Annotated in this window: 26 protein-coding genes and 1 tRNA gene; 8 read left to right on the plus strand and 19 right to left on the minus strand. The window is 67.6% G+C overall.

Going from position 1 to position 49,709, the window contains the following annotated elements:
* Positions 1-1,187: metal ABC transporter permease (locus AAFU51_17375; GenBank protein MEO1573025.1), on the plus strand; the 1,187-nt coding region annotated here is incomplete at its 5' end.
* 887 nt (positions 1,188-2,074) lie between these two features.
* Here AAFU51_17375 and ccsA read toward each other — a convergent pair.
* From ccsA to AAFU51_17395, 4 genes are all read right to left on the minus strand, one after another.
* Positions 2,075-4,606 carry a cytochrome c biogenesis protein CcsA gene (gene ccsA, locus AAFU51_17380; GenBank protein MEO1573026.1) on the minus strand — a complete coding sequence of 844 codons (2,532 nt, stop codon included), beginning with the start codon at positions 4,604-4,606 and terminating at the stop codon, positions 2,075-2,077.
* A gap of 242 nt (positions 4,607-4,848) precedes the next feature.
* Complete coding sequence (locus AAFU51_17385; GenBank protein ID MEO1573027.1) at positions 4,849-5,691, minus strand: RimK-like protein; 843 nt, start codon at positions 5,689-5,691, stop codon at positions 4,849-4,851.
* Between the two features lie 176 nt (positions 5,692-5,867).
* A complete protein-coding gene (gene treS, locus AAFU51_17390) occupies positions 5,868-9,275 on the minus strand; it encodes a maltose alpha-D-glucosyltransferase (GenBank protein ID MEO1573028.1) in 3,408 nt (1,135 codons plus the stop codon).
* Between the two features lie 219 nt (positions 9,276-9,494).
* Positions 9,495-11,558 (minus strand): alpha-1,4-glucan--maltose-1-phosphate maltosyltransferase, encoded by a 2,064-nt coding sequence (locus tag AAFU51_17395; protein ID MEO1573029.1) that lies wholly within the window; start codon positions 11,556-11,558, stop codon positions 9,495-9,497.
* 317 nt (positions 11,559-11,875) lie between these two features.
* Here AAFU51_17395 and glgX point away from each other — a divergent pair, with 317 nt between their 5' ends.
* On the plus strand, positions 11,876-14,116 hold the full coding sequence (glgX, locus tag AAFU51_17400) for a glycogen debranching protein GlgX (GenBank protein ID MEO1573030.1): 2,241 nt from the start codon (positions 11,876-11,878) through the stop codon (positions 14,114-14,116).
* 167 nt (positions 14,117-14,283) lie between these two features.
* Here the strand turns inward: glgX and AAFU51_17405 are convergent, their stop codons facing one another.
* From AAFU51_17405 to AAFU51_17465, 13 genes are all read right to left on the minus strand, one after another.
* Positions 14,284-15,510, minus strand: a complete 1,227-nt coding sequence (locus tag AAFU51_17405; protein ID MEO1573031.1) for an aspartate aminotransferase family protein — start codon at positions 15,508-15,510, stop codon at positions 14,284-14,286.
* 86 nt (positions 15,511-15,596) lie between these two features.
* Positions 15,597-16,193 carry a hypothetical protein gene (locus tag AAFU51_17410; protein ID MEO1573032.1) on the minus strand — a complete coding sequence of 199 codons (597 nt, stop codon included), beginning with the start codon at positions 16,191-16,193 and terminating at the stop codon, positions 15,597-15,599.
* A gap of 8 nt (positions 16,194-16,201) precedes the next feature.
* A complete protein-coding gene (locus AAFU51_17415; protein MEO1573033.1) occupies positions 16,202-16,507 on the minus strand; it encodes a type II toxin-antitoxin system RelE/ParE family toxin in 306 nt (101 codons plus the stop codon).
* The gene (locus AAFU51_17420) at positions 16,504-16,764 is read right to left on the minus strand and encodes a type II toxin-antitoxin system ParD family antitoxin (protein MEO1573034.1); all 261 of its coding nucleotides are present in this window, start codon (positions 16,762-16,764) and stop codon (positions 16,504-16,506) included. The genes AAFU51_17415 and AAFU51_17420 overlap by 4 nt, the downstream gene beginning before the upstream one ends.
* Before the next feature lie 115 nt (positions 16,765-16,879).
* Complete coding sequence (locus AAFU51_17425; protein MEO1573035.1) at positions 16,880-17,617, minus strand: hypothetical protein; 738 nt, start codon at positions 17,615-17,617, stop codon at positions 16,880-16,882.
* A complete protein-coding gene (locus tag AAFU51_17430; protein ID MEO1573036.1) occupies positions 17,614-19,113 on the minus strand; it encodes an NADH-quinone oxidoreductase subunit N in 1,500 nt (499 codons plus the stop codon). The genes AAFU51_17425 and AAFU51_17430 overlap by 4 nt, the downstream gene beginning before the upstream one ends.
* A 73-nt stretch (positions 19,114-19,186) precedes the next feature.
* Positions 19,187-19,477, minus strand: coding sequence for a 4a-hydroxytetrahydrobiopterin dehydratase (locus AAFU51_17435; GenBank protein MEO1573037.1), 291 nt, complete (start codon positions 19,475-19,477; stop codon positions 19,187-19,189).
* Between the two features lie 87 nt (positions 19,478-19,564).
* Entirely contained in the window at positions 19,565-21,268 is a 1,704-nt protein-coding gene (locus AAFU51_17440; GenBank protein ID MEO1573038.1) for a sodium:proton antiporter, read from the minus strand.
* 73 nt (positions 21,269-21,341) lie between these two features.
* Positions 21,342-22,991, minus strand: a complete 1,650-nt coding sequence (locus AAFU51_17445; protein ID MEO1573039.1) for an NADH-quinone oxidoreductase subunit M — start codon at positions 22,989-22,991, stop codon at positions 21,342-21,344.
* Positions 22,992-23,078: 87 nt separating this feature from the next.
* Entirely contained in the window at positions 23,079-25,103 is a 2,025-nt protein-coding gene (nuoL, locus tag AAFU51_17450) for an NADH-quinone oxidoreductase subunit L (protein MEO1573040.1), read from the minus strand.
* 87 nt (positions 25,104-25,190) lie between these two features.
* On the minus strand, positions 25,191-25,496 hold the full coding sequence (gene nuoK / locus AAFU51_17455) for an NADH-quinone oxidoreductase subunit NuoK (GenBank protein ID MEO1573041.1): 306 nt from the start codon (positions 25,494-25,496) through the stop codon (positions 25,191-25,193).
* 83 nt (positions 25,497-25,579) lie between these two features.
* Positions 25,580-26,089 carry an NADH-quinone oxidoreductase subunit J gene (locus tag AAFU51_17460; GenBank protein MEO1573042.1) on the minus strand — a complete coding sequence of 170 codons (510 nt, stop codon included), beginning with the start codon at positions 26,087-26,089 and terminating at the stop codon, positions 25,580-25,582.
* Between the two features lie 298 nt (positions 26,090-26,387).
* Positions 26,388-29,591 (minus strand): right-handed parallel beta-helix repeat-containing protein, encoded by a 3,204-nt coding sequence (locus AAFU51_17465; protein MEO1573043.1) that lies wholly within the window; start codon positions 29,589-29,591, stop codon positions 26,388-26,390.
* Between the two features lie 290 nt (positions 29,592-29,881).
* On the opposite strand from AAFU51_17465, the gene AAFU51_17470 reads away from it, so the two are divergent.
* The 3 genes from AAFU51_17470 to AAFU51_17480 all read left to right on the plus strand — a co-directional run bounded on the left by AAFU51_17470 (position 29,882) and on the right by AAFU51_17480 (position 38,470).
* The gene (locus tag AAFU51_17470; protein MEO1573044.1) at positions 29,882-31,384 is read left to right on the plus strand and encodes an alpha/beta hydrolase-fold protein; all 1,503 of its coding nucleotides are present in this window, start codon (positions 29,882-29,884) and stop codon (positions 31,382-31,384) included.
* Positions 31,385-31,798: 414 nt separating this feature from the next.
* Entirely contained in the window at positions 31,799-34,495 is a 2,697-nt protein-coding gene (locus tag AAFU51_17475) for a T9SS type A sorting domain-containing protein (GenBank protein MEO1573045.1), read from the plus strand.
* A 636-nt stretch (positions 34,496-35,131) separates the two neighbouring features.
* Complete coding sequence (locus AAFU51_17480; GenBank protein ID MEO1573046.1) at positions 35,132-38,470, plus strand: T9SS type A sorting domain-containing protein; 3,339 nt, start codon at positions 35,132-35,134, stop codon at positions 38,468-38,470.
* Positions 38,471-38,560: 90 nt separating this feature from the next.
* Here AAFU51_17480 and AAFU51_17485 read toward each other — a convergent pair.
* Both AAFU51_17485 and AAFU51_17490 read right to left on the minus strand, forming a co-directional pair.
* Positions 38,561-38,633, minus strand: a tRNA-Ala gene (locus AAFU51_17485).
* Positions 38,634-38,739: 106 nt separating this feature from the next.
* Entirely contained in the window at positions 38,740-42,447 is a 3,708-nt protein-coding gene (locus AAFU51_17490) for a M12 family metallo-peptidase (GenBank protein ID MEO1573047.1), read from the minus strand.
* A gap of 349 nt (positions 42,448-42,796) precedes the next feature.
* Here AAFU51_17490 and acnA point away from each other — a divergent pair, with 349 nt between their 5' ends.
* The 3 genes from acnA to AAFU51_17505 all read left to right on the plus strand — a co-directional run bounded on the left by acnA (position 42,797) and on the right by AAFU51_17505 (position 49,600).
* The gene (acnA, locus tag AAFU51_17495) at positions 42,797-45,532 is read left to right on the plus strand and encodes an aconitate hydratase AcnA (GenBank protein MEO1573048.1); all 2,736 of its coding nucleotides are present in this window, start codon (positions 42,797-42,799) and stop codon (positions 45,530-45,532) included.
* Between the two features lie 70 nt (positions 45,533-45,602).
* The gene (locus tag AAFU51_17500) at positions 45,603-47,024 is read left to right on the plus strand and encodes a 3' terminal RNA ribose 2'-O-methyltransferase Hen1 (GenBank protein MEO1573049.1); all 1,422 of its coding nucleotides are present in this window, start codon (positions 45,603-45,605) and stop codon (positions 47,022-47,024) included.
* On the plus strand, positions 47,021-49,600 hold the full coding sequence (locus AAFU51_17505; GenBank protein ID MEO1573050.1) for a polynucleotide kinase-phosphatase: 2,580 nt from the start codon (positions 47,021-47,023) through the stop codon (positions 49,598-49,600). Before AAFU51_17500 ends, AAFU51_17505 begins: the two co-directional genes overlap by 4 nt.
* The last annotated feature ends 109 nt before the right edge of the window (positions 49,601-49,709 follow it).

The following is a 49,709-nucleotide window of genomic DNA, read 5'->3' on the forward strand; positions in this document are numbered from 1 at the left end:
TCGACCCTCGACCCTCGACCCTCGACCCTCGACCCTCGACCCTCGACCCTCGACCCTCGACCCTCGACCCTCGACCCGTGACGCCCCAGATCGAAATCCAGCTCATCTGCGCGACCGTGGCGGCGGCGTGCGCGCTCGTCGGGGGTTTCCTCGTGCTGCGGCGCGCGTCGATGCTCTCGGACGCGATCAGCCACGCGATCCTGCCAGGCATCGTGGTGGCGTTCTTCCTGACCGAGAGCCTGTCGTCGCCGCTGCTGCTCGTGGCCGCAGCGGCCACGGGCGTGCTCACGGTGGCGCTCATCGAGGCACTGGGGCGGACGCGGCTCGTGAAGCAGGACGCCGCGATTGGGCTGGTCTTCCCAGCGCTGTTCTCCGTCGGCGTACTCCTCATCGCGCGCTTCGCCGATGATGTGCACCTCGACACGGACGCGGTGCTCCTCGGCGACCCGGCGTTCTCCTGGATCGAACGGTTTACCGTCGGCGGCGTCGACCTCGGGCCGATGGCGCTGTGGCTGATGGCCCTCGTGCTCGCGCTCAACCTGGCGTTCGTCGGGGTGTTCTACAAAGAGCTGAAGCTGAGCACCTTCGACCCCGCGCTTGCCGCCGTCCTGGGCTTCGCGCCGGGCCTGCTCAACTACGCGCTCATGACGCTCGTCTCGGTGACGGCCGTGGGCGCGTTCGACGTGGTCGGCTCGATCCTCGTTGTGGCGCTGATGGTTGGACCCCCGGCGGCGGCCTGGTTGCTCACGGACCGTCTGCCCGTGCTCCTCAGCCTGGCCGTGGTGCTCGGCATCGCGTCGGCGCTCTCTGGCTACTGGCTCGCGCGCGTCCTCGACGCCTCGATCGCGGGCGCGATGGCGACGATGGTGGGCGTCGTGTTCGCGCTTGTCTATGTGTTCGCGCCAGACCGGGGTCTCGTGGCGCAGCGACGGCGGCAGGGGCGGCAGCGTGCCGAATTTGCGCAGCGGATGCTCGCCATCCACCTCCTGCACCACGAGGGCCTGCCTGAGGCCGACCGCGAGTGCCGCGTGGGCCACCTTCGAGAGCACCTCCGCTGGGACCCCCGCCGCGCCGAACGCATCGTCGCCCGGGCGCAGCGCGAAGACCTCATCCGGCGCCGCGACGACGACCTTCTCGCGCTCACCGACGCCGGCCGGCGCTACGCCCAGACCGCGATGGTGCGCTAGGAAGGAAGAGGTTGGAAGTGAGAAGGGTGAGGGAGGGGGAGGGCAAGGTGGGAAGACGAAGAACAGTTTTGTTCCAGAGGCAAAGATGGGCTTGCTTTCACGCAGCACGCAGCACGCAGCACGCAGCACGCAGCACGCAGCACGCAGCACGCAGCACGCAGCACGCACTGTTACCATTCTGCAGAGACCGGGTTACCATTTAGCGGAGACGAAAGGCCGTGGTAGGAACTGGTCCCTCCAGGCGCTATCATTCCGCGCTGCTCTCCTCGTGAGCACGTCTTCTCTGCTCTTCCCCGGGCGCTCTTCCGTCCACGCACCACTCGGACACGGCAACGCCCGACGGAATCGAGGCCGCCGGGCGTCGCCGTTTTGGGGTAGCAGGATCAGGTAGTTTGGCGGCAGAGTAGGGTTGCGGTCTCAGGGATCGCCTGGGCCAAAAGACATGTGCGCCCCGATTGTGAGAGCAGGTCGAAGTTCCTACCCTTAGGCGCTGAGGTAGCCCACGCCGCCCGGCATCAGTCCTCGGCGGCGCGTCTCTGCCTCTCTGCGCTGGCGGGTGCTGATCCTATCCCTACTCGGTGGCACTTCTCCGCTGCGCACTTCTCGTCTGCCCCTCGTCTGCACATCCCCGCTCAACGCCACACGTCCTTCCGAGGGGGCCTGTCTCGTTTGGCACCCCCTCGCGCCGACGCAGCTACCCGCCGCGTCGGCGCTTTCTTGGGGACTAGGGCGTGTGGACATTGATCGGGTCAGGTGCTCACGAGACGCCGTTTGCGTCTCCGAAAGGCGCACGAGGAGCGCGATCCTGTAGGATCGGGGGACGAGTGGAACGCAGCGGAGGCCGAACGGAGGCCATGAGCGCCGATCAGACCGATTGTCCACACGCCCTAGGCCGCCTCGGTCTTCACGTCTCGTTTCCGGCTGCGCTGCTCGCCGAAGCGGCGCACCGAGGCCAGCGTGAAGCCCGCCAGCAGGATCAGCGTGCCGAGCCATAGGATGCTGATGAACGGCTTCTCGTAGGCCTGCACCACCATCCACTCCTCGGGCTGAATGGAGACGCCCTCGACGCCGAGCTTGATCGCGCCCTGGTTGACCTCCATGCCAGTGAACGTTACCGTGATGCCCCAGTCGAGGACGCGGTTCTGGATGAACTGCTGTTCGTTCTCGTTGGTGATCACGTAGACCGGCCGTAGCGTGCGTGTCTCGCCGGTCGCCCGGTTGGTCAACTCCAGCCGCGCTGCCACCGCGAGGTCCACGGTCACCGGGTCGATGTCGACGACGGCCTCGTCGATGTCGAGCTCGTAGTCGACGAAGCGGAGCGAATACTCCCGGTTGCCGAGGCTGCGCGTCTCGCCGCGCTGAAGCATGATCTCGCCGTTCTGCTCCTCCTCGGTCGGGCCGAACATGAACGACGGATAGACCGCGATATAGAGGTCCTGCATGAGCGTCTTGTCGACGTGCGGGCTCTGGATCGTCTGGTCGCGCGAGTCCTGGTAGACCACGTTACGTGCCTCGAACTGGCGGCCCGAAGGCGTCGTCACGTCGAGGATATAGACGGGCTTGCCCTCGTCGTTGTAGCCTTCGCCAGTGTAGGTGAACGCGTAGCCTTCGACGGCCTTCGTCTGGCCCTTTTCGACGATGAAGTTGTCGCGGTCGCCGCCGACGGATGCGCCCTGGCCGTCGGTGAGCGGGCTGTTGAAGAATGACGAGGTGAGGATGCCCATCAGTACGAGCGCGAAGCCGACGTGGGTGAGCGAGCCGCCTGCGAGCTTGAGGTTGCCGCGCCCGATGCGCCAGAGCACGAGGCTGTTGCCCCAGAACGCGAAGAACGCTGCGAACGCGAGCAGCAGCACGAGCAGGCTCACGCCGTAGACGTCCCAGAAGCCCGCGAACCCAGCGCCGAGTAGGCTCGCCTCGATGGCGCCGCCCTCAACACTCGCATCGGCGATCGGGGCCTGCGGCGTCGCCAGGCCACGCGCGATGAAGGGGGCCGCGACGGCGGTCGATACCGCCGTGAGCGCGAGCGGCCTGAGGAGGATGCGGTTGACGTTCTCGACCGACATCTTCGTCCACCAGAGCAGCTGGCCGAGCCCCGCGAGGAGCGCCATCACGATGCCGAGCGGGAGCGTCCATTCGTTGTAGAACGCCACGTCTACGGCCGCCGGGTTGTCGCGGAAGATGCGCCCGAAGATCGGCGCGCTCGTGCCGAGGATGATGACGAGCCCGGTGAGCGCGAGCGTGAGCGCCCCCATGAAGATGAACGACTCGCGGCTGAGCGTCGCGGGCGGCGCGGCAGGCTTCGGCAGGTCGCGGTAGCGATAGAAGAAGAGCCCGAAGCCGAGGCCGATGATGCTCAGGATGAAGAGCAGGAGCTGGTTGTAGAGCCCGAGGTCGACGAACGAGTGCACGGACACGTCGCCGAGGATGCCGGAGCGGGTGAGGAACGTCGAGTAGATCACGAACGCGAACGCCGCGACCGTCAGGAGCAGCGCCGCCTTGTGGCCGCCCGAGGTCTTCTTCTGCACGAGCATCGCGTGGAGCGCCGCCACGCCGATGAGCCACGGCACGAGCGATGAGTTCTCGACGGGGTCCCACGCCCACCAGCCGCCGAAGGAGAGCGTGATGTAGGCCCAGTAGCCGCCCATCATGATGCCGAGGCCGAGCACGCCGAGACCGACGAGCGTCCAAGGGAGCGCTGGCTTCACCCACTGGGTGTACTGCCGCTTCCACAGCCCCGCCACGGCGAACGCGAACGGCACCATCATCATCGTGAACCCGACGAAGAGCGTCGGCGGGTGGATCGTCATCCAGGGGTTCTGGAGGAGATCGTTGAGGCCCTGGCCGTCCTGCGGGACGTAGCCTGCCTGCTGCACGATGGGCGCGTCGGGAAACTTCTCCGCGAGCGTGATGAAGGGCGACGCGCCGATCTGGATGCCGCCGATCTTGAGCCCGATCACCATCGAGAGGAGGAAGCCGAGGCACAGCGCGCACACGGCCATGACGGGTGCTTCGAACGTTTCGCGCGCCTTGACGCTCGCCGCTGTAATTCCTGCGCGCCGCGTCGACCACCACAGCACACTCGCGCCGACGGCCCCAGTCATGAGAATCCACAGCATGAACGAGCCTTCCTGGCCCGCCCAGAACGCCGAGAACTGATACCGGAACGGCATCGCCGACGACGTCTGGCTGTAGACGTAGTGGTACTGGTACTGCTCCGTCAGCAGCAGCGTCCACAGGATCACCGACGCCCCGACGGTCGCGCCGAGCGAGGCGAGCCAGCCGCCGCGCCCGAGGCGTTTATACTGCAGCGCCTCGGTGGGCGTGAGCCGGTCGCGGGAGGCCAGCACGTAGGCCACGCCGGAGGCGATGGCCGCCGCAAAGGCGACGAAGAGCGCGAGTTCGCCGATCAGTCCAAGCATCTGGGGGGTGCAGCGGTGAGGGAGTGCAGCGGTGCGACGGTGACTCTGTCCGGGGGCCGCGTAGCAGTTTCACCGCTACACCGCCTCACCGCGACACCGCCGCACTCAAAGGGGGATTTTCAAACGAGACTGAAAATGATAGTTCCGGTCTTGCGTCCGCCCAACGGGATACCTCGCAAAAGGCCCCAGTTTTCGTCCTGTTTCACGCCGGCTTGACGGAGCAGCGCGACGTTGTAGGCTGCCTACGCCTTGTTGCTAAACACGGCGTCCAGCGCAGCCCCGTAGATCGCCGAGGCGCGGGTGGCGTTGGCCGCCGACTGCCGCGCGAACGCCTCCATCATCACGCCTGCGTTGACTTCGAGCACACGCCACGTGCCGCTCACCTCCACGAGATCGACGGAGGCAAACCGTAGCTCCAGCGCGCGCATCGCGGTGTGGGCGTGATCGATCAGCGCAGCCGGAGGCGGATCGACCAGGTGCGGCGTTGCGCCCAGGCCGAGGTTGTGCCGCCACTCGGCGTTATCTGGATCGTGGTCGGCGCGGACTTTCTCGTAGGCGAGCCGACACGTCCCGTCGAGCATGATGAGGCGCACCTCGCGGTCGATGGCGAGGTACGGGCTGAGCGCGAGCGCGCGGTGGTGCGCGAACAGGTCGTGGACCGCCGCTTCCAGTTCCAACGCCGACTGGACGCGCAACACGTGCTGCCCGCCCGTGCCTTCGTTGGGCTTCACGACGAGGTGCCCGTCGTGCTCCTGCGCATAGGTGAGCATCGTTGCCCAGTTACCGCCGCTGCCGACGTAGCTGGCGAGCGCGGGGCGCAGGAACAGGCGATGCTCGACGTACGGGACGTCAGCGTGCGCCATCGCTTCGGCGGCGGCGGCCTTGTCGCCCGCGAGCATCGCTGCGGGAGCGCTGTTGAGCGGGAAGTGGTAGCCCATCACCGTCGCGTGCCGGTTGCCTCGGCTCAGCCGGACGATCCAGTCCGCCGAGAACGTCGTGCAGGCGATGCCGCGCCGGGCCGCTTCCTCGCGCAGCGCAGCGACGAGGAAGCGCTCGGCGTTCGGCGGGTCAAGGGATGCACTCATGCGGAGTCGGTTTGCAGATGTGCAGCTGCGCTTATCGACCGCGCTGCTGGTCCGGCTCCCCCCGCTTGCACACCGGCAACGGTGCGCAAGCTATCCCCCTCGGGGACGAGGGGACAGTCCTAGGAGCAGAGTTCGCAAGAACGGAGACGACGCAGGACGGGGGAGCAGGGCCGTGCTCACGCGTCGGCCGTCGCAGGCGCGTCGGACACGGTGCGGGGCGGCTCGGCCTGGAGAAGCCGGCGCAGGCCACGCAGCGGGATCCACGCCCAGTGCGGGCGGCTGCCGAGTTCGTAGCGCACCTCGTAGAGCGTCTTGTCGAGGAGATAGGCCCACAGCATCGGCTCGCGGGCGGACGGCGGCTGCGCGAAGTTGTCGTCCTCGGCGACGGCGTGGTAGGCGTCGCGGAAGAGCGCCTCGCACCAGCGGACCAGGCGGTCGGTCCACGCGCGGAGGTCGTCGTCTCCCATGCGCTCGCCGAGGGTGGCGTAGGCGGCGTACTCCAGCGAGCGCAGCATCCCGGCCACGTCGCGCACGGCATAGTCGCGCGCACGCCGCTCGTCGAGGGAGCGGGCCGGTTCGCCCTCGAAGTCGAGCACGTAGAGGTCGCCGTCGGCGATGAGCGTCTGGCCGAGGTGGTAGTCGCCGTGGATGCGGATCTTCTCGCGCGTCGTCTCCACCTCCATGAGGCGGTCGAGGCGGCCGGCCAGACGCGCCCAGTCGTCGTCCGAGGGGAGCTCGAACGGCAGCGTGTTGGCGATGCTCGCGGCCTGCTCGGCGAGCATCGTACGGGTGATCTGCATCTCGGCTTTCACCCGATCGATGAGGCCCTGGACACCTTCAGGGATGCCCGGCTCTGGGCGGGTGGACTCCGAGGTGCCGGTGGCGAGCGCCTGGTGCATCTCGGCGGTGCGGATGCCGAGCGTGCGGGCCAACTGCATCATCTCCGGCGCGTCGGTTTCGAGCCACGGCGGGAGGTCGGCGGGCTCTCGGCTCCACGCGTCGTGGCTCGGTTCGGCGGGCAGCACGCGGCCCTCGATGCGGCCGAGGAAGCGCTCAACGAGGTCGGTGGCGAACGTCCAGCCGTCGGAATCGACGGGGAGCGCCTGCTGGATCACGCCCATCGACACGTCCTGGCCGCGCTCGGTGAACGTGATCGTGCCGAGGAGCGCGGGGACGTACGGGAAGCTCGACCCGGTGAGATGGTCGAGGAGCTCGACCTCGGGGCTGACGCCCTGTTCGAGGCGGCGGTAGAGCTTGACGAAGTACTGCCCGTCGAGGATAGCCGCGGAGTTGGACTGCTCACCGGCGAGCGGCCGGGCCACCTTCGGCGTGTGGCGGCGCACCGACTCAGCCGCGTCGCCGACGTAGGTGCCGCGCAGCGAGCGGCCTTTGGTACCGCTCGTCCACCAGCGGAAGAGCGCCAGCCAGAAATCGGGGCCGACGGCCGCGTCATACAGAAGCACGCGCGTGTCGGGAAGGTCGAGCCACGTGAGCGCCGCGTGCGGGCGTTCGAGCAGCAGCGTCTGCACGCCGTCCTCCCCGTCAGCATCCTCAGGGCGCACGGTGAGCGGGAGGAGGTAGGTGTCCTGCCGCTCCGGACCGTCGGCGGGCTTGAGCGTCACGTCGAGGATCGAGAGGTAGACCGGCCACGGGTCGCGCACGATGCGCACCGCGTCGGCGATGCGCACGTCGAGGATGGCGCAGTCTTTGGCGCCAAACCACCGCTGGCGGCGGATGAAGGACGGCAGCATCCGCTCGAAGTCGGCCCGCGCCTTCGGGTCGGCGAGCGTCGGAACGAGGAGGTTTTGTACGCCCTCGCGCACCTGTAACGACGGCGGCGGCGGGAGGTCGCTCTCGGCGGGCCGCTCCGACGGCGTCTCGCCCGACTTGGGGCGTGCCAACTCGCGTGCGGTGAGCGCCTCGGCGGGTTCGAGGGTGAACCAGAAGAAGCCATGCGGCCCGAGCGGGAGGTGGTAGGGCGTGTCGCCGAGCGGCGGTAGCGCGGCCTGGCTACCCATCTCGACCGGGACGAGGCCCTGCAAGTCGTCCCGGACGGGCAGGTGGCACGACTGCATCTGCCCCGACAGGTTCGCGACGACGAGAATCTTGGTGCCCTCGCCCTGTTCGTCTGTATGGGCGCGGACGAACGCCAGCACCGCGGGGTTCTCCGGGTCGAGGACCTCCATCGAGCCGCGGCCGAAGACCTGGGCGTGCTGGTTGCGGAAGCCGATCAGCCGCCGCATGAAGTGTAGCAGCGAGTGCGCGTCCGACTCGGCGTCCTCGACATTGACGAACTCGTACGAGTACCGCCCGCGGTCGATGGACGGCATGAAGAGGCGGTGCTGGGCCGCGCGGCTGAAGCCGCCGTTCTTGTCGGGGGCCCACTGCATCGGGGTGCGGACGCCGTTGCGGTCGCCGAGGAACGGGTCGTCGCCCATGCCGATCTCGTCGCCGTAGTAGAGGATCGGCGAGCCTTTGAGCGAGAGCAGGAGCGCGTTCATCAGCTCGATCTGCCGCCGCTCGCCGTCGAGCAGCGGGGCGAGCCGTCGCCGGATGCCGACGTTGATGCGGAAGCGCGGGTCCGAGGCGTAGGCGTTGTTCATGTAGTCGCGCTCCTCGTCGGTCACCATCTCGAGCGTGAGCTCGTCGTGGTTGCGGAGGAAGACGGCCCACTGCGTGTCTTCGGGGATGTCCTCGGTGAGCGTTAGCATCTCCACGAGGGGTCGGCGGTCGGCGCGGCGTAGCGCCATGTACATGCGCGGCATGATGGGGAAGTTGAACGCCATCTGCACGCCCTCGCCGTCGGCGAAGTAGGGCAGCGTGTCCTCAGGCCACTGGTTGGCTTCGGCGAGGAGCACCTTGCCCGGCCCATAGCGCTCCTCGATCGCCTGCCGCAGTTCGACGATGTAGTCGATGGTCTCGGGGAGGTTCTCGCAGTTGGTGCCCTCGCGCTCGAAGAGGTAGGGCACCGCGTCGAGCCGCAGCCCGTCGATGCCCATGTCGAGCCAGAAGAACATGACCTCCTTCATCGTCTCCCGGACCTCCGGGTTGTCGTAGTTGAGGTCGGGCTGGTGGCTGAAGAAGCGGTGCCAGTAGTAGCGCTGCGCCTGCTGGTCCCACGACCAGTTGCTCACCTCCGTGTCGGTGAAGATGATGCGGACCTGGTCGTACTTATCGTCGGTGTCGCTCCAGACGTACCAGTCGTGCTTGTCGGAGTCGGGGTCGCGGGCCTCCTGAAACCACGGATGCTGGTCCGAGGTGTGGTTGAGCACGAGTTCGGTGATGACGCGCATGCCGCGCTCGTGCGCTTCGTAGAGGAACGCCTTGAAGTCGTCGAGGTCGCCGTGGACGGGGAGGACTTTATAGTAGTCAGCGGTGTCGTAGCCGTCGTCCTTGAGCGGGCTGTCGAGGAAGGGTAGCAGCCAGAGCGTGTTCACGCCGAGGCGTTCGAGGTAGGGCAGCTTCGCGCGCAGCCCCGCGAAGTCGCCGTAGCCGTCGTTGTTGGCGTCGAAGAAGGAGCGGACGTGGAGCTCGTAGATGACGGCGTCTTTGTACCAGAGGGGGTCGGTGAGAAAGTCGGACATCGAGGGGGAGATGAGTCGGAGACGAGAGGGGGGGGAGACGACTAAGTCGGAGCGGCCAGCCTCAAAGTTCAAAGCGTGTCATCCTGAGCGAAGGCCATCGGCCGAAGTCGAAGGATCTAGGTCTACCTCAGCAGACCCGGTCATGACCTGGAAGTTGGCCCGCAGATCCTTCGACTCGCTTCGCTCGCTCAGGATGACAAGCCTGAAACAAGCGAGGCGCTACCCGACCACAAACACGTGCGCCGGTAGCACATGCGGGTCGAGCGCGACAAAGTTGTGGGTGCCGCGCCACTCGTAGCGCTCGCCGCCGAGGAGGTCGGTGACGCCGTAGGGCTGGTGCTCGTCGATGCCGAGCTCCCAGAGCGGGAGGTTGACCCAACCCGCCTGCACGTGGTGCGGGTCGAGGTTGACGACGCAAAGAATCGTGTCCATCGAGCCGTCCTCGCGGCGGGCCTGCTTGCTGTAGGCGATCAGCTGCGGGTTGTCCGTCTCGTGGAAGCGCAGGTTGCGCATCCGCTGCAGCGCCGGGTGCGCGTGGCGGATCTCGTTCACGCGCTGCATGATCGGCTGGAGGCTCGTCGGGTCGTGCCAGTTCCAGGCGCGCACCTCGTACTTCTCGTTGTCGCGGTACTCCTCGCGCTTCTCGTGCTGGTGGTTGTAGACGTGCTCGTAGGGCGGGCCGTAGATGCCGTAGGCGCTGGAGAGCGTCGCCGCGAGCACGAAGCGGGCGATGTGCGTCGGCCGGCCGCCGTCGCGGAGCTCGTCTGTGAGGATGTCCGGCGTGTTGGGCCAGAAGTTGGGGCGGTAGTACTCGCCGACCTCCGTCTGGAACAGTTCGCGGCAGTAGTCCTGGAGGCCCTGCTTGTCGCTGCGCCAGGAGAAGTAGGTGTACGAGTTGTTGTAGCCCAGCTTGGCGAGCGTGTACATCACCTTCGGGCGGCTGAAGGCCTCGGCGAGGTAGATCGTCTCCGGGAAGCGGTCGCGGAGGTCGGCGAGGCACCACGCCCAGAAAGCGAACGGCTTCGTGTGCGGGTTGTCCACGCGGAAGACCGTCACGCCGCGCTCGATCCAGAACTCGAACACGCTCTTGAGCTCGTTCCAGAGCGCGGGCGCGTCGTCGGTCTCAAAGTCGAGCGGGTAGACGTCCTGGTACTTCTTCGGCGGGTTCTCAGCGTAGCGGATCGTGCCGTCGGCGCGGTGCTGGAACCACGTTGGGTGGTCTTCCACGTACGGGTGGTCCGGCGAGGTCTGGAAGGCGACGTCGAGCGCGACCTTCAGGCCGACCTCATCGGCCTTCGCGACGAAGCGCTCGAACGCCTCCATGCCGCCCAACTCGGGGTGCACCGCCTTGTGACCGCCCTTCGTGCCGTCGCCGCCGCCATCGTTATACAGGGCACCGCCAATGGCCCACGGGCTGCCCGGCTCGCCGTGTGCCGCGACGGGGTTGTTGTCCTTGCCCTTGCGGAACTCGACGCCGATCGGGTGGATGGGCGGGAGGTAGACGATGTCGTAGCCCATCTCCTTGATACGCGGCAGCCGATTGGCCGCGTCGTCGAGGGTGGCGTGACGGTTGGGGTCGTCGCCAGCGGAGCGGGGGAAGAACTCGTACCACGCGCCGAAGCGCTCCAGCACCGGCCCGACGCGCACCTGCAACCATTGCGACGCCACGAGGCCCTCGCGCGGGTCGTTCTCGTAGGCCAGCCGCGCCGTCTCCGCGCTCAGCGCCGCGTCGAGGTCGCCGTCGGCCAGCGCGTTGGCGAGCGCCGTGAGCGTCTTCTTGTCGGTCCCCAACGCGTTCTTGGCGGCCTTCTTCAGGATCGTGCTGCCGTCGAGCAGTTCCATCTCGACCTCCTGCCGCGGTGCGCCGCCCTCCACGCGGCGGCGGAACTGGTCCTGCCACGTCGCAAAGCGGTTCATCCACGCGACGACGCGGTAGCGCCACCGGCCGAGGCGGTCGCAGGTGAACGCCCCGTAGAAGTCGTCGTTGTGCTTGCCGTTGGGGAAGGTCTCCAGCACCATCGGGGTGGTCTGCACCTTGCCGTCGACGGGGCCATATTGCAACTCGACGCCGAGCTTGTCGTGGCCGTCCGTGATGACGCCTGCGTGGACGTTTACCGCCTCGCCCTCCGCGCGTTGAATGGGCCAGCGGCCGCCGTCAATTTCAGGCGACACCGACACGATGACGGCCCGGCTCCAGCGTTTAGGGAGAGCCAGCAGGTCCGTGGTAGCGCCGGTGGAGGAACTTGAAGATGAGGCCGAGGTCGAAGGGGTGGTTGCAGGCATGGACGAATTGAACGTTTATTGAGCAAGAGGCCGTGTGAATGAAACCCCCGCTGTAGTGAAATAAAAGGCCGGGCTGTCCAACAAAGACGACCCGAGCCTATTGAGACGAGCAGGCAGACGCCGATATCAGCAAGGAGTTGAGCGTTGAATGACTTGCGCTGCATCAGGGTTCGCCCGAGGCGAGACGAAAGCAAAGCACGCACGCCCACCCCCTAAGCATAGCACTTGATGACCATCCCCGTCGTCATGCTTCCATAGCCCCTCCAGCAAACGCCGCGAAGCTCCTCACCTCTGCGCGGCACGCCCACCCCCCACCCATGTCGCTGTTCTCTCCCCCCACGGTGCGGCCGCCCCAGGCGACCGGCACGGTGCTCAAAGTCAAGCGCGGCGAGCCCTACCCCATGGGCGCGACCTGGGACGGCCTCGGCGTCAACTTCGCGCTCTACAGCCAGCACGCCGAGCGCGTCGAACTGCTGCTCTTCGACGACCCCAACGACGTGGAGCCGGCCGTTGTGAAGGACCTCCCCGAGAAGACGGGGCCCATCTGGCACGGCTACATCCAGAACCTGCGCCCGGGGCAACTCTACGGCTACCGCGTCCACGGCCCCTACCGCCCGCAGGACGGCCACCGCTTCAACCCGAACAAGGTCCTCCTCGACCCCTACGCCAAAGCCATCGGTCGGCCGCTGCGCTGGGACGACAGCCTCTTCGGCTACACCGTCGGCGCGCCCGACTCCGACCTCTCGTACGACGAGCGCGACAGTGCCCTCTACGCACCGCTCGGGGCCGTCGTGGAGGAGCGCTTCGAGTGGGGCCGCGACCGCGCGCCGCACATCCCCTGGGAGGACACCATCATCTACGAGACGCACGTCAAGGGCATCTCGATGCTGCACCCGGACGTGCCCGAGGCGCTGCGCGGCACCTACCTCGGTCTCGCCTCGGATCCCGTCCTCGACCACCTGAAGAAACTCGGCGTCACGTCGATCCAACTCCTCCCCGTCCACGCCATCGTGCAGGACCGGCGGCTCGCGGACCTCAACCTGCGCAACTACTGGGGCTACAACACCCTCAACTTCTTCGCGCCCGACCCCGGCTATTCGACCAACGGCCCCATCACGGCCGTGCGCGACTTCAAGATGATGGTCCGCGCCCTCCACGACGCGGGCTTCGAGGTGCTCCTCGATGTCGTCTACAACCACACCGGCGAGGGCAGCCGCCTCGGGCCGACGCTCTCGTTTCGGGGCATCGACAACCTGGCGTACTACAAGGAGCACCCCGACGACCGCCGCTACCTGATGGACTACACCGGCACGGGCAACACGCTCGACGCCGGCAACCCGTACGTCCTCCAACTCATCATGGACAGCCTCCGCTACTGGGTGACGGAGATGCACGTCGATGGCTTTCGCTTCGACCTCGCCTCGGCGCTGGCACGCGAGCTCTACGACGTGAACATGCTGGGCAGCTTCTTCAAGGTCATCCAGCAAGACCCGGTGCTCAGCCAGGTCAAGCTCATCGCCGAGCCGTGGGACGTGGGGCCGGGCGGCTACCAGGTCGGCGGCTTCCCGTGGCAATGGGCCGAGTGGAACGGCAAGTACCGCGACGCCATCCGCCAGTTTTGGAAGGGCGACAAGGGCCAGAACGGCGAGTTTGCCACGCGCTTTGCTGGCTCGTCGGACCTCTACGAGCGCTCCGGACGCCGCCCGTTCGCGTCGGTCAACTTCGTCACGGCGCACGACGGCTTCACGATGGAAGACCTCGTCTCGTACACGCGCAAGCACAACGAGGCAAACATGGAAGGCAACCGCGACGGCCACGAGCCCAACCACTCCGTCAACTTCGGTGTGGAGGGCGCGACCGACGACCCGGAGATCCTCGCCAAGCGCGAGACGATGAAGCGCAGCCTCATGGCGACGCTCCTGCTCTCGCAGGGCATCCCGATGATCCTCGGCGGTGACGAGCTCAGCCGCACGCAGCAGGGCAACAACAACGCCTACTGCCAGGACAACGAGATCAACTGGTACGACTGGGACCTCGACGAGCGCCGCGAGGCGTTCCTCGCGTTCACCCAGCAGGCGATCGCCTTCCGCAAGGCGCACCCCAACTTCCGCCGCCGCCACTTCCTCACCGGCCGCGTCGACGACGACGGCGTCCGCGACGCCTCCTGGTGGCACGCCGACGGCCGCGAGATGACCGGCAACGACTGGAACACGATTGGGCTCCCGGCCTTCGGGATGCTGCTGCGCGGCGATCGCATCCGCGGCATCGCCGACGGCGGCGGCGCCATCGACGACGCGACGTTCTTCATCGCCTTCAACTCCGGCGACGATGGCATGGACGTCGACTTCGTCCTCCCGGACGCGAGCGGCCTCGACTGCATCCGTTGGGAGGTGATGCACCCCTTCGAGGATGGCCTGAAGCGCCCGACCTACGCGCCTGGCGCTACGTTCACGCTCAACCCGCGCGTGCTCACGGTGCTTAGCGCTGTCGTCGCCCCACCGGGGTCCAGCACAGCCCGGTCTCCGCTGGTTCTCGACCTGGTCGGGCAGAAGCGGTAGCGCGCTAGGGCGTGTGGACATTGATCGGGTCAGGTGCTCACGAGACGCCGTTTGCGTCTCCGAAAGGCGCACGAGGAGCGCGATCCTGTAGGATCGGGGGACGAGTGGAACGCAGCGGAGGCCGAACGGAGGCCATGAGCGCCGATCAGACCGATTGTCCACACGCGCTAGGAGAGCGCCTCAGCCAGCGCCTCAGCGAGCGAGTCGACGGCCTCGAACGGCGTCGTGAGGGGCGGCATCAGGCGCAGCGAATGCGCGTGCCCCGAGGTCCCGACGAGAATACCAGCGTCCCGCAGCGCGTCCCGGACGGGTCCCGCAGGCCGGTCGAGTTCGACGCCGAGGAGCGCGCCGCGGCCTCGCACATCGACTACGCCATCGAGCGATGCAAGTGCGGTCTTGATCGTGCCGAAGAGCTGCACGGCGCGCGGCATCAGGCCGTCCTCGGTGAGCGCGTCGAGCGTGGCGGCGACGGCGGCCATCGCGAGCATCCCGCCGCCAAACGTCGTCCCTTGGTCGCCCGGCTTCACCGTCGCCGCGATGCGGTCGTGGACGAGCGTCGCCCCAACAGGCACGCCTGCGCCGAGGCTCTTGGCGAGCGTGATGAGGTCGGGCGTGACGCCGACGTGCTCACCGTACGAGAACGTGCCTGTGCGCCCGACGCCCGTTTGCACCTCGTCGAAGATGAGCAGTGCGTCATGCTCGTCGCAGAGGCGGCGAAGTGCCTGGTAGTACCCCGATGGGGCCTCGAAGACGCCCGCCATGCTCTGGATCGGCTCCAGAATCACCGCCGCCACATCGCCCGCCTCCAGCGCCTCCGCGACGGCGCCTTCCCAGCCAAACGGCACGAACCGCGTCTCGGGGAGCACGCTGCGGTAGGGCGCGTGGTACTTGTCGCCCCACGTCGTGGCGAGGCTGCCGAGCGTGCGCCCGTGAAAGCCGCCTTTCGTAGCGATAACGTGCTGCTTGCCCGTGAACGCCCGCGCGAGCTTGAGCGCCGCCTCGTTGGCCTCGGTGCCGGAGTTGCAGAAGAAGACGCGCCCAAGCCCGTCCGGTGCGAGCGCAACGAGCTTCTCAGCGGCTTCGGCGCGGATGGGGCTGTAGACGGCGTTCGAGTAGAAGAGCAGCGTCTCAGCCTGCTGCTGAATAGCCTCGGTGACGCGCGGCGGGCAGTGGCCGAGCAGCGCCACGCAGTGCCCGCCGTAGAAGTCGAGGTAGTGCCGCCCCGCGTGGTCCCACACGTCGATGCCGTCCCCGCGCACTAGCGCGACGGGCGGCTTGCTGTAGGTCGGCAGCGTGACGGCGTCCTCCAGCGCAAGCGGGTCGAAGGTCGCGGTGTTGAAGGAAGCGGTGTCGAGGGAAGCGTCGAGAGCGGCAGGGTGCGGGTCGGGAGTCATAGCGAGGTGGCAGTCGGTGAACGGGCAGCATGGATCCCCGTCACAATGCGTATCCGGTTAGTGAGTTCGGACCGGGGCCAACCACGCTACCCGACGAGCGCGTCGAGCATCCGGTCGCGGTCGGCGGCGGTGAGGCGGCCGAGGCCGTGCAGCTTGTCGAGCGCCGCGCGCACGGCGACGAGGTCCGTGCCTGGATCGGGTGAAGTGGCGGCCTCCGGCGGAGCGACTGCCTCCGGCGAGGCGGCGTCCTGCTCCAGCATCGCGTCTACCTCGGCGATGAGCACCTGTTGGAGGAAGCGCGACACGTACTCCGTTGCCTCGGGGTGCGCCGAGAAGTCGAGCGTGTCGGTGACGGTGGCGCGGCCGCGGTTCACGTCCACGTCGAGCTTGCGGCCGCCGAGGAACTGCTTCTTCTCCTGCACGCGCACCACGTCGCGGTAGTGGATGGTGAGCGGCGGCTGGAAGTCGTGGTTCTGGTAGACGAGGCGGTCGGCGAGGAAGACGACGCCGTCCTTGGCCGAGCCGAGGCGCGTGGCGTCGTAGAGCGCGAGCACGTCGTTGGGGTGAACGCCCTTCGCGTAGTCGCCGAGCGCACCCTGGAGCTTCCCGCGCGGAATCTCCGGCGCGACGTAGAGCCCGTGCTGTGGCGCGTGAGGGAGGTACTCGCGGACGAGAGCGTTCATTGGCGTGATTAGCGAAAGTAGAAAGGAGTCACATCGCGCTCGCCTCGCATGATGCGCACGACAGCGATACCGGCACGCTCGTCCAGGGCTTCATAGTAGATCACGTAGGGGCGTACGACAAAGCTGCGGAGGTCGCGGCGAAGATCCTCACGCGCACGCCCCATCAGGGGTTGCTCGGCAAGCAGCACCGTCGTGTCATAGAGGCTACGGACGAGCGTATCAGCCTTGTCGCGGCCTGCCGACTGGACCACATAGTTCCAGATAGCTTCGAGATCGTCCTCGGCAGCTTGGCGGAACTGGACACGCGGGGTCATGCCCCTTCCGAAGCTGCCTCCTGCTTCGCGTGCATCCGAGCCAGAAAGGCGTCCGGGTCGAAGTCGCGCGGTGGTCCGCTATCGATGCCGCGCTGGATCTCTTCACGCAGATCGCTCAACTTGGCCTCGCGGTGCCGGTCCTGCGCTTCGAGCAGCCGCAGAGCCTCGCGCACGACCTCGCTCGCCGAGGCGTAGAGCCCCGTTTCCACGCGGGTCTTGATGAATGCCTCTAGTTGCGGCGTGAGCGATACGTTCATAGCAGATCCTGAGCTTTCCTATGGCTAGCGAGAAATGTCAATCTTTGCTACCGGGGCTAGGTTCCATGCTGCGGCGCGCGGGGGAGGTACTCGCGGACGAGAGATTGCATGGGTGTCAGCTATCGGCTGAGGGCTCTCGGTCGAATGTGAGATAGTCCACGCGCTCAAAGTCTGGGACGCTACGTACAACCCGTCCCTGAACGTACAGCCCAAAACCAGGATTCTCTAGAAGAACCGTCTGGCCGGGCTTCGTCGGACGATTGTCCCAGAAGTAGGGTCCTTTCAAACCGATGTCGCAGGCGTCTCTGGCCTTCAAGAAATCGTCCAGAAGAGTGGAGTGGTGAACACCCTCGATAGACGGAGCCGAGCGAGTAGTTGAGCTAAATCGGAACGTCCCCTTGACGTGGTCCCAACTCAACTCTTCGAGGGCTTCGCCCTTCCTACACCAGCTGTACTCCAGCCCAGTCCCAGCTATGTCGAAGGCAATCACATCTGCGTCTATGGCTGTGGAGAACTCCCGCGCTGTGGGTAACATGCTCAGCCACTCAAACCAAAAGCCGGTGTAGGTCAGCTTGTGGACGGAGGTCCATGTGTGCCCCCTCATGCCCACCACGAAGCATAGGTCCTCGGCTAACACTACCTCACTTCCGAGAACCTCTCGCCTCCATTCGTGTGCATGCTTAGCGAGAGCCGCAGCTGTCTCCTCGACGGAGGCTTGGACGAGCCAGACATGATTGCCGCTATCGATAGCGGTTTGACTTCGCCCTCGCTCTTTGTCCCACCGCTTTGTGGCCCAATCGTGTACGAACTGCTCTTCCCATCTACGACGTTCATCGGACTTGTGGTCGCTCACGGCGCAACCGCCATCGCCGCGCCGCCGTCGAAGAACGCGCGGGTGGCTTCGAGGACGCCGCCGGGGAGCAGGCCGAGGCCGAGCAGCGCGACGGCACACGCGATGAGCACGACAGCGGTGAGCACGGGCGGAGCCGCGAGCGGGACGCCCGGCGCGATGGCGGTGTCCTTGTCGGAACGCGCATAGAGGACGCCGACCACACGGAGGTAGTAGAACGCCGACGCCGCGCTCGCGAGCACGCCGATCACGGCGAGCCACGCCATGTTGGCCTCCACGACGCCCGCGAAGACTTGGTACTTCCCGATGAACCCGGCCAGCGGCGGGAAGCCGGTCAGGCCGAACATGAACACGCCCATCGTCGCGCCAAGGAGCGGGCGGCGGAAGCCCGCCCCCTTAAGGTCGTCGAGCGACTGGACGGCGCCGTGGGCGTCGTCATGCTCCAGCGCGGCCAGTACGCCGAACGCGCCGAGGTTCATCACGGTGTAGGCGAGGAGGTAGTAGAGCGCGCCGCCGTAGCCCGTCGCGTTGGCGGCGACCAGTCCCGCGAGGATGTAGCCTGCGTGCGCCACCGACGAGTAGGCGAGCATGCGCTTCACGTTCGTCTGGTTGAGCGCGAGCACGTTGCCGCCGACCATCGTGAGCGCGGAGACGACGGCCAGCACGAGCGTCGCGTTGGTGCCTGCCGGGATCGCCTGCCACAGCACCACGATCAGCGCGGCAAAGGCGGCCGTCTTTGAGGCCGTGGACATGAACGCGGTCAGCGTTGTGGGTGCGCCCTGGTAGACGTCCGGCGTCCACATGTGGAACGGCACGGCTGAGACCTTGAAGAGGAAACCGACGAGCAGCAGCGCCACGCCGCCCACGAACAGGCCGACGTTGCCCGTCTCGGCGAGCGCCTCCGGCATCGCGGCGAGCATCATCGTGCCCGTCGCGCCGTACATCAGCGCGATGCCGTAGAGGAAAAAGCCCGTCGAGAATGCGCCGAGGAGGAAGTACTTGAGCGCGCTCTCCGGCCCGCGCTCGCGCTCGCGGACGAGGCCCGTGAGCACGTAGAGGCACACCGACATCGTCTCCAGCCCGACGAACGCCGTCACGAGGCTGCCCGACCCGGCGAGTGTCATCATGCCGATGGAGGCAATCAGGATGAGCACGTAGACCTCGGCGAGGCTGTGGCCCGTGCGGCGGAGGTAGGGGATCGAGAGCACCGTGCTCGCGAGCGCGCCGAGGAGCACAACGGCATTGGCGAATGCCGCGTAGCCGCCTACGCGGAGGTGATCGGCAAAGACGCCCACCGCATCGCCGCTCATGCGTAGCGCTTCGATGCCGAGCGCCACGGCCAGTGCCGCCACCGTCAGCCACGGCACGAGCGGCCCGGCGTCGGTTGCGTTCGCCGCGTTCGGCCGAAACGCGTCGATCAGCACCAGCGCGAGCGCCGTCAGCCCGAGCACCCACACCGGCAGCACGGCCAGCGAGTCAGAAAAGAGGGAATCGTACATCAGAGGTATGAAAGTGTGGACGTGTGAAGGTGTGGACGTTCATACGTGTACACGTCCATACCTGCATACGTCGTTAGACCCACACGAAGCGTTCGATGGCCTTGGCGAGCTTCACGTCGCGCTCGGTGATGCGGTTGCCCGCGTCGTGCGTGGTCAGGCGCAGCTCGATGCGGTTGTAGACGTTGCGGAGGTCGGGGTGGTGGTTGTGCTGCTCAGCATAGAACGCCATGCGCACGATGAACGACACGGCCGCGCGGAAGTCGGAGAACTCCAGCCGCCGCAGGAGCGCGTCGCCGTCGCGCGTCCAGCCCGGAAGCTGGTCCAGCGCGGCGTTGATCTCAAGGTCGGAGAGCGGAGCGGGCATGGGACGTGGCAAGTAGCAGGTGACAAGTGGCAAGTGGCAAGTGCGAGCGGACTCCTTGCCACTTGCACCTTGTCACTTGATACTCAATCAGGGGAGCACCCCAAACAGCGCAGCGGTGGCGTCGGCGACCTCGGCGGGCGTCGGGAGGAGGTAGCCGCTGAAGAAGACGAGCCAAACGACGGCATAGATCGGGAGCAGGATCGGGATCGAGTAGCGGATCATGTAGCCGCCGAACGACGGGCACTCGACGCCGCTCGACTCGGCGATGGCCTTCACCATGAAGTTGGGGCCGTTGCCGATGTAGGTGAGCGCGCCGAAGAACACCGCTGCAACCGAGATCGCCTGGAGGTAGAACGCGGTTTCCAGGTCGCCACCTGCGGCGAAGGCCATCACGTCGGCGGTCTGGTTCACGTCGAAGCCGAACTTGCCCATCGCGGCGGAGAGGAAGCTCACGTAGGTCGGCGCGTTGTCGAGCACGCCCGAGAGAATGCCGGTGCCGAAGTAGAACGTCGTCACGCCGATGGCCTCAGCGTTGTCGCGCGCCCACTCGCCGATGAGCGTCAGCGCGGGCTGCATCGTGGCGAAGATGCCGACGAAGAGCCAGGCGACCTCGCGGATCGGCTCGAAGTTGAAGTCGTTGCCCTGGAGCGCGTCCTTGTCGGCGGTCGCGTAGGCGAGGTAGCACACGCCGAACATGATCACCTCGCGGATGCCGAACGGGAAGTGGAACGTCCCGCTGAGGTCGAGGACCGTGCCCTGCATCGCCGGGATGATGTTCGGGTCGATGAAGACCGACGCGATCACGACGGCGAGCCACGCGAAGTTCTTCGTGCCCTGGATCCGGATCTTCGCCGTGCCCGGCACATCGAAGCCCGCCGCCTCAACGCCAGCTTGCGTGGGCTGGTCGGCGTCCTCCATGTGGTCCTCGCGCTCCGCGTGCGTCTTGTTGCGCACGTCGAATGCATAGAAGACGGCCAGTAGAATGAGGATGGTGGGCAGCCAGACGTACCAGATCTGCGTCACCGTCCAGAAGAAGGGCACGCCGCGCAGGAAGCCGAGGAAGAGCGGCGGGTCCCCGATGGGCGTGAGCGCGCCGCCCACGTTGGAGACGATGAAGATGAAGAAGATGATGTGGTACGGCTTGATGCGGCCCTTGTTGAGGCGCATGTAGGGCCGGATGAGCAGCATCGAGGCGCCCGTGGTGCCGATCACGTTCGAGATCACCGCACCGACGAAGAGCAGCCCAGCGTTGGCCTTCGGCGTGCCCGCGAAGTCGGTCTTGATGAGGATGCCGCCCGAGGCGATGAAGAGGCTCGCCAGGAGCGCGATGAAGGAGAAGTACTCCTCCGCCGCGTGGATGAGCGGCAGCGAGTCGCCCTGGACCAGGAAGTAGGCCATCACGAGCGTGCCCAGCGCGACGGCGTACTTCGGGTAGTGGTGGTGCCAGTGGTGCGGGAAGAAGATCGGTCCGGTGGCGATCAGCAGGAGCAGCACCGCAAACGGGATGCAGAGCCAGAGCGGCGGGGGCGGACCGTGCCCGTGACCGCCGCCATGGTCGTCCCCGTGTGCGCCTGCCTCGCCGTGGTCGTCGTCGCCTTCACCGTGGTCGTCTGCGTGGTCATTCTCCGCGTGCGTCGTGTCTGCATGCGTCGTGTCTGCGTCGGTCTGCTCCACCTGTGCGCTGTCGACGGCCTGCGCATGGGCCATGTCGGCTGACCCGAGACCGAGCACCGCAAGCACGAGGCAGGCGCGCACGAACGCGGCGGCGGGGGACAGGGGAGCGGCGCGCATAGGTCAGGGGGCGAGGTCGGTGGGGGAGCGGGCGGCGGTCCAATCTAGCCGAGACGATGGAGAAATCGAAGCGCTAGGGCAGGACCTCCGCGAGGGGCTCCGCCTCGCCTTGCGGGACGGGCCAGGGTAGCACCGCGCCCCCAAACGGAACGCCGTTCTGCGTCGCGGCGACCTCGGCGGTCGCCACCATCTCGGCCTTCGACGCGGTCACCTCCAGGAGGTCTTCTACGGCCGCTTCACTCTTGTTGAGGAAGGGCATCGGCCCCATCCCGAGCCACACCATCCCGACGGCGAGCGGCAGCACGAGCGCGAGTTCGCCGAGCGACAGGTCCCGCGTGCCGTCCGCCTCGGTTTTCGCCGGGCCGAAGAACGTCTTGTAGGCCATCCAGAGCAGATACACGGCGGCGAAGATCACGCCGCTCGTCGCCACGCCCACCACGACCGGGCCGATGAGCGTGCTCTTGAACGCGCCGAGCAGGATCAGGAACTCGCCCACGAAGCCGTTCAGGCCGGGCAGCCCCGACGAGGCGAACACGGCGAGCATCGTGAAGAACGTCAGCGCGGGGAGCGTCTTGGCCACGCCGCCCAGCTTGTCGAGGTCGTAGGTGCCGCGGCGGCGGTAGAGGAAGCCTGCCAGGAGGAAGAGCGCGCCTGTCGAGAGGGCGTGGTTGGTCATCTGGATGAGCGCGCCCTGGACGGCCTCTGTCGTGAAGGCGAACAGGCCGAGGACGATGAACCCGAGGTGGCTCACCGACGAGTAGGCGATCAGCCCCTTGATGTCCTTCTGCGCATACGCCACGAGCGCCGCCCACACGATGCCGATGGCCGCCAGCACGCCGATGGCGGGCGCGAGCGCCATCGCGGCGTTGGGGAACATCGGCACGACGAAGCGGAGCAGGCCGTAGGTGCCCATCTTGCCCATCACGGCGGCGAGGAGCACCGTCGCGGCCAGCGGCGCGGCGCGGTAGGCGCCCGGCAGCCACGAGTGCAGCGGGAAGAGCGGGGCCTTGATGAGGAACGCGAGCCCGAAGAGCACGAAGAGAATCGTCTGCGCCTCGGCCGGGACGGCGAAGCGGAGCAGGTCGTAGTAGTCCGTCGTGAAGACGCCGCCGTTGACGACGTTGCCCGCCGCGTAGCCCATCCAGAGCACGCCGACGAGCATCAGGAGCGACCCGACGAGCGTGTAGATCACGAACTTGAGTGCCGCGCGGCTGCTGTCCTGTTCCTTCGTGTCGCGTCCCCAGATGGCGATGAGGAAGTACATCGGGATGAGCACGACCTCAAAGAACACGTAGAACAGGAAGAGGTCGAACGCGCAGAAGACGCCGAGGAGGCCCGTCTGGAGGAGCAGCATCAGCGCGAAGAAGCCTTTCTGGCCGCCGTAGGTCGCGTCATCGCCTGCATCGTCCCGGAGCCCGCCCCACGCTGCGCCGACGGCAATCGGCCCGAGAAGCGCCACGAGCAGGACGAGGAGCACGTTGAGGCCATCGATCCCGACGAAGTAGGTCACGTCGGTGCCCGGCAGCCAGGCCCCGGAGCGCTCGGCCATCTGCGGCATCGCCTCCGTGACGGCGTTCGGGTCGAAGCCGAGGTAGAGCATCGCCGCGAGCGCGAGCGTGCCGAGCGTCGTCGCGAGCGCGATCACGCGCGCCATGGCCTGCGGCAGGAGCAGCACCAGCACCGCCGCCAGCGCCGGCAAGAAGATGGTCAGGGAGACGAGCATAGGGGAGTGAGGCGGTGTTGCGGTGAAGCAGTGAGGCGGTGGGAGGCGTTCACTGCCTCACCGCAACACCGCCGTACCGCGCAACTCTTAAAGCAGAAGCATCAGCGCGATGACGAGGAGGACGCCGGCGACGAGGACCGCGGCGTAGGTCTGGGCGACGCCGTTCTGGAAGCGCGCGAGGAAGCCGCCGAAGCCGCGTACGCCCTGCGCGCCACCTTCCACCAGGCCTCGGTCCAGCACCGTCTTGTCGAGCGGGTCGAGCGCGTCGCGGGCGAAGCTCTTCACGACGCCCACCACGACGACCCGGTAGAACGCGTCGATGCCCCAGCCGCGCGAGAACGTGCCGTGGAGGCCGCCGAGGCGCTGCTTCAGCGCTGCGTCGGCGTCGAGGCCGCGCGCGTAGAAGCGCCAGGCGAACCCTACACCGAGGAGCGCGATGGCGGCGCCGAGAGCCAGGAGCCCCCATTCGAGCGGGAGCGAGGCGTGGTACTCCGTCTTGAGCTCGGCGACCGGCCCGACGTGGTCGCCGTGGCCCGCAAGCCAGTCGTGCATCACGTTGGGCAGGCCCATCGTCTTCGTCACGGCAAGCGGGAGCCCCAGGAAGCCGACCAGCGCAGACCCAATGGCGAGCATCCACAGCGGGAGCGTCATCGTCGCGGGCGACTCGTGCGGCTTCACGGTGTCCGCCTCCGGCCAGCGCGGCTCGCCCTCGAACGTGAGCATGTAGGCACGCGTCATGTAGAACGCCGTCAGGAGCGCCGTCAGGAGGCCCACGCCCCACACGGCGAGGTAGAGCGGCGTGCCGTCCATGCCCGCCTCGAAGACCTTGAAGAGGATCTCGTCCTTCGAGAAATAGCCCGCCAAGAGTGGGATCCCAGCGATGGCAAGCGTCGCGATCAGGAAGGTCATCCGCGTCTGCGGCATGTACTTCTTGAGGCCGCCCATGGTGCGCATGTCCTGCGCGTCAAAGAGCGCGGGCTTCGTGCCGCGGTGCTCCAGGTCGTGCTCGACCTCGTGCATCGCGTGGATCACAGAGCCGGAGCCGAGGAAGAGGCAGGCCTTGAAGAAGGCGTGCGTGAAGACGTGGAAGATGGCCGCCACGAACGCGCCCGCGCCCGCCGCCATGAACATGTAGCCGAGCTGCGAGACGGTCGAGTAGGCGAGCACCTTCTTGATGTCCGTCTGCACGAGCGCAATCGTCGCGGCGATGATGGCGGTCAGGCCGCCGATGACGCAGACGAGCATCATCATCGCAGGCGCGAGGAGCACCAACTCCGAGAGGCGCGCGAGGAGGTAGAGCCCCGCCGTGACCATCGTGGCCGCGTGGATGAGCGCCGAGACCGGCGTCGGCCCGGCCATGGCGTCGGGGAGCCAGGTGAAGAGCGGGATCTGCGCGCTCTTGCCTGTCGCGCCGATGAAGAGCAGCAGCACCGCGATCGCCGCCGTGCCGTCCGCGGCGAGCGCCGCCAGCACGTCTGCGCTCAGCAGCGTCGCAAAGTCGAGCCCGAAGCCCTCGCCCGTGATCTCGACCACGCGCTGGAAGAGCAAAAACATGCCGAGCAGGAAGGCCGCGTCGCCGATGCGGTTGACGATGAACGCCTTGTTGGCCGCAATCACCTTCTTGCCGTCCTCGTACCAGAACCCGATCAGCAAATAGGAGCACAGCCCGACACCTTCCCAGCCGAGGAAGAGCACCACCAGGTTCTCCGCCAGCACTAGGTTGAGCATGGCGAAGATGAACAGATTCAGGTAGGCGAAGAAGCGCCAATACCCGGCGTCGTCCTTCATATACCCCATCGAGTAGACGTGGATGAGCGCGCCGATGCCGGTCACGACGAGCGTCATCAGGAGCGACAGTTCGTCCACGCGGTAGGCGAAGTCCACCGTCAGGTCACCGACGTGCATCCACTCGTAGAAGCTCACCACGCTCGCCTCCTCGAAGCCCAGAAAAAGCATCACCGCCACGCCGAACGGCACGGCCACCGCCGCCGTCGCCAGTGCGCCAACGAGCGTTTTTTGCTCGCGCCACGCTGGCATGAACAGGCCCAGCAGGCCGCTGAACGCCGCCATCAGGAGCGGCGGCAGCAAGATCAGTTGGAGCGAAAGGTGCATGGGTTGGGTCGAAGGTCAAGGGTCGAAGGTCGAAGGTCAGGTCGTGCTTCGACCTTTGGACCTGCGACCTCAGACCTGCGACGGGCGCTAGCCCCTAAACAGATTGATCTCGTCGATGTTGACGGTGAGCTTGTTGCGGAAGAGCGCGATCACGATCGCCAGCCCGACGGCAGCCTCAGCGGCGGCCACGCTCATCACGAAGAACACCAGGAGCTGCCCGTCTACGTTGAGGTAGGCCTGACTGAAGGCGACGAGCGTCAGGTTGACGGCGTTGAGCATCAGCTCGACCGAGAGGAACACCACGATGGCGTTGCGCTTGAGCAGCACGCCGAGCACGCCCATCCCGAAGAGGGTGGCCGAGAGCACGAGGTACCAGGCGAGAGGCAGGGTCATGAGGGAGTCGAAGGTCGAAGGTCCGGGGTCGAAGGTTCGGTCCCGCATCGACCTGGGACCTGCGACCTCAGACCTAACAGACCTCAGGCAAAGCGTTTTTTCGCCAACAGCACCGCGCCGATGGTGGCGGCGAGGAGCAGCAGGCCGACGATCTGGAGGTGGTAGGCGTAGTCGGTGAGCAATACCGCGCCCAGCGAGGCCGCGGAGGCGTTGGCCGCCGCCGCCTCAGGCGACACCGCCTCGGGCACCGCGTCGAAGCGAAGCGCCACAAGCGCCAGCAGTTGGGCTACCACCGCCGCGCCGAGCACGAACGCGACGCCCTGTCCCCACTTGAACGCCCTCAGCGAGGGCATGTCGTCGAGGTTCAGGAGCATGATCACGAACAGGAACAGCACCATGATCGCCCCCGCGTAGACCAGAATCTGGATGACGCCGATGAACGCCGCGTTGAGCGTCAGGTAGAGGCACGCGATCGAGAACATCGTCACAACCACCGAGAGCGCCGCATGAATGGGGCTGCGCGTGACCAGAAGACCCACTCCGCCGAGCACGGCGAGCACCGCGAACAGGAAGAACAGAAAGGCGTCGAGCATACGGGGCGGTAAGACGGACAGGCCTGTGAGGGGGAGCGGCCAGAGGAGTAGGCGTCGGCAGGGCTTGGGTTGGGGCCCAGGCTAAGCGGTTACACGCGCCGAGACCATCGACACAAGGTACCGACCTCGTGGAAGTCCAACAACCGTTCGCATGCCAGCAGCACACCTTCCGCTGATTGTTCAACAGGGACCGATGGGCCCTGCGTGGTGCCACCTAAACGCAGCCGCGCCGCGCCGACAGTTCGGCGCGGCGCGGTCGAAGCCAGCGCGGACGGAGCAGGAACGTCGAGGGCGTCGGCTAGCGAACGATGGTCAGGCGGCGGGTTGTGGTGAAGCTGCCGCTCGTGAAGCGGTAGAGGTAGATCCCGCTCGCCAGCCCCGCCGTGTCGAAGGCGGCGTCCTGGACGCCTGCCTCGTGCGTGCCGTCCACGACCGTGGCTACCCGCCGACCTGTGAGGTCGAACACCTCGACGCGGACGTCTTGCGGGGCATTGAGGGAGAAGCGGATGCGGGTCTGGCCGAAGACAGGGTTGGGGTAGTTGCCGAGAAGCTGCACCGGGAAGACCTGCGCGGTGCCGAGCGTCTGGCCCCGTGTCGCGGGACGGCTGTCGCCCACGCCGGTGCCATAGAGCCGCTGCTCAGGCAGCACCGCGTAGCCGATGGTCTCGTTGGCGTGCGTCGTGCCCGTGCCGTCGGAGTCGTCCTTGGCTAGGCGCACCTCGATGTCGAGGTCGGTGAGGTTGCGGTAGCGCACCACGACCGGGTCGGCGTCGAACTCGGTCTGCGTCTGCACGAGCACCACGGGCTCGCGGTCGGGCGTCGGTTGGTCGGTGCCGAAGGGGTAATACTCCCAGTGGTGGTCCACCTCGCCGCTCTTCGTGCCAACGGCCGGGACGCCCGCTCCGGTCGAGACGCCCTCGGCAAGCGCGATCCACGAGACGTGCTCGCGCCCCGCGACGTCGCCCCCGGCGCGCTCGCCCTGGAGCTTCACCTCAAACGAGGTCGCCGTCACGTTGCGCACGCGGGCGAGGACGGCCCGGCTGATCCGGTCGCCAGACGCGGCGAGCGCGGTCACCTGCGAGAACACCACCGGCGGTACCTCAAACGGCGCGTCGAAGGCAACGGTCTGGTAGTCCCCGCCGACGTTGCGGACGCGCCCGCCCTCGGCCAGGCGACCGTCGCTGAGACGGTATGTCCCGTCGAGCATGACGAGGTAGGGGACCGTCTCCTCGCCGTGTTGCCCGTCGAGGTAGTCCCACTCGTCGATCCAGAGGTCGAACCCGTCCTTCGAGAGGTTGCGCACCCGCACCACGGCAGGCTCGGCGTCGTTCTCGGAGAACGAGGGCAGCACCACGATGGGCGCGGCGTCGAGTGCGACCGAGAAGCGCACCTCGGTGGCGGAAAAGGCGTCGCCCTGCTCGACCCGGAAGACGCCAGCCTCGGCGATCAGGCCTGCCTCGCCGGTCGGCGGCTCCTCCGGTCCGTCGCTGCACGACGCGGCAGCCGCATCGTCGAGGTAGCCTGCGGAGAGGAGCGCGTCGGGGTTGGCCCCCACGTAGGCGTAGCAGTGGATCTCGCAGTCGCCCGTGGGGCACGCGGCGTTGACAGGTAGGAGCTCGGCGTCGCCGAAGCGCTCCGTCTGTTGCCAGTTCGCGCCCGCCGCGAGCCCGGCGATCTCGACGGGGCTCATCGCGAGGAAGGCGTCCGCCTCGGCCGTCTCCATGAAGCTCTGCCACGTCGCAAGGTCGTCGGTCGGGCGGAAGTCGTCCTCCTCGAAGGTGTAGGTCGCGAACGAATACGCCCTCGCGAGGCCCGGCGCGGGGGCCGCGTCGCTGCTGTGATCCTCGTAGCGGTTGCCTCCGAGGGCGAGCGTGCGCAGCCACGGCAGCTTGGTGTCCTGAAGCTGGATCTCATAGGCCTCGCCTTTGAGGATGCCGTCGCGCTTGCGCGCATTGCCCACGACCAGGTTGTTGTAGACGACCGACTCTAGGCCCGCATACGGCCCGGCGTAGTAGGCATCCCAGCCCGGCTCGGTGGACGTCTCGGGGTCGTCGATTTCCCACGGCAGGTCGAGCAGGAAGACGCCGTTTCCGTCGTTGCCCGTCACGGTGTTGTGGACGAGCGTGTTGCGCGGGGCCATCTGCGTCATCAGCCCCGAGCCGACGGAGAAGTTGTCGAAGAGGTCGAGCCGCCGCGAGCCGGTGATGAGGTTGTGCTGGACGAGCGTGTCGATGGTGTAGTACTCCAGCAGGATGCCCACGAACCAGTTGTCCTGCACCGTGCAGCCCTCGATCACGTTGCGGTAGTTGAGTGCGTCGAGCCAGAGACCTGGGCCGCGGTTCTCGCGCACCTCGACGCGGCGGACGACCATGTCTTCGGTGTAGGAGAACTTCATGCCGCCTGCCTCCCAGCCGGGCTCGTAGAACTTGGTGTTGTTGCGGTAGAGCTTGCTGTCGACGAGCGTGCAGCGGTCGCACTCGCCCGAGATGCCGGTCTGGCCGTTGTACTGGAGCGTGACGCGGCGGAAGGTGTGGTCCTCGCCCGCGTCGCCGATGTTCTCGGGGTTCGGCCCGTTCGTGTCGATGCCGACGCCGTTGGTGTGCTCGACGGTGACGTCTTCGAAGAGCGCGCCCCGGTCGCCAGGGCAGACGGCGCCGTCCTGGCCGCGGCTGTTGGCATGGCGGAAGATGAGCCCGCGCACGGTGAGGTCGCCGGGCGTGCCAGCCGCTCCGCAGATGGCGTCGCGCCCGCCGGGCCAGAAGAGGTGCTCGCGCGCGGCGATCACGGGCGGGGCGTCCCACGCGTTGGGGTCGCCGTCGCGGAGGAAGCGGGCGAGGATGCGAATGGGCGAGCGGTCGGCGGGGTCCGTCTCCACGAAGAACGCGCCGTAGCTGCTGATCTCGGCGAGCGTGTCGAGTGCGACCGTCTTCAGGTGCGCGCGCGACGTCGTCGGGACGAGCATATGGCCGTCGAAGTAGGACGGATTGGTGCCCGTCGGGACTTCGCGCTGCTGGTCGGCGAAGAGCAGTTCGCGGCGCAGAATGTGCGCCTTGGTGCCGTTGGTCGTGGCGCCCTCCTGCGGCGGGATGTTGAACCAGCCGTACTTCGTGTCCCAATCGTCGGCGGGGTTCCAGTCCCACGCCCAGATATCACCGGCGTCACGTATCCAGCCGGTGACCGGGGCTGCGCCCGAGATCACGACCGTGTCGTAGCTGCCGGCTTCGGGGTAGGCAGAGTAGGTCACGCCGCTGTTCGCGGGGTAGACGCTCTCGTAGTAGATCCCGCTGCGGATGTAGACCACGTCGCCCGCCTGGAGCGTCTGCGCAGCCTTGTTGATGGTCTTCCACGCCGTGTCGAGGGTCTGCCCGGCGTTGTCGTCGCGGCCTGTGTTGCCGTCGACGAAGTACACCGTGTCGCCGGTGACGTTAGGCGGAGCCTGCGCGTGCAGGGAACTCCCCCAGGCAGCGAGGACGGCCAGGAGGAGAAAGAGGCGGAGGATCATAGAGGGGACGGAGAAGAACCACGTGGCTTGAGCATGGCGGCAACCTCACCGCGCTCGGTAAAGCCATTCCAGGGATACCAGGCTCGATATAGCGGTCCACAATGACACGCCTGCGTTCCGCCTGCGTCTACGGTTTGTGGCGCCTGCTCGGGCACCTCGTTTGGCCAGCGGCACTGTCAGGCATTCGTGTCTAAACCTTGCGTCAAAGCGGACGCCCTGCTCCTGGGCGTCTCCGGGTCGGCGTAGGTTGGGAGTCGTTCTCCGGTGTTGCCCATCGTCCATCTCCACCCATGCTGCGTCTTCATTCCCTCGCCGTCTTGCTGGTCACCGTCCTGCTCGGTCTCGTCCCGCGGGCGAGCGCACAGGAGTTCGGTTCGTTCGAGGCGTTCGTCGACAGCCTCGACGCCATCGGGGCCATCGCCGACGCGTCCGCGCGGGCTGCGGCCACGGACGCGCTGTGGGACGACCTCCGCGCCGCCGAGGCGATCCCGTTCACCAGCGGCGAGGACGTGGCCTTTTTGTGGCGCGGGTCGGCGAGCCGCGTGGTCGTCAACGGTGACTTCAACGCGTGGGGCAACGCGGGGTGGATCGCCAACAGCCTTGTGCGCGTCGGTCAGACCGATGTGTGGCGCCTCGTGACCTCGTTTCCGGCGGATGCCCGGCTCGACTACAAGCTGGTCCTGAACGGCTCAAACTGGATCCTCGACCCCGCAAACCCGCACCAGCAGTGGGGGGGCTTCGGACCGAACTCGGAGCTGCGGATGCCTGCCTGGACGTTGCCGGGGGAGACCATCCCCGATGCCGCCGTGCCTGCGGGCTCGCTCACGGCTGACGTGCGCATCGAGAGCGCCGCGCTTGGCGAGGTCAACTACCGCGTCTACACGCCCGCGGGCTACGCCGACCTTGCCGCGCTCCCGACGGTCTACGTCACCGACGGCCACGAGTACCGCGACGACCGCCTCGGCGCGATGCAGACGGCCCTGGACCACCTCATCGCCGACGGGGTCGTAGCCCCGCTCATCGCCGTGTTCATCGACCCGCGCGACCCCGCGACCGGGGCCAACCGCCGTGCTGAGCACTACATCGAGAACCCCGACTTCGCTGACTTCGTGGCCGACGAACTCGTGCCAGCCATCGACGCGGCCTACCGGACGGAGGCGCGGCCCGAGCGCCGCGCCATCCTCGGGACGAGCCTCGGAGGCGTCTGCGCGACCTACCTCGGCGTGGAGCGCCCGGACACGTTCGGCAACCTCGCGATCCAGTCGCCCGCCTACTGGGTGGCACCGGACCTCTTCACGCGCTACGCCACGGCCCCGCCATCTGGACTTCGCGTCGCCCTGACCGTCGGCACCTTCTTCGACGGTGGGGACGCCGCCCGCAACATGCGCGACCTCTTCGCTGACGCGGGCTACGACCTGGCCTACCTCGAAGTGAACGAGGGGCACTCGTGGGGTGCCTGGCGCGCGCAGCATGATGTCGTCCTCGGTCACCTCTTCCCCGGCATCGTCTTCCCCAGCAATGAAGACAGCGGCGCGCCACGGCGCCTCGTCCTCGATGCCTTCCCCAATCCATCGGCCACGGCTACGACGCTGCGCTTCACGCTGGGCGCACCTAGCCCGGCGACGCTGGTCGTCTATGACCTCCTCGGCCGCGAGGTCGCCCGCCCCCGCGACGGCACGCTGGGCGCAGGCGTCCACACCGCGCAGGTGGGCACGCTGCCACCAGGGGTCTACGTCGTCCGCCTCGCTACGCCCGAAGGCACGGCGACGCAGCGCTTCGTGCAGACGCAGTAGGCTGTCCCCAGCGCATGAAGGCCGCTGGCGCATGAAGGCCGCCGGCGCATGAAGGCCGAGGCACTTTAGTCGGGTGAAGTGCGCTCTTCGTGTGCCGTATGGCTGGGCTTGGAGGGTCAAAGAAGAGGTGGTCGAGCATTCACCTGGAAAGAGGGAGCTGTGCAGGTAGACGTAGTGGTGTGGCTGGGATAGGCACTTGGTAATCATGCCGCACTATTCTCGTTGTGCCAGGTGTTGACGGTTGCTCTATTGTGAGATATATGTATTCGTTACTCTTTGAAAAATGAAGATAAAATGATTGGCAATGTTTCGGCCAAACCCTACCTTGAATAGCGCCCTATCGTGCTGGGAACTTGCTGCCTAATGCGACAATGGGGGCGTTTGGTTTTTTGTGCCCTCTTTCTCCTCCGCCTCATGGAACGATTCATTGCGTTCGGGCTGCGCCTATCAGTCCTAACCCTAGTCACCCTGGCCTTGGTGGTCTCTGAGCACCACGCCGCCCTCGCCCAACAAGCAGACCCTGGCCCCGAGCGGGGGCGCGCGCTTGCGGTGCCGGCAGCCCATCAGGCCACCCTCTCCCCGGCCACGCCTCAACTCCGACTCAACCCGGCCCATACGGCGTGGGACCTGCGTGAGGGGTGGGCCGCGGGCGCCGCGCCGCAGCGCTTCGGCGCCGGTGCCCCCGCGCAGGTCGTCGGCATCGGCTTCGAGGGCCGCTACCCGAACAATGCCGAAGCCTGGCTCACCGGACCCATGGTCACGGTCCCAAGCGTGCAGGGGCAGCGGTCGGTCCTCCGCTTCGAGGAGGCGTTCGAGATCGAGTCGCACTACGACGCCGGGACGGTGCTCGTCTCGCCGGACGGCGTCACCTGGCGCGCGGTCAGTACGCGCAGCGGCGCCAGCGACTGGCGCACGGCGGAAGTGGACCTGACCCGCTTCGCCGGGCAGCGGCTGCACCTCGCCTTCCGCCTGACCACCGACGACCAGCACGCCTTCGACGGGTGGTACCTTGGCGACGTCCGCCTCGCTAGCGTGGCCAGCCCGACGACGGCGACCATCACCAGCCTCAACGCGCAGCTCTTCCCGAGCATCTTCCTCGACGTGGTCGTGGAGGACGCCAACGGCGACGCCATCCTCGACCTGGCCCCCGAAGACTTCTGCGTCTTCGAGAACGGCGTGCAGCAGACCGACCTCTTCGACGTGACCCTGCCCGACGAGGGCGGCGGCGTGCGCCTCGTGGACATCGTCTTCATCATCGACAACAGCGGGAGCCTGGGCGATGAGCAGGCCGCCGTGGAGGACAACGTCACCGACTTCGTCAACGACCTCGCCGATGCCGGGGTCAACTTCGCGCTCGGCCTCACACGCTACGGAGCCAGCGCAAACGGGGGCAACCCGATCATCGAGAACGGCGGCAACCTGACGACCGACGAGAACTTCTTCCTCAACACGGTCTACCCGCGCAACACCATCGACGGCAGCTTCGAGCCGGGCTTCGAGGCCATCGTCGCGTCGACGACCGGCTACAACTTCCGGCCAGGCGCGCAGCGGGTGTTCATCATCGTCACCGACGAGACGCCGTTCCAGGGACCGACCACGCAGGCCGAGGCGCAGACCGCCCTCGTGAACACGTCCACGACCCTCTTCTCGGTCGTCTCGCAGTTCCTGTTCCCGGACTTCCAGCCGCTTACCGACGCCACCGACGGCGAACTCATCGACATCCTCGACCCGTTCGACGAGGTCTTCGACTTCATCTCCAACCTGATCTCGGACAGCTACCGCATCAGCTACCGATCGAGCGATCCCGTCCGCAACGGCATCGAGCGCACCGTGCGCGTGGAGGTCAAGACGGACACGACGCCGGTCACGGACGTGACGACCTACACGCCGGGGGCCGCTCCGACGATCACGCGGACGCCCGCCACGATCGCGCTCAGCGACAACGGCCAGCTCGACGGCGTGCCGCTCACGATCGAAGCGGAGGTGGTGGACACCGTGGCGCCGCTCGTGCAAGCAGTGACGCTGTTCTACCGCACGCTCGGCGACCTCGACTACACGTCCACGCCGATGGTGAACCAGGGCGGCGACCTCTACCAGGCGACCATCCCCGGCACGTCGGTGCGCGACCCGTTCGTGGAGTACTACATCACGGCCACGGACAGCGAGAGCACCGTCTCGGCACCGGCCACGACGCCGGGCGACGCGCCCTTCCAGATCGCCGTGCTGCCGAACCAGCCGCCGAACCTGACGCACACGCCCGTCACGTCGGCGACGGACGCCACCGCGATCCCGATCCAGGCTACCGCGTCAGACAACACCATGGTGCTGGTGGGCGTCTCGGTGTTCTACCGGCGCGCCGGCCAGATCTCCTACACAGAAATCGCCATGACCAACACGAGCGGCGACGCCTTCTCGGCGGAGATTCCCGCCTCAGAAGTCACACCGGCTGGCGTGGAGTACTACGTCCGTGCCGTGGACGACTTCAGCGTCGGGACGTCGGTGGGCACCGTAGACGCGCCGATCGTCGTTGAGGTGGGCGAGCCGAGCGGCGGCGTGCTCGCGCTCGACATCGAGGTGGAGATCGACGAGAGCGAGGTCATGGTGGTCGGCACCGTCTCGAGCACCGACACGGTGCCGCGCGACGTGGCCGTGGCCTGCACGGTCACGCTCCCCGACGGGCAGACGCGCGGCCTCCAGACGATGACGTTCATCGTGCCTGCCGGTGGAGAGACCTCGGGCATGCGCACCCGCGCGGGAAGCACCCTCGCTGCCGGGGAGTACACCCTCACCTGTGACCTCCTCGAAGACGGGACGGTGCTCGACACAGACACGGTGAGCTTCGAGTTGTCGGCGGTGGGCGGCCTCGCAGCCTACCCCAACCCGTTCAACCCGAGCACGGAGATCAGCTTCGCGCTGGAGGCCTCTGCCGAGGTGTCGCTCGTCGTCTACGACGTGCTGGGCCGCCAGGTGATGCGTCTCCACGACGGTGCGCTGGAGGCCGGCGAACACCGCATCGAGTTCGATGCGAGCCGACTGGCCAGCGGCTTCTACCTCGCTCGCCTCCAGACGGGCGATGTGGTGCAGGTCGAGCACCTGGTCTTGCTGAAGTAGCCGCAGCCCGGACGCTGCAGGTGCCGTGAGGTGCCTCCGACGCTACGCGCGGGCATCCGGCTTCGGTCGGGTGCCCGCGCTGCATGTTGCTCAGCGTGCCCCTTGCTCGGCGGGCCGAGGCTGGCCATGCTGGTGCACCTCGGCCCCTGCGACGCCCAAGCGGAGGCGAGGGGAGGGAGGCCTGCTCACGGGGCGAACGGCTCGGCCTCATTCTGGACCCCCCCAAAGTCAATCCCTGCACCAATTGCTCGGCGAAATCAGCGAGGTTCGTTCTCTGCAGAAGAATGGAACGCAAGCGTAACCGAAGATTCGGGCATACAGCCGTCCTGTTGGCTAGCTTGGACTAGTAGGTTGTCTCTGTTGAATTTCCAGGGCTGATCATGGGCGGTCGCTTCCCCTGCACAAGGAAGAGTTCGGGCCCTGCTTTTCAGTCGGAGGCGATGACCGTTCGCCCGGTGCGTTCGAAAGCCAAGCGCCTGGAGTAGGCCGTCGCTCCGGCCCGTGTTGTCCCGCACGATGTCGCAGCCTGTGCACCCCCACCACCGGCCTCGTTCCCGACGCAGGCGACCCTACCCCGCGGACGCCTGCGTGCCCAACTGAGGCGCGTCCCTGCCCATCGCTTCACCCCTCCGAGCCATGCGCACCCTCGCTCTCGTTCTGGCCGCTCTGGCCGCTCTGGCTGCAACGGCTACCGCCCAGCCCGTCGATTTCCGGCCGGTTGTCCTCACCGGCTCGGATGTGCCCGACCTCATCGGCGCGAACGTCACCGCGCCCGTCTGCTTCGCCTTCCGCGACGGCGCGTGGCAGCAGTGCCCCCTCCAGATCGACGAGCGAGAGATGCTCGACCCCGCGTCGAACTATCCGCGCACCGTCTCGGACGCAGCCCAACTCTTCGGCGGCGAGCGGCAACTGCTCTACACCGCCCCGCAGGACTACCCGATGCCCGGCTTCGACCCCGTGATCCGGGTCGACTCCCGGCGCGGGTTCGACGCCGACGACGAACTCGTGCTCATGGCGCGCTTCTTCGGCGACGTGGTCAACCCCGCCGCGCCGCCCTTCGCGCCCGCCACCGTCTCCGAGGTACTGTTCGAGGGCAAGGCCGTCTACCTTTTCGTCCCGACCTCGCCGCTGGACCAGAGCGCAGGCATCGATCTCGTGTCCTACACGTTTGACCTCGTCGCGGGCAACTTTCCGCAGGCCTACACCTTCGAGGCTGACCCCACGCTGCCCGACGAGTGGGGCGAGGGCGACTTCCTCGCCGCCAACCCCGAACAAAGCCCCGCCTCGACGGCCTACTACTCGACGCTTTTCGAGGACCGCTGGATTCAGCGCGAGCTGCGCCTGAGCGACGGCCACGGTGGCTACGGGCCTGACCTCCTCGACCGGGTGAAGTACGGCACCCGGCCCAACACCCTCGGCAACAACGGCGTCTGCGGGCGCACGATCTGGTCCGGCAGCGCCGCCCGCGGCACCCTCGGCATCCAGAAGGACGGCCCGCTCCGGGCGATCCGCTTCGCGCAGGGCTACAACTCCGGTGGCCTCAACTACGTGCTCTACCAGATGTACGAGCGGTTCGTGGTCTACCGCATGGCGCACCAGATGCACAGCGGACCCGGCGCGTCCATGTGGTTCGACCTCGCGCCCGAGGCCAGCGGCATGACCTACACGAACAACCTCTTCCCGGACGGCGTCGCCGTGGACGGCCAGCCTGAACGGGAACCGGGCAACGCGTTCATTGAGGACTACCTCGACTGGGACTACCTCGTCGGCGACCAGGGCTCGATGGTGTCGACGTGGCAGGTGGAGACCAACCTCACTGATCTCTATCCCTATTCCTACTACGAGGACGACACGACGCCCGAGACGCAGCAGTGCACGGGCGACCGGACCGCATACGCCTCAGCGGGGAACGTCTACATCACTGGGACGCCCGAGAACGGCGGGATGCCGTGGACCGACCCCTCTAACCCGGCGTCGTACAACAGCCAGGGCAAGCTGCGCTTCCTCCGCCTCGCGCGCAGCATCGTGCCCGAGGTGCCGAACCTCCCCGAGGCCGATGCCCAGTCGACCGTCACCCAGCTCAGCACGCCCATCGTCTTCTCGGTGCGCGAGGTGGACGTCACCGGCGGCGGCGATGTCCTTGCCCCGCAGATCAACGGCAGCTACAGCGGGACGTCGTTCCTCGGCACCGCATCGGACGGGCGGCCGAACGACACCGGCCTCGCCACGCTCGCGCTCAGCCCGGCGGCCACCAACCTCGCGCTCGCCACCGACTCGTTCACCGAGGGCGACGCAACCACCAGCTTCACCGTGACGCCGATCGACCCGCAGGTGACGGGCTCTGGCTATGTGATCGCGACCGACGTGGCGGGCAACGCCGACTCGGTCTTCGTGAGCCTGGATGCGGTCGTAGTTCCGTTCGATCTCGCAGCGGCGGCCACCTACGCCTTCACGAACGCCACGGAGGGCACGATCACCGTCACCGCGTCGAACATCGGGGCGGACCCACTCACCTCGGTGCGGGTCGTGCGCAGTTCGACGGCAGGCCTCGCCGTCGCGCAAAAGACAATCACGCTCGGAGCCCTCGCGCCGGGCGAGGCCAAGGACGCCGTCTTCTCGTTCTCCAACGCGACCGCCGGGGCGACGGCCTCGTTCCAGGTGCAGGACCTCGTGGTGCGCGAGGGCGAGAGCGACGTGAGCAACAACGACGTCACCGTAACCCTCGATTCCGAGAGCGATGTCGCAGCGCCGACGCTCGCAGGCAGCGCCGCGGGCACGGTGTGGACGGGTACTGCCAGCGATAGTGACTCGAACGACTCAGGCATCGCCACAGTGACGCTCGCGGGTGACGCGACCAACCTCACGCTCACCGTGAGCCCCTTCACGCTGGGCGACCCCCAGGTTTCGCTGAGCGTCGAACTCACCGACGCCGCCCAGCCCGGCGCGGGCACAGTGGTTGCCACCGACATCGCGGGCAATACTGGCACGCTCTTCCTCGAACTCAGTCCTGTGAGCGGCGACACCGCACCGCCAATCCTAGCCGGGAGCTACGGGGCGTCCACCTTCGAGGGCACGGCGCGCGACGACCGCCCGGCCGACACCGGGCTCGCCTCGATCACCCTGCGTGACGCGGTCAACCTGCGCCTCACCGTCGTGGGCGATCTCCCGGGTGCGCCGTCGGCCTCGTTCCGCGTGCAGCCCATCACCCGCAAGCCGGGCCGCGGCACCCTCGTGGCTATCGATGTGGCAGGCAACGAGAGCACGCTGTTCATCGCCACGGACCTGGCAGGCCAGCGCGCGACGAACGAGGGGGCCGTAAATGACGAAGTGGCTGCGACAGACGAGCGTTCTGATGCGAAAGAGGGCATGTTCATGGACGCCGAGCCCGACGCCATGCGCGATGCCATGCCCAACGAGGACACGGGCACAGAGCCGAGACCGCCGAATGAGACAGCGCAGTCGGGTAAGCCAACAGACACACGCGTAGTGGATGCTGAAGTCGCCGGGAAGCCGGTGTCTGACGCGGGGACGCCCTCGTCTGACGACGTGAAAGACGAGCGTGCTTCGACCAGCCTGACTGGTGATAAAGAGGCGGTGGCAGCGTCCGTAGAAGGGGAGTCCTCCCCGGAGACGAAGTCGCCCGCAGAGGCGGATGAGGCGGTCCCGGCTGACGCGCCTGTAGCCGGTGCTGCATCCGCTGGGGTCGAGCCGGTCTCGCCGTTCGTGGTCGAGGTGTACCCGAACCCGCTTCGGGGAGTCGCCACGCTCCGGCTCTACCTCCGCTCGGAGAGCCCCGTCCGGGTAGCGCTCTACGATCTCACCGGCCGCCGCGTGGCCATCGTGGTCGACCGGCGACTGGGAGCGGGGTGGCACGGCCTAGCCCTGGATGCTCACGCGTTGACGAGCGGGCTCTATCTCTGGCGCGCGGAAACAGGGTTCGGCGTGGAGACGGGACACCTGTCCGTCGTGCGCTAGGCGGCGCGCCTCGGCCATCCGTCCCGCACGGTGCTGCAACGAAAAGCGCCCCTCCGAGGGCCGTGCGGGCATCGGAGGGGCGCGGTGGTGTGGAGCTAAGCGGATTCGAACCGCTGACCTCTGCAGTGCGATTGCAGCGCTCTACCAACTGAGCTATAGCCCCAGGCGGACTCCAAGTATACGCACGGAGGGTGGGCCTCCCCTCCGCGCGCGGAGATTTCACTGGCTACGGGGGCCCTGGCAGCCCCGTCTGCACCAATGTGCCCGCATTAATGGGCTACGGTCACCTTGCGCGTGCGGACGCCCTGCTCGGTCTCCAGGCGCAGCACGTACACGCCCGGCGCGACGGCCGCCGTCGGCCAGACGGCCTGCCACGTACCGGCCGTCCGCGCCGCGGACGCGAGCACCGCCACCTCGCGGCCGAGCACGTCGTAGACGGTCAACTGCACCGGGGACGCCTCGGGCAGAGTGTAGGACACCTGCAGGTCGCCCGCCACGGGGTTCGGGTAGGGCGCGTCGAGCGCGAACGAGAGCGGCGCGGTGTCCGTCTCGGAGGCGACCGCGCCCAGCGGCAGCACGAGAAGCTCGAAGCGCGGCGCCGACGCGCTCCGCAGCGAGACGCCAGCGCGGCCCGCAATGCCGAGGCGCTGGTCAGGCGAGCCAGACGAGGCTCCCGTCCCTCTGATCTCAAACGAATAAGCGGCGGCTTCGTCCAGGTCCACGCTCGTTCCTGTGACCCGATCGGTGAGCAGCACGCGCCAGCCTTCGGGCAGCGACGAGCGCGGCCAGGTGAGCGTGGCATCGCCCGCGATGCCCGCGGCGTTCACGACGAGCGGGATCGTGTAGGCGTCCGTCACGCCGAGCGGGCGGCCATCCTGCGCGAGCAGGCGCGTGCCGTCCTCAGTCTCTTGCTCGAAGGCGAGCGCGACGTACGGGTAGGTCAGCGGCGTCAGCTTCTCGGCGTCCCACACCCCGACGCCCTCGGAGGCGTCCTCGGCGAGGTAGAGCACCGCGGCTTGGTCGGTGCGCCGCAGCCCGGAGGTGGCATCGGTGACGTCCAGGCGGAAGGCGACGAGCGGGGACGCCGCCTCGCGCGATTGCGACGTGCCGCGCGCGTCGAGCGGGACTTCCAGCGTGCCAGCCCCGGAGGCCTGGTAGAACACGCCCTGCCACACCGGCACTTCGTTGCTCGCGGTTGTCGTGGTGACGTAGCTCCCGATGCACTCCACCGTCGGCGACGCGTCCGGGGTGCACTGCCACATCTGCCCGACGTTGCTGGCGAGCGTGACAGACCCGTCCCACGTGGCGATGTTGCTTACGTCCAGCGTCGCGGCGAAAGGGTTGCCGAGCAGGTTCCAGCCGTCGCCGTCCGCGTGCAGCGTGGGGACGCTCACGGCAGCCAGCGGCTCGCTGCCCTCGAACGAGATCGACATCGGGAGCGCGATGCTCTCGCTGTTGTTCGGGTCGCCCGCGTCGGGGTCGAGGTCGTTGTCGTACAGGTACCAGATGAAGCCCTGGCCGGACGCGAGTGCCTCGTTGGACGCTGTCGGCTTGACGAAGGCCGTCCCGTCGTAGCCGACGTACAGGTTGGCCGCTGCGGTCGCGTAGAAGCCCGGTACGCCCTGGACGAGGTTCTGCCCGGCGAGGTCGGCCACGGTCGTGCCGCCGGTCGGGGCGGTGAGCATGCGCCAGCCGAAGCCGTCCTGGAAGGTGTAGTCCGTGCCGAGGACGTTGAGCGTGACTGGCACGGTGGTCAGGGCGGTCCCGGTCCCGTTGGAGGTGAGCGTGATCGCGCCCGTGTAGGTGCCCGCGCTCAGCCCTGTGGCGTCGATCGCGACGGAGAAGTCGTCGAAGGTGGCGTCGTCGGCCGCGCCGTACGCCGGGGCGGTGAAGGAGAGCCACTCGGCAGCCGGCGTGAACTCGATCGCGAAGTTGTCCTTGGCAAACCCGCCGAGGTAGTCGAGGAGAAGGCCCGTGGTGTTGTCTCCGCTCTCGATCCCGATGGTCACGCCGGTGAAGTCGTTGACCGTCCCTTCGAGATCATCGTACTGGAACTCGATGGTGCCATCGTTGTGCAGGATGATCTGGAAGGTGCTGAGCCGGTTCGAGTTGACGAACCCGCCGCCGAAGATGCGCGCGATGTCGTTCCACTGCACGATGAACCGCCCATCGCCCATGTCCTGAAAGTAGATGCTGCTCGGCGGCGTGGACCATAGAAAGTGGTCGGCCCAGTAGGCCGCGATCACACCATCGGCTGCGGACAGGGACGGCAGGGGCTCTGGCGTCTGGGTCGCGCTGTTGAAGCCCGTGTCGACTGTGACGAACCCGTTGTCGCTGACTCGGATCGAGGTGTAGCTCGTCCCGAAGTAGGGAAACGAGAACGGCAGCGCGACCGTGGAGAGGACTTCGTTGGAGTTGATGCCGCCGAGCAACTGCGTGCCTGTGCCGGAGATGTCGGTGAAGCTCGCCGTTGGTCCGCCCACATCGTCGCTGGTGGCGTAGACATAGTTCGTGGTGCCTGCGGGCACGGCCCCGTCCTCTTGCCGGGTGGCGGCCTCGTAGTAGAGCGTGCCTGCGCCCGTGTTGGAGAGCGTGATGCTGGCCGTCGTGCTGGTGCCCTCGGTCAGGCCCACCTCGATGGGGCCGCCGGACGCGCTGAGGGTGGCCTCGACGGCGGTGCCTTTGAAGCTGGCGATGGTGTTCGCGCGCTGGTTGGTGGCGCGCGCCACGTTGCGCAGCTCCTCGTCGCCGGTCGGGTTGCCGTTGAAGGGCTTGTCGGGGGCCGAGAAGCGCTGGATGCGCGTACAGAAGTTGCCGGCGCACGCGTCGCTGTTGCTCCGCGAGTGCATGATGGTGCCGAAGTCGTTGGGACCGTCGATGTAGCCGTGCCCGTAGACGAAGGGCGTCTCCGTAGGGTCGTTCTCAGTGTGGTGTCGGGCGCCGATGTTGTGGCCGATCTCGTGGCCGAAGGTGTAGTTGCCGGTCGCGCAGTTCCAGGCGGTCACGGAGAAGGCCAGCGACGAGTCCGAGCCCACCCAGGCCAGGCCGCACGAGCCGCCGATTCCGCGCAGCAGCACCGCAAAGTCGCCGCCGAAGGTGTCGCGCAGCCCCTCGATGCCGTCGAACTTGGTGTTGCTGCCTCCCTCGATGGTGAAGTCGTTGAGGTCGGTGCCGAAGTCGGAGGAGTTGTCGTCGGTGGTCTCGTAGATGTGGACGAGCGAGAGGCTCGCGAGGATGCCGCTGGCGGTGTAGGCTGTGTTGGTCTCGTCGACGGCGAGCTGGGCGAGGGCCTCGATGGCGGCAGTGCCGCCCGCCTCGGTCGTCGCCGTCGGCGTGTAGGCGACCACCACGCCGATGGAGGCCGCGGCCTGACGTGCGCCTGCAGGGCTTTCGTGGCTGGCCTCGTGGCGGTGCGACGGATGGGCTGAGCCGTGCTGACGTGTGTCGTGTTGGTGAGGCTCCGGGGTGCCCGGGATCGCAGCGTCGCGGTCGCGCTGGCCATAGGCTTCCAAAAAGGCCTCGTAGTCAGACGGGTGGTCGGGCGGGAACGCGGCCTCGTCCACCTCGATGAGCGCGTGGAGACCGTCGCCGAGCGGGCGGAGCTGGTAGAGGCCGCGCGGCGTCCGGATCGACCCGGTGACGCCCTCCGCCCGAACGACCAGGTTCGCTGTCGTGCGATAGTCGCGGGTGTGGCCGGACCACGAGGCGTCGGCTGGGGCCCGGCGCGTCAGGCTCACCTCGGGCAGCACGATGGTTTCCCGGCCGAGGTCGAAGCGCGTCGACGCTTTGGCTTCGAGCGCATCGAGGCGAATGCGTACGAACGAGACGCGCGCCGTCGTCGGCTGAGCGTCGAGCCGGGCGAGCGCCGTGGACTGGGCGGCGTCGAGCGCGGTGCGCTGCATAGCGGCGGGAACCAACGCGTCGCGCTGGGCCAGGATGGGCGCGGCGGTGCCAAAAAAGAAGAGTAGAGCGAGCACGCTCCCGACCAAGCGGGGGCGCAGCCATGTACATGTGAGCATCGGGGGTGGCGGAATGACCTCGAAAAAGCAAAGACCCAGCGGTCACAGGCTGGGGCCAAGAGCATCATCAAAAAGTACACCGACCTGCGCGCCGGTGAACTCGTCGAGAGCGGGCCGGTGCGTTCCTCGCAAACATTTGGTGGCCCCCCGTCGCCGGCTGCCCGTCGGCGGCGAACAGCGCGCAACCCACGTGCACCCGCCCGGTATCAGGGTATTCCCCATCCTCGCACGATAATTCACCAGCGAAATTTCGCGCAGGCTACTACATTCCGACGTTTCCCCCCGACGAACCGATTCCTTTAGCAGCATGGCCTACGACGCTTCCGTGCACGACGCCTTCGGTGCCCGCGACACCTTCGACACCGGCTCCGGCACGGCCTACTACTACCGCCTCGACGCCCTCAGGGAACAGGGCTACGACATCGACCGCCTCCCGTTCTCGATCAAGGTGCTCCTCGAAGGCGCCCTGCGCGGCCTCGACGGGCGCCTCATCAACGAGGACGACGTCAAGAACCTGGCGTCCTACGACCCCGCCGCCCCGGCGCAGGTCGAGATCCCGTACCAGCCCGGCCGCGTGCTCCTGCAGGACTTCACCGGCGTCCCGGCCGTCGTGGACCTCGCAGCGCTCCGCAGCGCGATGGCGCGCAACGGCGCCGACGCCGCCGAGATCAACCCGCGCGTGCCGGTCAGCCTCGTCATCGACCACTCGGTGCAGGTCGACACGTTTGGCATCCCCGAGGCGCTGCAACTCAACGCCGACATCGAGTTCACGCGCAACCGCGAGCGCTACGAGTTCCTCCGCTGGGGCGCCGACGCCTTCGAGAACTTCTTCGTGGTCCCGCCCGAGCGCGGCATCTGCCACCAGGTGAACCTCGAATACATCGCCACGGCGGTCCTCGAAAAGGAAGCGCCCGAGGGCCTGCCGATCGTCTACCCCGACACGCTCGTGGGCACGGACAGCCACACGACGATGATCAACGGCCTCGGCGTGCTCGGCTGGGGCGTCGGCGGCATCGAAGCCGAGGCGGCCATGCTCGGTCAGCCGATCTACATGCTCATGCCGGAGGTCGTCGGTTTCCGCCTCAAGGGGCACCTCCGCGAGGGCGTCACGGCGACCGACCTCACGCTCACCGTCACGCAGATGCTGCGCCAGCACGGCGTCGTCGGCAAGTTCGTCGAGTTCTTCGGCCAGGGCCTCTCGGCAATGAGTCTCCCCGACCGCGCGACGATCGCCAACATGGCGCCCGAATATGGCGCGACGATGGGCTTTTTTCCCGTCGACCAGGAGACGCTCGACTTCCTCAGCCGCACCGCGCGCGACCCGAACCTCGTCGAGAAGGTGGGCCGCTACATGAAGCTGCAGGGCCTCTTCCGCACCGACGACACGCCCGACCCGCAGTTCGCCTCCGTCCTCGAACTCGACCTCGGCGACGTGCAGCCGAGCATGTCGGGCCCGAAGCGCCCGCAGGACCGCATCGTGCTCGGCGACGTGCAGCGCGAGTTCAAGGAGAGCCTCACGCGCCCGGCTAGCCCGCAGGGCTTCGGGCTGAAGGAGGACGCGCTCGCGAACACGGGCCGCTACAGTGACGACCAGGGCCGCGCCTTCGACATGAAGCACGGCGACGTGGCGATTGCCGCCATCACGTCGTGCACGAACACCTCCAACCCGAGCGTAATGCTCGGCGCGGGGCTGCTCGCCCGCAACGCCCGCGCGAAGGGCCTCACGGTGAAGCCCTACGTCAAGACGAGCCTCGCCCCCGGCAGCCGCGTCGTGACCGAATATCTCCGCGAAGCCGACCTCCTCGACGACCTCGCCGCGCTCGGCTTCGACCTCGTCGGCTACGGCTGCACGACCTGCATCGGCAACTCGGGGCCGCTCCCGGACGCCGTGCAGAGCGCCATCGAGGACGGCGACCTCATCGTGGCGGGCGTGCTCTCGGGCAACCGCAACTTCGAGGGCCGCATCCACAGCCACGTCAAGGCCAACTACCTCGCGAGCCCGCCGCTCGTCGTCGCCTACGCGCTCGCCGGAACGGTCGACATCGACCTCCAGAACGACGCGCTCGGCCAAGACGCCGACGGCAACGATGTCTTCCTGAAGGACATCTGGCCCAGCCAGCAGGAGATCCTCGACGCCATTGCCCAGGCCGTCAAGCCCGAGCACTTTGCCGAGCAGTACGACGACATCGAGAACTCGAACCCGCGCTGGAACGCAATGCCGGTTAACGGCGGCGAGCAGTTCGGCTGGAGCGACGAGAGCACCTACATCCAGGAGCCGCCGTTCTTCCTCGACGTGACGCCGGAGGCCCCGACCATCGCGCCGATCCATGGCGCGCGGACACTCGTCAAGGTAGGCGACTCGGTCACGACGGACCACATCTCCCCGGCGGGCGCGATCCCGCAGGGCGAGCCGGCTGGCGAGTTCTTGGAGGCGCGCGGCGTCAAGCCCAGGGACTTCAACTCGTTCGGTAGCCGCCGTGGCAACGACCGCGTGATGACGCGTGGCACGTTCGCCAACATCCGCCTGCGCAACCGCATGGCGCCGGGCACCGAGGGCGGTCACAGCACCTACCTCCCCGAGGGCGAGCAGGGCTACATGTACGACGTTGCGATGAAGTACAAGGCCGACGGCACGCCGCTGGTCGTCTTCGCGGGCAACGACTACGGCATGGGCTCCTCGCGCGACTGGGCCGCCAAGGGCACGATCCTCCTCGGCGTGCGCGCCGTGGTCGCGCAGAGCTTCGAGCGCATCCACCGCTCCAACCTCGTCGGGATGGGCGTGCTGCCGCTGCTGTTCAAGGCCAGCGAGAGCCTCGACACCTACGGCCTCGATGGCTCCGAGCACTTCGACATCCCCGTCACGGACGACGTGAAGCCCGGCGAGCCGCTCACGATCACCGCCACGAAGGCCGACGGTGCGACCGTGAGCTTCGATGTGGTCGTGGCGCTCAACACGCCGGTCGAGGTGGAGTACTACCGCCACGGCGGCATCCTCCACTACGTCTTGCGCGAGTTCCTCAACAACGCGCTCGAAACGGCCTAGCGGCTCCCAACATGCTCTCGTAGCCAAGCGGTGCGGCAGCGATGTCGCACCGCTTTTGTGTGTTCCAACGATGCTCCTGACTCTCACGACGACTCACAGCCCGGCGACGGACCTGGGGTACCTCCTCCACAAACACCCGGCGCGGGTGCAGACGTTCGACCTCCCGTTCGGGCAGGCGCACGTGTTCTACCCCGAGGTGAGCGACGTGCGTTGCATGGCGGCGTTGCTGCTGGACGTGGATCCCATCGGGCTCGTGCGCGGGCAGGGCGCGACGCTGGCGCAGTACGTCAACGACCGCCCCTACGTTGCGTCGTCGTTTCTGAGCGTGGCGCTCTCGAAGGTGTTCGGCACAGCGATGGGCGGGCGCTGCAAAGACCGACCCGCGCTTGTGGAGACGCCGATTCCGCTGGAGGCGCGGCTGGCGGTGGTGCCCTGCCACGGCGGGGCCGACGTGCTCCGCCGCCTCTTCGAGCCGCTCGGCTACGAGGTCGAGGCGACGGGACACCCGCTGGACGAGACGTTTCCACAGTGGGGCGACAGCCCGTACTTCACCGTCACGCTCCGCCACACCGTCCGGCTCGCCGACCTGCTCTCGCACCTCTACGTGCTCATCCCCGTCCTCGACGGTGCGAAGCACTACTACGTCGGCGAGGACGAGGTCGACAAGCTGCTCGATAAGGGCGCGGCGTGGCTGCCGGGCCACCCCGAGCGCGCGTTCATCACGCGCCGGTATCTCCGCTTCGGCGGCCTCGCCCGCGACGCGCTCGCCCGCCTCGCTGAGGCCGACGACTCGGCGCTGCCCGACGACGACGCCCAGGCGGCGAAGAAAGAGGCCGTCGAGCAGCCGATGCGGCTTCACGACCAGCGCCTCGACGCGGCGGTCGACGTGCTCAAGGCGGCGGGCGCGCAGCGCGTGCTCGACCTCGGCTGTGGCGAGGGCAAATTGGTCCGGCGGCTCATGGACGATGCCCAGTTCACCGAGATCGTCGGGATGGACGTGTCCGTGCGGGTGCTCGAACGGGCAAAGGCGTGGCTCGACCGGCGGCCTGAGCGCCAGCAGCGGCGGGTCCGGCTCCTGCACGGCTCGCTGCTCTACCGCGACCGTCGCCTCGACGGCTTCGACGCTGCCGCCGTGGTGGAGGTGATCGAACACCTCGACGCGCCACGGCTGGCCGCGTTCGAGCGGACCGTCTTCGCCCACGCGCGCCCTGGCACCGTCGTCGTGACGACGCCCAACCAGGAGTACAACGCGCTCTTCGAGAGCCTGCCTGCGGGCCAGTTTCGCCACCCTGACCATCGCTTCGAGTGGACGCGCGCCGAGTTCGCCGCGTGGGGTACGCGCCTCGCCGACGCACACGGCTATGCCGTCCGCTTTCTACCCATCGGCCCCGAGGACCCGACGCGCGGCGCGCCGTCGCAGATGGCTGTCTTCGAGCGGACTGACACCATGGCCTCTGACGTGACCCTGACTGACGGCGAGGTGCCCGTATGACCATCCAGATTCCCGAGTTTGCCTTCGTCGTACTGATCGGCCCGAGCGGGTCGGGCAAGTCGACGTTCGCCGCGCGGCACTTCCAGCCGACCGAGGTGCTCTCGTCGGACACCTGCCGCGCGCTCGTCTCCGACGACGAGAACAGCATGGACGCCTCGCAGGACGCGTTCGACGTGCTGCACTACGTCGCGGCGAAGCGGCTGGCGCGCAAGCGGCTCACCGTCGTGGACGCGACCAACGTGCAGGCGTTCGCGCGCAAAGGGCTGCTCAAGCTCGCGAAGCAGTACCACGTGCTGCCCGTCGCCATCGTGCTCAACCTGCCGGAAGCCGTCTGCCAGGCCCGCAACGACGCGCGGCCTGACCGCGGCTTCGGCCCGCACGTCGTGCGCAACCACCTCCGCGACCTGAAGCGCTCGCTGCGGCACCTCCGCAAAGAAGGCTTTCGTTACGTCCACGTGCTCACCACGCCCGAGGAGGTCGACGCGGTGACCATCGAGCGGACGCGGCTCTGGAACGACAAGCGCGACGAGCACGGCCCGTTTGACCTCATTGGCGACGTGCACGGCTGCCGCGCCGAACTCGACGCGCTGCTGGCTGAGCTTGGCTACACGGAGGACCCCGCGCACGTGTTCGACGGCGTCCCGGCGCTGCGTCATCCCGAGGGGCGGCAGGCGTTCTTCGTGGGCGACCTCGTGGACCGCGGCCCCGACAGCCTCGGCGTCTACCGGCGCGTCCGTGCGATGGTGGAAGTTGGCACCGCGCTCGCCGTGCCCGGTAACCACGACGACAAACTCGTGCGGAAGCTGCGCGGCCGGAAGGTCAAGGTGGCGCACGGGCTGCAGCAGACGCTCGACGAGATCGCCGCGCTGCCTGACGAGGCGCGCCCCGCATTCGAGCGCGGCATGGCCGACTTCCTCAGCGGGCTGGTGAGCCACTACGTTCTCGACGAGGGTCGCCTCGTGGTGGCGCACGCCGGGATGCGCGAGGACCTGCAGGGCCGCACGTCGCGGCGCGTGCGCGACTTCGCGCTCTATGGCGAGACGACCGGCGAAACCGACGAGTTCGGCCTGCCGGTCCGCCACAACTGGGCGGCGGAGTATCGCGGCAGCGCGTCCGTCGTCTACGGGCACACGCCGGTCCCGCACGCCGAGTGGCTCAACGACACAATCAACATCGACACAGGCTGCGTTTTCGGGGGGCAGCTCACAGCGCTCCGCTGGCCCGAGCGCGAACTCGTGTCGGTGCCCGCCGCCGAGACCTACGCGGAGCCAGCACGCCCCTTCCTCGAAACGCCTGCCGACAGCACTGATCTCACGGCGCAGCAACTCCTTGACCAAGACCTTGACCTCGCTGACGTGGCAGGCAAGCAGCGCATCACGACGCGTCTGCGCCCAACGGTCACGATCCGCGAGGAGCAGGCGACGGCCGCGCTGGAGGTGATGAGCCGCTTCGCCGCCGACCCACGCTGGCTCGTCTACCTCCCGCCGACGATGTCGCCTGTGGAGACGAGCACGCGCGAGGGCTACCTAGAGCACCCGGCCGAGGCCTTCGCCTACTACCGCGAGCGTGGCCAGACGACCGTCGTGTGCGAGGAGAAGCACATGGGCAGTCGCGCCGTCGTGGTGGTGTGCCGCGATGCCGAGGCCGCTGCGCGCCGCTTTGGTGTCGATACAGGCGAGGACGGCATCGTCTACACCCGCACGGGCCGCCGCTTCTTCGAGGACCGCACCGTCGAAACCGCTTTGCTCGACCGCGTGCGGCAGGCGATGAACGCGGCGGGCTTCTGGGAGCGTTTCAGCACCGACTGGGCCGTGCTCGACGCCGAGCTGATGCCGTGGAGCGCGAAGGCGCAGGCGCTCCTGCGTCAGCAGTATGCCGCCACCGGAGCCGCCGCCCGCGCCGCGCTGCCGGAGGTGGTGGACGTGCTCGCGCAGGCCAACGAGACCGGCCTCGACGTGACAAACCTTCTCCAGCAGACCCGCACTCGCCTCGCCGACGCCGAGCGCTTCACCACGGCCTATCGCGGCTACTGCTGGCCTGTCGAGAGCGTGGACGACCTGCGGCTCGCGCCGTTTCACCTGCTGGCGACGGAGGGCGCGGTGCACGTCGACCAGGACCACGGCTGGCACATGGACACGCTCGCCAACCTCGTGGCGGCGGGCGACGAGACGCTGCACCCGACCGCTGTGCGCGTCGTGGACGTGACTGACCCGGAGGCCGTCGAGGCCGCGACAGCGTGGTGGGCCGCCATGACCAAGGCGGGCGGCGAGGGCATGGTCGTCAAGCCGCTCGACTTCATCGCGCAGGGCAAGCGCGGCGTCATCCAGCCCGCCGTGAAGTGTCGGGGGCGCGAATACCTCCGCATCATCTACGGCCCGGAATACACGCGGCCCGAGCACCTGGAGCGGCTGCGCCGGCGCGGCCTCAAGCGCAAGCGCTCGCTCGCGCTGCGGGAGTTCGCGCTCGGCGTAGAAGGGCTGGAGCGGTTCGTCCGCCAGGAGCCGCTGCGCCGCGTCCACGCCTGCGCCTTTGGGGTGCTCGCCCTCGAATCCGACCCCGTCGACCCCAGGTTGTAGGACGGCCGGACCGTGCCTCGACTGTGCGTCGACTAGGGCGTGTGGACATTGATCGGGTCAGGTGCTCACGAGACGCCGTTTGCGTCTCCGAAAGGCGCACGAGGAGCGC

It is taken from the genome of Bacteroidota bacterium, from assembly GCA_039821555.1.
Taxonomy (GTDB): Bacteria; Bacteroidota; Rhodothermia; order Rhodothermales; family Rubricoccaceae; genus JBCBEX01.

Coding starts and splice junctions, on each gene's coding strand:
- ccsA (MEO1573026.1), bottom strand. CDS start 4,606: ATGCTTGGACTGATCGGCGAACTCGCGCTCTTCGTCGCCTTTGCGGCG.
- AAFU51_17385 (MEO1573027.1), bottom strand. CDS start 5,691: ATGAGTGCATCCCTTGACCCGCCGAACGCCGAGCGCTTCCTCGTCGCT.
- treS (MEO1573028.1), bottom strand. CDS start 9,275: ATGTCCGACTTTCTCACCGACCCCCTCTGGTACAAAGACGCCGTCATC.
- AAFU51_17395 (MEO1573029.1), bottom strand. CDS start 11,558: ATGCCTGCAACCACCCCTTCGACCTCGGCCTCATCTTCAAGTTCCTCC.
- glgX (MEO1573030.1), top strand. CDS start 11,876: ATGTCGCTGTTCTCTCCCCCCACGGTGCGGCCGCCCCAGGCGACCGGC.
- AAFU51_17405 (MEO1573031.1), bottom strand. CDS start 15,510: ATGACTCCCGACCCGCACCCTGCCGCTCTCGACGCTTCCCTCGACACC.
- AAFU51_17410 (MEO1573032.1), bottom strand. CDS start 16,193: ATGAACGCTCTCGTCCGCGAGTACCTCCCTCACGCGCCACAGCACGGG.
- AAFU51_17415 (MEO1573033.1), bottom strand. CDS start 16,507: ATGACCCCGCGTGTCCAGTTCCGCCAAGCTGCCGAGGACGATCTCGAA.
- AAFU51_17420 (MEO1573034.1), bottom strand. CDS start 16,764: ATGAACGTATCGCTCACGCCGCAACTAGAGGCATTCATCAAGACCCGC.
- AAFU51_17430 (MEO1573036.1), bottom strand. CDS start 19,113: ATGTACGATTCCCTCTTTTCTGACTCGCTGGCCGTGCTGCCGGTGTGG.
- AAFU51_17435 (MEO1573037.1), bottom strand. CDS start 19,477: ATGCCCGCTCCGCTCTCCGACCTTGAGATCAACGCCGCGCTGGACCAG.
- AAFU51_17440 (MEO1573038.1), bottom strand. CDS start 21,268: ATGCGCGCCGCTCCCCTGTCCCCCGCCGCCGCGTTCGTGCGCGCCTGC.
- AAFU51_17445 (MEO1573039.1), bottom strand. CDS start 22,991: ATGCTCGTCTCCCTGACCATCTTCTTGCCGGCGCTGGCGGCGGTGCTG.
- nuoL (MEO1573040.1), bottom strand. CDS start 25,103: ATGCACCTTTCGCTCCAACTGATCTTGCTGCCGCCGCTCCTGATGGCG.
- nuoK (MEO1573041.1), bottom strand. CDS start 25,496: ATGACCCTGCCTCTCGCCTGGTACCTCGTGCTCTCGGCCACCCTCTTC.
- AAFU51_17460 (MEO1573042.1), bottom strand. CDS start 26,089: ATGCTCGACGCCTTTCTGTTCTTCCTGTTCGCGGTGCTCGCCGTGCTC.
- AAFU51_17465 (MEO1573043.1), bottom strand. CDS start 29,591: ATGATCCTCCGCCTCTTTCTCCTCCTGGCCGTCCTCGCTGCCTGGGGG.
- AAFU51_17470 (MEO1573044.1), top strand. CDS start 29,882: ATGCTGCGTCTTCATTCCCTCGCCGTCTTGCTGGTCACCGTCCTGCTC.
- AAFU51_17475 (MEO1573045.1), top strand. CDS start 31,799: ATGGAACGATTCATTGCGTTCGGGCTGCGCCTATCAGTCCTAACCCTA.
- AAFU51_17480 (MEO1573046.1), top strand. CDS start 35,132: ATGCGCACCCTCGCTCTCGTTCTGGCCGCTCTGGCCGCTCTGGCTGCA.
- acnA (MEO1573048.1), top strand. CDS start 42,797: ATGGCCTACGACGCTTCCGTGCACGACGCCTTCGGTGCCCGCGACACC.
- AAFU51_17500 (MEO1573049.1), top strand. CDS start 45,603: ATGCTCCTGACTCTCACGACGACTCACAGCCCGGCGACGGACCTGGGG.
- AAFU51_17505 (MEO1573050.1), top strand. CDS start 47,021: ATGACCATCCAGATTCCCGAGTTTGCCTTCGTCGTACTGATCGGCCCG.